We start from the raw sequence: 57,671 nt of genomic DNA, 5'->3' as shown, positions 1-57,671 counted from the left end.
TGCGGCGAACTCGAGGAAGGCGGGCAGGACGGACTCGATGCGGGGTGCCTCGGTCACCATCGCGTCGGTGATGCCCGTCAGCGACATGATCATCGGCGGAATGCCCCGGCCCGGGTTGACCAGGGTGGCGAACTCGCCGATCACCTGACCGCCTCGGACCTTCACGGCGCCGATCTCGGTGATGGCGTCGCCCCGACTGCTGCCGCCGGTGGTCTCCAGGTCCACTACGACGAACGTGACGGCACGCAGCGGCGTGCCGAGTTCGTCGAAGGTGAGCTGAAGCTCCGGGGGCCCTGCCACGTCGGTCATCGCGGGCAGGCTAACCGGGGGGCCGGACACCGATGTCTCGTGTGGCCGGTCGCCGTCGGCTCGCGCGGTCGCCGTCATCACTCCTTCGGCGCACTCGCGGGGCGGGCTGGGACGGGGTCGCAGGCGTGATCGTCGCCTGGATGCGCAACGCAGCAGGTCGCCGCGCCGATGCAGCCGTAGCAGGAAAACGAGGACGCCGGGCAGGCTCTAACCTGACGAGATGCCGAAGTTGAGTTCACCGGCCGGTTCGGACGAGCCGGGTTCCGGCGTCGGGTCCCCGCGACAGGGCGACTCGGCGGCCGACGACGGCGCCGAACTCCCCGACCGCGCGGAGCCTGCCGAACCGCCGGGATCGGCAGACCACGCCGAGTCGGTCGACGCCTCGGGCGGCGACGTGCCCACCGGCGACGGCCCGGCTCGTGACGAGGCCGTCGCCGACGAGCCCGGCGGACGGCGAGAGTCGTCCTCAGCGGACGGGCCCGTGCTCACGGCCGGGACCGAGGAGTCCGCCCGCTCCGCCGGACCGTCGAGGGCCGTCGAGTACGACGAGTTCGGCCTGACGGTCGCGTCGGACCGGGCGCAGGAACCCGGCCCGGTGGGGGGAGACGAACCGACGGACGTGCCCGACGACGGCGAGCGCGTCGAGCCCTGGGCATCGGCGACGGCGGAGGTCCGGTCCGGACCGGACATCGCGGAGACACCGGGCGCGGCGGCTGCCACGGACTCTGCGGGCGCACCGGAGCGGTCGCCGTCGGAGCGGTCGCCGTCGGAGGAGTCGTCGGTGGGGGAGCCGTCGGCGGGGGAGTCGTCGGCGGGGGAGTCGACGGTGGATTGGGAGGGACTGCCCGAGCTGATTCGCGTGCGTCTCGCGGAGGTGGCCGCCGCCGCACTCGGCGGGCTCGCCATGGCGGAGATCCCGCGTCCGCTGCGGTCGGTCGCGAAGTTCACCCCCGGCAAGCGGGCCCGCTTCGGCAGGGCGCCGCTGCTGGCCGAGCTGCGGGCCTCCACGGCGTTTCGTTCTGCCGTCTTCGTGTGGGCGGGACAGCATCACCCGGCCTTGATCGACACCGAGTCCGACGACCCGGTCACCCGGGCCGTCGGGGCGCTGTTGGCGGGCGGTGATCAGGCCGCCGAGCGGGTGCGGGTGGTGGCGCGGCGCGCCGAGGACGCACAGCTTCGGTCCGAACGGGACACTGCGGTGGCCAGGGCGGAGCGCCTGACCGCCGAGCTGGATCGACTGCGCGCGGAGAACGGCGCGGTGCGGGCGGCCGTCGAGCTGGCCAGGACCGAGTCAGAGGAGGAGCTGGACCGGCTGCGTCGCAGACTCCGCGAGCAGGGCGTGCGACTGAGACAGGCCAAGGACGCCGCCGCAGCCGCGTTGACCGAGGCGGAGCAGGTGCGGGCGGCCGCTGACGAGGCGGTGCGGGAGTTGACCGAGCAGCGGGACCGCGAACGTGATCGGGCCGAGGCCGAGCGGGCCAGGGCACGGCGTGCCCTGGCCGACGCCGAGGTGGCCAGGCAGTCCGCTCGCGAGGCCAGACAGGCGGACGAGGTCCGGCTCGCGTTGCTGGTGGACACCCTCGACGGTGCGGTGACCGGCCTGCGACGCGAGCTGGCGATCGGGGGCGGTGGCGGCCCCCGGCCCGCAGACCTGGTGAGTGGAGCGAGCGCCTCGCTGGGGAAGGGCGGCCGGGTGGAGGACCCGGCCGCGCTGGACCGGCTGCTCGCCCTGCCCGCCGTGCATCTGGTGGTAGACGGCTACAACGTGACCAAGACCGGGTATCCCGAGCTGACCTTGGCGGCGCAGCGGGAGCGGCTGGCCCAGCAGCTAGGCGCCCTCGCCGCTCGGACCGGCGCCGAGGTGACGGTGGTGTTCGACGGCGCGGACGTCGTGTCGGTGCCGACGGTGGTGAGCCGGGGGACCCGAGTGCTGTTCAGTGATCCCGGCGTGTCGGCCGACGACGTGATCCGCGCACTGGTGGCGGCGGAGCCGGAGGGCAGACCGGTCGTGGTGGCGACCTCTGACCGCGCGGTGGCCGACTCCGTCCGCCGCAGAGGCGCGCATCCGGTGCCCTCGGCGATACTCCTGGCTCGGCTGGGGCGGATCTGAGCCGGCGTTACAGTGTTCGCGCGAGACCTCGGGTGATAGATCGCACACAGCTGCCTTCCGTGTGCCTGATGCTTACTGTTTGTTCCCACTGGAGCGGGAACAGCAGGTCGCGTGATCGCGAATTGGTGAACACACCGTGATCGCAACTAACCCTTTCGAGACCTTGTGCACTCGTTCACAACTTTTCCTTCTGGGCAGTGGACTACGCAGCTCACTACTCGTAACCTATCCGAGACCTCGCGGCGGGCAGTTGTCTACAGAGGGCGACTCCGCAGGTCACCGCCGAATCGGCACGTCGGGGAGCCGAACCGGAGTCCAACAGCTGATCATGCGGGGATGTCGGTCGAAGATCGACGAACATCGACCGTTGATCGACCGTCCGGTAGGCGGTTCGAGAAGTACGAAGGAGTTGCTCGCGACGTGGCGTCGCATCGAATGAGAAGAACGATGCGTGGGGCACTGGCGGCGACCGTGGTGGCTATGGCAGTCAGCCTCGTCCCCGCGCCGGTGATGGCCCAGGAACTTCCCGACAACAAATCAGACGCGGTGGCTCAGCTCGAAGAACTCGATCACGAGGCCGTGCGGCTGACCGAGGAATGGCACCGCGCCAACGACGACCTGGCCGCCCGAGAGGCGGAGCTGGAGGAGGCGACCGCCGCCTTCGAGCAGTCCCAGGAGTCGGCAGAGCAGGCACGAGGGGATGAGGAGCTGTTCCGCGGCAACGTGGACGAGCTCGCCAACGCCTCGTATCAGGGCGCTCGATTCAACAAGCTCTCCGCACTACTGGTCGCCGAGGACCCGCAGGCCTTCCTCGACCAGCTCTCCGCGCTGGACGTGCTCGCCAGCGGGAACGCCGAGTCGCTCGATCGGCTGACCGCCGTGGTCCGGCAGGCCGAGGAGGCCGAGGCATCGGCATCCGAGGCGGAGACCGCAGCGGCCGAGGCGGCCGCCGAGGCCGAGGAACTGCGCACCGAGATCGATGAGCGCAGGACCGAGATGGACGCGCAGATCGCCGAGGTCCAGGCGCACATCGACGACCTCACCGCAGAGGAGCAGGCCGAGTACGACCAGGGCTCCGGCGCGGACGAGGGTGAGACGGACTACCAGGTGCCCCCCGGCACCGGCACCGGCTCCGCAGCGGTGCAGGCCGCGCTCACACGGGTCGGAATGCCCTACGTGTACGGGGCCACCGGCCCCGGCACCTTCGACTGCTCCGGCCTGATGCAGTGGGCCTACAACCAGGTCGGCGTGTCGCTGCCCAGGAACAGCGCCGCCCAGGCATCCACCGGGACCGCGGTCTCCCGCGCCCAGCTGGCTCCCGGCGACCTGATCGCCTACGGAAACCCGTCGGTGCACCACATCGGCATGTACGTCGGCAACGGCAACGTCGTGCACGCCCCGACCACCGGGCAGAACGTGAAGGTCGTTCCGATCGACCGGGGCTCCAACAGCCCGATCGTTGCGATGCGACGCGTGGCCTGAAGACCAGATCGACAGACAGGCACGGCTAGACCTTCGACGGCCTGGCTCACCGGAAGATCATCGGTGAGCCAGGCCGTTCTGTCGTGTGGGGACGGCGTCCCGCCTTCGTGCCTGCTGCGCCTGCCGCCTGCGCCTGCCGTCGCCCGCCGCCCGCCCGCCATCGCCCGTCGTCGACCCGGCGGGCCCGCGTCGCGTCAGGTGACCCTCGCCGCAACAGGCGCGGCGATCCGAGGCAGGCTCTAAGATCCTGAATCGTGTCGGGGATGTCGCGGTCCCGCAGTTGGGCGGCAGCCGCGATCACCGCTGTGCTGGTGACGGCGCTGGCCCTCATTACGCTGCCTAGGGCCGATCGGCTCGACGACCACCGGCTCGACGGCCGTGCGGAAGCGGCGAGCGTGACGGCCTCGCCCCCGCCGCTGCCCTTCCGATCGCGTTCGATGACGGGCGAGCCGTCCGGCTCCGCCGCCGACGCGGCGAATCTGACGGCGGACGACGAAGCCGTCGCCCGGCTGCTGGATCGACGGGCCAGAGCGGTGCTGGACCGCGACGAACAGGCGTTCCTGGCCACGGTGGACCCGGCGGCGGACCCCGAGTTCCGGCGGTCCGAACGGGAGATGTTCGCCAATCTGGCCGACGTCCCGTTGGCCGAGTGGAGTTATCGGCTCGTCCGCCCGGCCGCGCTGATGCCGCCGCCGCCCGCCGTCCGTTCCGGGCCGGACGCGGTCGCCGCGCCCGAGGTGGAGCTGCGGTACGCCCTGGCCGGGGTCGACGAGGAGAGCACCGGGAAGCCGATGGCGTTCCTCTTCGTTCGGCGCGGCGCACAGTGGTACGTCAACTCCGACACCGGCCTGGAGTCGCAGGGCCGCCGGACCTGGCGCGGCCCCTGGTCTTACGGCCCGTGCCTGGTGCTTCGGGTCCGCTCCGGTCTGGTGCTCGGCCATCCGGAGAACGCGGCGTTGACGCGCAGGGTGGCCGACGAACTCGACGACGCCGTCCGGTCGGTCAGCGAGGTCTGGGGCACGGACTGGTCCCGCCAGGCCGCCGTGCTGCTGCCTGCCTCCAGCGAGGAGTTCCACGCGCAGGCCGGTCACGTCTTCTCGCTGGAGGACATCGCGGCCCTCGCGGTCGCCGACACCGTCGACACCGCCACCGGCCGGGCCACCGGGCAGCGCGTCGTGGTGAATCCGACGTCGGCGGCCCGGCTGTCCGACACGGCGCTGCGCGTCGTGCTGCGCCACGAGGTCACCCACGTCGCGGCCAGGGGCCAGACCGCCCCCGGAGCGCCGATGTGGCTCCTGGAGGGCTTCGCCGACTACGTCGGCTACCGGGACAGCGGGCTGTCTCCCCGACAGATCGCCCCCGACCTGCACGAGCTGATCTCGGGCTCGCCTGCCGCCGACGTGGAGGGATCGGCGCCGGGGACCGGGCAGCCGCCCCCGACGCCGCCGCTCGCGGTGCCTGCGCTCCCCGCAGACGGCGAGTTCCACGAGGGCGGCAGGCGGCTCGACCTCGCCTATCAGACCTCGTGGTCGTTGCTCGACTTCCTCGCCACCCGCTACGGCGAGACCAGGGTGGTCAACCTGTACCGGCGGCTGGCGATCCAGGGCGAGTGGGCCGAGGACGACGTCGACCGCGTGCTGCGGTCCGAGTTCGGGCTCGGCCGGACGGCGCTGCTCGCCGACTGGCGGAGCATGCTGGCGGACGAGTTCGGCTGAGGCGGACATGGTGTCCGCCGCCGGGCGGGACGTCGAAAGCCGCCGCGCGGCCTCGGCCGTCGTCGAGAGCGGGGTCTGCCAGCGCGGACCGGTCGGCTTCATCGATGCACGGCCAGGGGCGCGGACGCGCTCACCACTCTCGAGATCGCCGCCCCACCGAGGACTACGGGCCGACGCGCATTAGTCTCGGTCCGGTGCGTCGGACCCTCTTGGTGACCAACGACTTCCCGCCGCGTCCCGGCGGCATCCAGGCGTATCTGCACGCCTTCGCGACCAGGCTGCCCGCGCAGGAGCTGACCGTCTACGCGCCCTCCTGGGAGGGGCGGGCCGGTTCGCATGTCGACTTCGACGCGGCCCAGCCCTTCGAGGTGGTGCGGCACCCGACGAGCCTGATGCTGCCGACCGGCGATGTCCTGAGCCGGGCCCGCGACGTCCTGCGCGCCGGGAAGTGCGACACGGTGTGGTTCGGTGCGGCGGCCCCGCTGGCGCTGCTCGGTCCGTGGCTGCGGGAGGCGGGCGCGCGGCGAGTGGTGGCCAGCACGCACGGCCACGAGGTCGGCTGGTCGATGCTGCCCGGTGCGCGGTCGGCGCTGCGGCGGATCGGCGCGTCGTCCGACGTCGTGACCTTCGTCAGTCGGTACACCCGAGGACGGTTCTCCTCGGCCTTCGGCCCCGGTGCGGCGCTGGAGCACCTGCCCTCCGGGGTGGACACGCAGACCTTCCGACCCGATCCTGCGGCCAGAGCCGACATCCGGCGTCGACACGGGCTCGGCGACCGCCCGGTGGTGGTCTGCGTCTCCCGGCTCGTGCCGCGCAAGGGCCAGGACATGCTGATCCGGGCCTTGCCGCAGATCCGTCGGCAGGTGCCCGACGCGGCGCTGTTGATCGTCGGCGGCGGCCCGTACCGCGATCGGCTGCACAAGCTGGCGCTGGACCGAGGGGTGGCGGGCCATGTGATCCTCACCGGCTCGGTGCCGTGGGAGGAGCTGCCCGCGCACTACGCCGCCGGAGACGTCTTCGCGATGCCCTGCCGGACCAGGGGCGGCGGCCTCGACGTCGAGGGACTCGGCATCGTCTTCCTGGAGGCCTCGGCGACCGGGCTGCCGGTGGTGGCAGGCCGGTCGGGCGGCGCACCGGAGACCGTCTTGGACGGCGTCACCGGCTCGGTCGTCGACGGGACGGACGTCGCGGCCGTCGCCGATCAGGTGGGCGGGCTGCTCGCCGATCCGGAGCGGGCTGCGGCGATCGGCAGGGCAGGCCGCGACTGGGTCTCCCGACACTGGCGCTGGACCGACCTCGCCACGCGGCTGGCGCGGCTGCTCGACGGCTGAGCCTCGGCAGGCACCGGATCTCCCGGCGACGCCGATCTCCGGGGTCTGCGCAGGCGCAGGATTCGATCACCGGCGGCACCGCGGCAGGATAATCGTCTGCCGGGGACTTCGACCGTGCGGGGGACACCGATCGCGTTCGGCCCGGCGCCCGTCTCCGCCTGCGGCGCCGCGCCCCGGACTGGACGGACTGCGCTCCGGCCCGATCGAGAAAGAGCCCTTCTTCGTTTCCTGCTGTGCTGTTACGGGGGGCGGACCCCCGCGACGCCCGTCCCCCGCAGATCGAGGCTCGCCCTCGGATCGTGTTCAGGTCTGGTAGATCGACTCGATGTCCACGGCGCGGCTCTGAACGATGACGTTCCTGCGCAGCTTCAAGCTGGGCGTCAGATCGCCGCCTGCCTCGGTGAAGTCCTCGTCGAGCACCCGGAATCGCTTGATCGACTCCGTCGTGGACACGGACTCGTTCGCCGCGTCCACGGCCCGCTGCAGCTCGCGGAGCAGGTCAGGATCGTCGGCACGAGCGGCGGAACTCGCGTTGCCGAGTCCCCGACGGGCCCGCCAGCCTGCCAGCGCCTCGTCGTCCAGCGTGATCAGCGCGCCGATGAACGGGCGTCGGTCGCCGACCAGCATGCAGTGGCTGACCAGCGGATGCTCCCGGACCCGATCCTCCAGCGCGGCGGGTGCGACGTTCTTGCCGCCCGCCGTCACGATGATCTCCTTCTTGCGGCCGGTGATCCGTAGGAAGCCTGCCGAATCAAGTTCGCCGAGGTCGCCGGTGTGGAACCAGCCGTCGGGCATGGCCTGCGCCGTGGCCGCCACGTCGTTCCAGTAGCCGCGGGTGACGATCTCCCCCTTGATCAGCACCTCGCCGTCGTCGGCGATGCGCACCGTCGTGCCCGCCACCGGCCTGCCCACCGTGCCGATTCGCGCGGCGTCCAGGGTGTTCACGCAGGCGGCGGCGGTGGTCTCGGTCAGTCCGTAGCCTTCGAGGACGGGGATGCCCACGCCCCGGAAGAAGTGCGTCAGCCGCTCGCTCAGCGGCGCACCGCCGGAGACGGCCGCCACACAGCGCCCGCCGAGCGCGGCGCGCAGTCGTCGGTACACCAGCCGGTCGAACATCGCGTGTCGCACGCGCAGCCCGATCGAGGGGCCGCTCGCCTCGCGCGCCCTGCTGTAGGCGATCGCGGTCTTCTCGGCCGCGTCGAACACGCTGCCTCGACCACTGTCGTGGGCCTGGGCCCTGGCCTTCGCATGGACCTTCTCGAAGACGCGGGGCACGGTCAGCACGAACGTCGGCCGGAAGGTGCCCAGGTCGCTGACCAGGCTCGCGATCTGGCTGGTGTGGCCGAGCGTGGTCCTGGCGTACACGGCGCAGATCGCGATCGCCCTGGCGAGTACGTGCGCCATCGGCAGGAACATCAACACCGAGTTCCCCGGCTCCAACAGTTTCGGGTAGGCGGTGATGTCGGCGCGGACCTCGGCGAGGAGATTCCGGTGGGTCAGCTCGCAGCCCTTGGCGCGGCCGGTGGTCCCCGAGGTGTAGATCAGCGTCGCGAGGTCGTCGGCGCCGACGGCGCGGCTGCGGGCCCGAACCCGCGCGTTGGGGATCGCACCGCCCAACGCGGTCAGCTCGTCCACCGCCCCCGCCGCGCCGGTCTGTCCGTCGGGCCCCTCGATCTGCCAGACGTGGCGGACCTCGGGCAGCAGGTCGACCACGGCGTCGACGCGGCGCCGGTGATCGGCGTCCTCCACGATCACCGCCTTGGCCTGCGAGTCCGCGAGCAGCCATTCGACCTGGTCGGCGGAGGACGTCTCGTAGATCGGGACGCTGACCGCGCCCGCCGCCCAGATCGCGAAGTCCAGCAGACTCCATTCGTAGCGGGTGCGTGACATCAACGCGATCCGGTCACCCGGCTCTAAACCGGCCGCGATCAGTCCCTTCGCCACCGACATGACCTGCGCGGCGAAGTCGGCCGCCGTCACGTCGATCCAGGTGCCCTCCACCCGGCGGCGGAAGCTGACGGTGCCCGCGAAGCGATCCGCGTTGGCCCACACCATGTCGGTGAGGTTCTCCTCGGCGGAGACCGTGGTGGAGGCGGGGACACTGAACTCACGCACCGGTACCTCCTGGTGAGACTGTCACGGACAGCAACCTAACCAACCACCCGTCGGGGGAACAGGCCCGGTGTCGTCTGACCGCCCGGCACTGGCAGGCTCGTGGGTCATGCACGTGTTGGATCTCGCCGACGACACCTTCCTCGCGGTGCCGCCGCGCGTCGTCTCCGCCGAGGTGGCCGACCCCGCGTTCGCTGCGCGGTACTGGCCGGAGCTGAACCTTCGGGTCTACGCCGACCGAGGCATCAAGGGCCGCTGCTGGACGGTGAGCGGACCAGTGCACGGCACCATGGAGATCTGGCTGGAACCGGTGCTCGACGGGACCGTCCTGCACTACTACCTCCGAGCCGACCCGCTCGGCCCGGACGGCAGGCCGCGTTCGCCCGGCGTGGTCGCGCTCGGCCGACTGGCCCGCCGCTGGCGTGTCGTCGGTCGCCGGGCCGCCCTCGACCTCAAGTGCAGGCTGGAGGCGGGGCGGGTGCCGGGCGGACCGCCCGTGCAGCCCTGACCGACGTCGCCGCCGCGCGCCGATCACGGAGCACCGCAGGCCCGTTGGACTCCGCACCGGCCCCGGCGACCGGTAGGTTCGGCCGAGTGCGGGTTCATGTGGTGTCCGACGTGCACGGCAACGTCGAGGGTCTGGCCAAGGCCGGCGAAGGGGCCGACGCCCTCATCGTCCTCGGCGACCTGCTCGACTTCGTCGACTATCTGGAACCCGGGAACGGAATCTTCGGCGCCCTGTTCGGCGCCGAGCGGGTGGCGCGCTTCGGCGAGCTGCGCCGCTCGCCGACCGGTGAGGCTGGCGCCTACATCCGCTCGCTGTGGGCAGGCCTGGACGACGCGGCGGCCAAGGTCGACGCCGCCGTCCGCGAGCAGTACGCCCGGCTCTTCGCCGCCATGACCGTCCCGACGTTCGCGACGCCGGGAAACGTCGACAATCCCGAACTGTGGTCGGAGTTCGCTGGGCCGAACGTGACGGTGCTCGACGGTCAGACGGTCGAACTCGACGGGATGCGCGTCGGCTTCGTCGGCGGCGCGCTCTTCCCGCCGGGCGTCCGAGCCCGTCCCGGCTCGCCGTGGAAGCCGTACCTGCGGTCGGCGGCGGACTTCGACGCCGCGATCGCCGGGCTGGGCGCGGTCGACCTCCTCTGCACCCACATCCCGCCGTCGGTGCCGGAACTCTGTTACGACGTCGTCGCCCGGCACAGTGAACTCGGCTCGGACGGGATTCGGCGGGCACTGCGGGAGCATCGGCCGCGTTGGTCGGTCTTCGGACACGTCCATCAGCCGCTGGCCCCGCGAATGCGTGTCGACGGCACGGAATGCGTCAACGTCGGTCACTTCCAGCAGACCGGGGTCCCGTACGTGCTCCAGTGGTGAGCCGCCACGAGCATCGTCACCCACTGGGCCCCGACCCCCGGCGCATCGTCGCCAGCGGGGGCCCGGACGCCGGAGCATGGTCACCGACGGGGGCCCTGGACACGGAGCATCGTCACCGGCGGGGACTTACGACACGGTAGCCTGCCTGACATGGCCGACGAGTCCACCCAGTCCCTCGTGATCGATGCACCCGCCAACCGCATCATGGGGGTCATCGCGGATTTCACGGCCTACCCCGAGTGGGCGGGCAATCTCAAGAGCACGGAGGTCCTCGCCGAGGACGACGACGGACGGGCCCGCCAGGTCCGGTTCTCCCTGGACGCGGGCGTCCTCAAGGACAAGTACGCGCTGGCCTATGAATGGGCCGCCGACGGCCTCTCGGTGAGCTGGGTCCTCGTGGAGGGCCAGATGCAGAAGGCGCAGCGCGGCAGCTACCGGCTCGACCCGAAGGGCCCGGACGGCCCGACGACGGTGACCTACACGCTGTCGGTCGACCTGACCATCCCGATGATCGGCCTCTTCAAGCGCAAGGCGGAGAAGGTCGTGATGGACACGGCGCTGAAGGAGCTCAAGCGTCGGGTCGAGGGCGGTTCCTCGCCGGCTCGACCGGAGTAGACGAGAACGTGCGCCTGCTGCTGTTCACCGGCAAGGGCGGGGTCGGCAAGACCACCCTGGCCGCCGCGACCGCCGCCCGGCTGGCTCGGGACGGGGTCAAGACCCTGGTCGTCTCCACCGATCCGGCGCACTCGCTGGGCGACGCGTTCGGCCTCGCCCTCGGCGACGAGCCGGTGGAGGTGGACTCCGGGCTGTTCGCGGGGCACATCGAGACCAGGGGACTCGTCGATCAGGCGTGGCGGACGCTGCGCGATCACCTGCGGACGATGCTCGCCGGGGCGGGCCTCGACGAGCTGGACGCCGAGGAGCTGACCGTGCTTCCCGGCATCGAGGAGCTGCTCGCGCTCACCGAGGTCGCCAGGATCGCGCAGGCGGGCCCCTGGGAGACGGTGATCGTCGACTGCGGCCCCACCGCGGAGACGCTGCGACTGCTGGCCCTGCCGGAGGCACTGGCCGGCTATCTCGAACGACTCTTCCCCGCACATCGCCGCGCGGTGCGCGGACTGCTGGGCACCCTCGCGGGCGGCAGCCTCGACAAGTGGGATGCCCTCGCGAGCGGGCTCGGCGATCTCGCGGGCAGGCTGGAGGGCCTGCGGGCCCTGCTCACCGACCGCGACGTGACCGGCGTCCGGCTGGTCTTGACGCCGGAGCGCGTCGTCGCCGCCGAGACCCGACGCACGGTCACCGTGCTCACCCTCCAGGGCATCGCGGTGGACGCCCTGCTGGTCAACCGGCTGGTACCCGATCCTGGTGCGGATCGCGGCGTGGCAGCCGACTGGCTGCGGACCCGCCGAGCCGAGCAGCAGGCCGTGCTGGACGAGGTGCGGCGGGAGACCGCCGTGCCCGTCTGGACCGCAGGGCATCGGGCCGGGGAGCCGGTGGGCGCCTCGGCGCTGCTGGTCGTCGCCGACGACCTCTACGGCGAGCGCGACCCGCTGCGCAGGGCGCCCGACCGTCCGCTGCTGTCGGTGCGGCGACCCGCCACGCCGGACGGCGAGTACCTGCTGACCATCGCGCTGCCCCTGTCTGCCGAGGATCGTCTCGACCTGGCCAGGGCAGGTGACGAGCTGGTGGTGACCGTGGACGGCCGCAGGCGGCTCGTCGCCCTGCCCTCGGTGCTGCGCCGCTGTGTCGTCTCCGGCGCCAGCGCGGACGACGACGGCGTGACCGTCCGTTTCCAGCCCGACCCGGCACTGTGGATGCGGTGATCGACCGTGACTGAGCCGGGGGGCTCGTCGGGGCGGGCAGGCGACGCTGCTCGCGACCTCGGGACCGAACTGCGTCGAACTCTGGAGCTGCTGCACGATCGCGCCCAGCCGGTGCTGCTCGCCCTGCGCGCCAGGGCGGCGGCGGACGAGCCGAGCGCCGGGACCGATCATCACGGGGCCGATCACCACGGGGCCGATCACCACGGGGGCGCTGCTCACCGTGGGGCGGCGGATCACGGTGGCGCAGTCGATCACGGCGCGCCCGCGCACCACGGAGAACGGAACGCTGCCGAGGCACCTGCGTCGGACCGGGATGCCCGCCGAGCGGCGTCGACGGACGAGGGCCGGGCAGCCGGACACTCCGGGTTCGCCGGGGCGGCGAGCGAGGACTCCGCCCGACCGACGGCCGAGGATGAAGCCGCTGCTCCGGGCACCCCGGCAGGCGACGGCTCGCGGGTCGGGGGCGCGGCGGAGGCTCCGTCGAACAGTTGCGGCTGGTGTCCGTTGTGCGCCGCGATCGGACTGTTCCGGGGCGAGCGCCCCGAACTCGGCCTCCGGCTCGCCGAGCAGGCGATGAGCCTGCTCGACGCCGTGCGCGCGATGGTGCACGAACCGGCCGCCGGTGCCGAGTCGAACGGGCCGACGTCCGCCGAGTCGAACGGGCAGACTTCTGGTGCGTCCGAGCACGCCGGATCGGCGGCGGACCGCGCCGAACCCGATGATGACCACCGGCCCCGGCCTGCCGAGTCCGGTGCCTGCGGCGGTGGGGACGCCGCTGCTCGGGACGGTGGCGATGCCGCCTCCGCCAGCGGTGGTCCTGTCGCTGCCCGCAGCGGCGCCGACGACAGCGCTCCGCACGACGACCCGGCCGTCGTGGATCGAGTCGCCGCTGCCTTTGCGGCTTTCGGCCGGTCCACCGCCGCCGCCGGAGCGGACCCGACCTCGACGGCACAGCCGAGTTCGTCGAGAGTTCGCCCCATCAGGGTCGACCGGCAGGCCCCCGCCGACCGAGACGATCCTGATCAGCCGCAGTCGACCCGCCGAGAACGGACCGTCCAGTCGACGGCGGCCTCGGCGCGGCCGGGGCAGGTGCCGGCTGAGGAGTCGGAGCGCGTGCAGCGCATCGGCGTCGAGCGGACGCACCGTTGCTGACGATCGGCATGGACGTCGGCGGCACGAGCGTCCGAGCCGGAGTGGTCGACGAGCACGGCACGGTGCTGCGCATCGAGCGCACCGGGACGCCTGCCGAGGAGAAGCGGCTCGACGACGCCGTGGTGGACACCGTCCACCGGCTGATGCGTGATCACGAGGTGGCCTCGGTCGGACTCGCCGTCGCGGGTTTCGTCAGCGACGATCGTGCCTCGGTGCGGTTCGCACCCCACCTCGCCTGGCGGCGGGCGCCGGTCGCCGAGCGGATCTCGCGACGGACCGGCCTGCCGGTCGTGTTGGAACACGATGTCAATGCGGCGGCGCTGGGCGAGCATCGCTTCGGCGCGGCGCGCGGGGTGGGCGTCGCGGTGCTCGTGGCGATCGGCACGGGCATCGGCGCCGCCCTGTTGATCGACGGGCAGCTGTTTCGCGGATCGTTCGGCGTCGCGCCGGAACTCGGCCATCTCATCGTCGTGCCGGAAGGGCGGCCCTGTCCGTGCGGGAAGTCGGGCTGCTGGGAGCGCTACACGAGCGGCACGGCGTTGGCGACCAGGGCCCGCGAACTGCTGGCTGAACGGGCCGACGTCGTCTCGACCCTGACCGAGATCGCCGACGATCCCGCCCGGCTCACCGGGCAGCGGGTGGCCGAGGCGGCGCGGGACGGCGACGAGATCGCGCTGGCGGCGATGGCCGAGTTCGCCCACTGGCTGGGCAGCGGCCTGGCGCTGGTCTCCGACGTCTACGACCCGGAGGTCATCGTGTTGGGCGGCGGGGTGTCGGCCTCGGCCGAACTGTTCCTCGACCGGGCCAGGGCCCGGCACGCCGAGGCGATGACCGGCGCGGGATTCCGCCCTGCCGCGCGGATTCAGCTCGGGGAACTGGGTGATCTCGCGGGCATCGTCGGCGCCGCCGAGCTGGCCAGGGACCACGTCGAGCAGACGGGCTAGCGGCGGCCTCGAAAGACACCGACGGCCGATGCCCACGAGGCCGGGCTCTCGGCGGCTGGGGCTCCACTGCGGCGCCTGTCGCTCGGGTCGGCCCGCGTCGAAGCCGTCCGCGTTGAGATCCCCTGCCTCGGGACGCTCGGCGCGGAGAGTCCGATCTGAAGCCCTTTCGGCGGCACTCCCGGCGGGGACCCCTGGTCCGTCCCGCCGACTAGATCTGTGCCCCGTCGTGCCAACCGGAGTCCGGCGGCGGCCCCTGCCGCATGCGATACACCAGCCAGCCCACTCCGCCGCTGATGATCAGCAGGCCGAGGGGCAGGCCGACCTGTCTGGTGAGGCCGATCACGCCGGGGACGACGAGCAGGATCAGACCCACCGCGAACATCACCAGCGCACCGATGGTGCTTCGTCGCAGCCGAGGCAGCGGCGGCGGCTCCGGCGGCTCGAAGTGGCCCTCGTCCGGGACCGGCTCGACCGGCGGCGGGGTGGGCTCGGGCGCGGGTTCCGGCTCGACGTGCTTCTCGCGGGCGGGACGCTCCTCGCGCTCGGCTCGGCGAGCGCGCTGGCCGCCGCGCTCCGCATCGGCCTGCTCGTCCTGCGGCCAGCTCGGCACCGCATCCGACTCGCGCTTCAGGCCCGCCACGATCTCGGCGAACGCGGCGTCGATGTCCTCGGGCCCGTCTGCGCTGCCCATGCCGCGTGTCATGACCGGCTCCCGGCTCGTTCGTCGGCCACTCGTCTCACGAACTCGACACTGCGCGCGAAGATCTGCGGGGCGTCATGATCGAGCGTCGCGACGTGGGAGCTGTCGGGCAGCGGCATCTGCACGAGGTCCGCGCTGCGAACGCCGTCGGCGATGATCTGCGAGTTCACCGGCTCCACGACCGGGTCGGCTGGCGAGGTGCACAGCACCATGGGCGCAGTGACCACCGGCAGGTCGGCTCGGACCAGCCGCCACAGCTGCGCCAGACTCGCCATCGCCCGGAGCGGGAGGCGGTCGTAGGCGATCTCCGCCACATCCGGCTTGGCGATGCCCCCGGCGATGCCGGGTAGCGAAGGCCACACCCTGGACAGCACCGGCAGCGCGGCGATCCCCTTGCGCAAGGACATCACCGACGGGTTGACCAACATCACCCCGGCGACCTGGGCGCCGCGTTGCTGGGCGAGTCGCAACGCGAGCGTCCCGCCCATCGACTGGCCGAAGACGAAGACCGAGTCGCAGCGGGAGCGCAGCTCGTCGAACGCATCGGCATCACAGTCGTACCAGTCCTGCCAGCGAGTTCGGTTCAGCTCACGCCAGTGTGTTCCATGGCCCGGGAGCAGCGGCGATCGCACGCTGAACCCGGCCTCGGCGAGATGTCGCGCCCAGGGCCGCATGCTCTGCGGCGACCCTGTGAAGCCATGGCAGAGCAGGACACCGATCTCACCGGAGGCGTCGTGACTGAACGGCTCGGCACCGGCCATCACGGGCACCGTCGCCTCCCTCGCATCCGTGATCGACACCGCAGAGAAGCGGCAGCGCCATCGTGCCACGCTCACCGGACCTGCGGGAGGAAAGCCCGCCTGACGGACGGTCGAGTCTCGCCGCTATCACAGACGCTCACGTTGTGCGACCGGTGGTGTGGTCCGTACTCTTGGTCGGCGATGCCCGCAGGCTGGTCCGCCGAGCGGTGGTCGTTAGGGAGGCGCGCGGTCAGTGGTCTACTGGTTGATGAAGCACATCTTCTTGGGACCCCTAATGCGGTTGTTCTTTCGGCCTCGGATCGAGGGTGCCGAAAACATTCCGCAGCAAGGCGGGGCGATCCTCGCGGGTAACCACGTGGCGGTGGCCGATTCCTTCTTCATGCCGTTGAAGATCCCTCGGCGGGTGACCTTCCTCGCCAAGCGGGAGTACTTCACCGGCAAGGGGATCAAGGGACGGCTGAAGAAGCTGTTCTTCACCTCGATCGGGCAGGTGCCCATCGATCGCTCCGGCGGCTCGGCGGCGCAGGCGACGATGAACACGGCCGTGCGACTGCTCAAGGAGGGCAGGCTGCTCGGCATCTACCCCGAGGGCACCCGCTCCCCGGACGGCAGGCTGTACAAGGGCAAGACGGGTGTGGCGCGCATGGCGCTGGAGTCGGAGGTCCCGGTGATCCCCGTGGTGGTCTTCGGCACGGACAAGGCCAACCCGATCGGCTCCAAGATGTGGCGGCCCTACCCGATCAGGATCGTCGTCGGGAAGCCGCTGGACTTCTCCCGCTACGAGGGTCTGGCCGGTGACCGGTTCGTCGAGCGATCGATCACCGACGAGATCATGTACGCCCTGATGGAGCTGTCCGGCCAGGAGTACGTCGACGTCTACGCCACCAAGGCCAAGGCCGAGCTCTCCGGCGAGGTCGACGCCGCGACGAAGACCCGGCAGACGGGCGATCGGCTTCCGGAGTCCAAGGCGGGCTGACCGGCAGCCCAGGTCTCGGCGACCCGACCGCCCCGAACGCGAACCGCGTCCCTGGCGGAGTGCCGCCCGGAGCCATCCCGCAACCCACCGGTCGCCTGCCCCGTGCGAGGTGGCCGTGATCCGATGCCGCGCGTGACGCCGCGCCTCGGCGGGGTCGATCGGCTGCGGGCGGGCACCACCGGGCGGGACGCCGCACTTCCGCGCTGACCGGCCCGCGCTGGCCACGGAAGGGGCCTCCCGCATCCACTCGGACGGCGAGGCCCTTCGGCATGCGGGACGGGATGGGGACGAGGCCTCACTCCGGGCCCACACCGTCTGCACGGCCCGAGGAGCCGTTCGTGGACCTCGTCCACCGCCGGGCGCGATCTTGCTCTTCTCCGCGCGAATCACGGCGGCACGGCAGGCGCGCGCCTCGCCCGGACGACGCCGACCCTTAGGGTGGTTCGGTGCGTTACTTCTACGACTGCGAGTTCATCGAGGACGGCACGACGATCGAGCTGGTCTCGATCGGGGCAGTCGACGAGCAGGGCCGCGAGTTCTATGCGGTGTCCACCGAGTTCGACCCGGACAGGGCAGGCCAGTGGGTGCGGCGCAACGTACTGCCCAAGCTTCCCCCGCCTGCGGACCGGGCCTGGCAGAGCCGCGATGCGATCCGCCGGAACCTGCTGGAGTACCTGCGCGAGCCGGGGGAGGACATCGAGTTGTGGGCGTGGTTCGCCGCCTACGACCACGTCGCACTCGCCCAGCTCTGGGGTGCCATGCCCGCGCTGCCGCGCCCCGTGCCCCGGTTCACCCGCGAACTGCGACAGCGCTGGGAGGACGTCGGTAGACCCACCCTGCCGCCCGCCCCGTTGGACGCGCACGACGCGCTGGCCGACGCCCGCCACAATCTGGCCCGCTGGCGCGTCATCCAGCGACACTGGGAGGAGCGCAACGCCGCGGCGGGCTCTTCGGCATCGCCGTCCCACTAGATCGACGGCCGACGAATCCGGCCTGGCCGCAGGCGTCGATCATGTCGATGCGGGGTCGGATGGTCCACCCCCATTGCTGCACCGATCCAGTTCGTGGCAGGCTCACGGCGCCCCTGTTCTTCACTGCGGACGCTCGGGCGTGGCGCTGCCGGTAGGTCGGAGAACGGTCGGGCACGGCGAGGCCGGTCGGTCCGACCGGCGAGGCTGACACAGGAGGCGAGACGAGAAGATGCGCATCGGTGTGCTCACCGGCGGCGGCGACTGTCCGGGTCTGAACGCGGTCATCCGTGCGGTGGTCCGCAAGGGCGTCGAGGTCTACGGGCACGAATTCGTCGGGTTCCGCAACGGTTGGAGAGGCCCGATCGAGGGACTGACCAAGCCGCTCGGGCTCGACCAGGTGGAGGACATCCTCACCAGGGGCGGGACCATCCTGGGCTCCTCCAGGACCAACCCGTACAAGGTCGAGGGCGGTGTCGACGCCATCCGCGCGACGTTGGCCGACCAGGGTGTCGACGCGCTGGTCGCGATCGGCGGCGAGGACACCCTCGGCGTGGCGAAGCGGCTGACCGACGACGGCATCGGCGTCGTCGGCGTCCCGAAGACGATCGACAACGACCTCAACGCCACCGACTACACCTTCGGCTTCGACACGGCGGTCCACATCGCCACCGAGGCCATCGACCGACTGCGGACCACGGCGGAGTCCCACCACCGCGCGCTGGTCGTGGAGGTCATGGGCCGTCACGCGGGCTGGATCGCGCTGCACTCCGGCCTGGCCGGTGGCGCGAACGTGATCCTGACCCCGGAGCGCGAGTTCGACATCGACCAGGTCGTCGGCTGGGTCGAGCGGCGCTTCGAGCGGGAGTACGCCCCGATCATCGTCGTCGCCGAGGGCGCGGTGCCCAAGGGCGGCGAGGCCGTGCTCAGCCACGGCGAGAAGGACGCGTTCGGCCACGTCCGCCTCGGCGGCGTCGGCAACTGGCTGGCGGAGGAGATCGCCACCAGGACCGGCAAGGAGTCGCGGGCGGTCGTCCTCGGCCACGTCCAGCGCGGCGGCACCCCGACGGCCTACGACCGGGTGCTGGCCACCCGCTTCGGCCTGCACGCCATCGACGCGGTGCACGACTCCGACTTCGGCGTGATGGTCGCCCTGCGCGGCACCGACATCGTCCGGGTCAAGCTGGCCGAGGCCACCGCCGAACTCAAGACCGTCCCGGCCTCGCGGTACGCCGAGGCCGAGGTCTTCTTCGGCTGATCCACCCCACTTGGCGCGTCCGGCGACGTGGGCTCACCCCCGCCCGCCGAGACGCGCCGAGACGGTGGGATCGGGGGCCCATTGGCTCGCAATCGGCCTGCAGAACGCGGTCGTCGGTTGAGCCCGTTCACACTGGAGGCTGTACGAGGACCGTCGGCCGCCACAACTAGGCTCGGTCGTATGAGAGCCGACGTTACGACTAAGGGGATGGCGGACGTCGACCCGGTCGTGAGTGCTCGTATGAAGCAGGTACGCAGCCGCGACACGACTCCAGAACTACGGTTACGCACCGAGCTGCATCGACGAGGGCTGCGTTATAGGGTCGACCGCAGGCCGGTGCCAGCACTCCGCCGGCGGGCGGACATCGTCTTCGGGCCTGCTCGGCTCTCGGTGATGGTGGACGGTTGTTTCTGGCATGGGTGCCCTGATCATCACCGGCCCTCGCGACGGAACTCTCAGTTCTGGTCGGACAAGATCGCTGCGAATCAGCGCCGAGATCGGGAGACGGACGTATTGCTGACGGAGGCGGGATGGCTGGTGATCCGAATATGGGAGCACGAGAACCCAATTGCCGCCGCCGATCGGGTTGAGGCGGCAGTCACGTCTCGGCGCGGGATTCGTTGCCAGTGAAGCCATTCCAGACGAGCAGACTTTTTCTCATCACGATGTGCCAGGCTGCTGCGAGGTTCTCCTGCCGAGTCTCACCATCGACTCGGCCGACGTATCGACAGTGAGTTCGTCCTTCGGTGTAAAAGCGTAGGTAGGCATAGACACGTCTCCCACTCTGTTTCAGTTCGATTGACCCACGTGTCGTCCGCCCATCAGGCAGCTTGATCACCCGCACGTGCCTGCCACGTGCGGCGAGATCCTGTTCCAATGCCCGTTCGACCGGGGACTGGTCGGGAGCCGGTCGCCAGGCGTCCTCTGACTGCGGGGCGCCGCGCCAGCCCGAGTCACCGCTCACGAGACGGCCGCGCGCATCGCAGTCATGGGGTACAGCGCTTCGGCCACAGCACGGGCGAATACCTCCCCAAGTCGTACAGGAACGGCATTGCCCAACTGTCGCATTTGTTCAGTTCGAGGCCCAGATAGAAGCCATTGATCCGGAAAGGTCATTGCCCGAGCCACTTCGCGGACGGTCATGTACCGGTGGGTTCCATCGTCCTTGAGTAGCACATTCTCCCCACCGGGAACGCCATGCACTCCTGCTTTCACGGTCTTCGCGGGACGGTCTAGAAGATTTGGCGTGTGGCCCTTATATATCCGTGCCCCGGGCCAGCCGATGTGGTGGAAGAAGTGCGGGTGGCTTTCTCCGGGGGCAATCTCCGGCAGCGGGTGTGGCTGAATACCCTCCAGTGTCCCCGCCAGGTCTTCCGGTGCGTAGCTCAATGCGTCACGAAGAGTTCGCCATGGCAGCCGGGTCCTTGCTTCCTCCAAGTCCAGACTGCTCGGCCGGCGGAACCTCTCCAGATGATGGGTGCTTGGCGAAGTACCGTGCCTGTCCCAATATCCTCCAGATTCCGGGTCCTGATCTTCCCACAAGCTCGCTTCTGAATGGGTCGATATAGGCGTCTTCCAGTCGACCGCCAGGTCATTGCGAAATGCGACGATAATGATTCGGTTTCGAACCTGTGGGACGCCGTAGTCTGCGGCGTTGACTGTGATTGGGTAGACCGAATAGCGCTCCGACGGGTCGCTGGGATCGTGTTTTAGTATGTCAAGCAGTCTGCCGTTGTGGTCTGACCATTCTTCTGAGTCATCTCGTTCTTCGAATGGGGCGCGAAGCTCATTCAAGATGTACTTGAAATAGTCATTGAAGCTTGGGCGAAGTAGTCCTCGGACATTCTCGCAGACAATCGCCTTCGGTCTTGTCTCGCGAACAACTCGAAACAGCTCAGGGAACATGTTTCGAGCGTCTTCGTCGCCTTTGTGGACCCCGCCGAGGCTGAAGGGTTGGCACGGTGGCCCTCCCGCTACGACGTCCACCTTCCCCTCCAAATTCTTGAAGACGCTCTTCTCAAACCGTCCCCCGTCGACGAGTTCGCGGATGTCTCCTTCGATCAGCGGCCATGAGTCGTTGATCGATCGGTCTTGGTTGAGCCCCGTCGACCAGTCGATGGCTCCGTTCTCCCGGAGGGTCTCGCATGCGCGCTTCGCGGACTCGTTGCAGAGGAGGTGTCGGAAGCCGGCGTTGTGCATGGCCTGCGCGAGTCCCCCACCGCCAGTGAATAGCTCAATGCTGGTGCCGATTTCCGTCGGCGTAGGGCGTGACCTGCCCTGTTGGCGGGAAGCTGCCATCCTGGTCATGGCCGAACCCTACCGCGGGGACTGCTCAGCGGAAGGCGGCGGTGGCTAGAACACCAGTTCGAGTTGCGTGGTTCACGCGGTGGTGTGATGCGGGTCATGGGCGGTAGGCTCCCGGTGGACCAGGGGTGATGGAGAGGACGTTGGGGATGGCGAACAGTGCCGAGTTTCGTCTCAGCATTATGAAAGCTTTGGGGGACCAACTGCTGGAGTCGATCGAGCAGCTAGAGCCAGCTCCGTTGACGTCTGAACACGTAGACGCTCTAGATCCTCGCGCAGGTGTATATCAGCTGCGTCATCATGGCGAGGTCGTTTATGTGGGCAAGGCCAATTCTCTTCCCTCGCGGTTGGAGAAGCATCGGCGCAAATTGTCGGGAAGAAGAGGTATCTTCCTGGACGATGTGTCGTTCACTTGTCTTTATGTCGAGTCCGATCTTCCCGTGGTGACTCCGGAAACCATGCTTATTAATCGAAACCGCGAGGCGGGTCGAGCATCCTGGAATAGCGGAGGATTTGGATCCAATGACCCTGGGAAAGAGCGGGACACGACTCGACTGAACGTCGAAAGCTTTGATGCGAAGTACCCGGTGCGTTTAGACTGGCCTTGTGGTGAGCTTTCTGGTGGTCTGGCATTGGCTGACCTGCTGGTCGAGTTGAAGGCGCATCTTCCTTACGTGTTTCGATATGAGAGCGCTCGGATTAAATCTACTGACGTGCTAGGTGGCCCCTATGGGGAGATTGTGTCTATTCGCTCCGATGCATCGGCTGAGGATGTGTTCGAGGCGATAATTGACGTCCTCCCTCCTGGTTGGCAGCTCACGGTCCTTCACGGGTACGTGATTCTGTATCAGAAGATTCAGGGGGTCCCGGATGCTCAGCGAATCCTGCGTTCGTGACCGTCGAAGTGGCTTCCGATTCCACGTCGGGCGAGGTCTGATAAATTCTGCAGGTCGGGTCCGCGAAGATCGGTCTACGGTCGTCGACGGAGCGATTCAGCTCATATCCTGTATATGGATCTGCTTGGGGGAGAGTGTATTCGTTCGTCTAGACTAAACCCGGTCCGTAGGTGTCTGATCGGCACTCTTGATTAAGGCAAGTTTTCCGCCCTAGTCCGGAGAGATGCGCACCCCAGCCAGGCGGAGGCGCGAGATTCCGAGGGCTGGCCGTCCTGAAAAACCCTCGGAATCTCGTTCACCGCCATACGGCATACCCGGCACCTATCTCTGCCCTAGCGCGTCCCTAACCCGCCGTCACGGTCGGGCTCCCCCCGTCGGAGACCTGTGTCCGCACCGGGACGTAGTCGATGGTCCTCGAGTTCTGGTGCTGCAGGATCTGTTCGCCCAGCAGATTGCGGCCGTCGGTGAGCGATGAGTTCTTCATGGCGTGCGCGACATCGGTCAGGTAGCCCGATCCGCCCTGCATCAGATTCGGTGCGGCACCGGTGTTGCGGTCCTTGAACACTGCAGGGATCGGGTCGCCCGCCGTGTAGTCCTGGTTCTTGACGGCGTCGATCTCGGACGAACTCGACATTCGCTGCCACGCGGGTTTCGCGGCCTGGCTCTCGGTCAGGAACCTGTGCGCGTCCTCACCAGTGATGTCCTTGTGGAAGAAGGCCTGTTCCCTGGTGTTCAGCGCCGAGGTCCCTCCCTTGGCCTCGATCACGTGCAGCGTCCTGCCGTCCCAGTGGGCTACGTCGGTGACACCCGAACCCCCCTTGTCGAACCGAACCGCGTGCGACCAGGCCTGTCCCGGGTTGGTGGGCAGATCGTGCGGGGTGGCGGCGGTGGCCGTGTGCAGACCATCGATCTTCTGCCCCGTGCGCTCTCGAAGGTAGGTCAGAGCGCCTTGTTCTCCCATCGCCTCGGATGCGCGCTTCTTGTCGCTGCTGTTCAGATAGTCCTTCGCGGCCTGGTCCAGATCCGGGGCGGAGATCGCGTGGTCGGGGTGGTTGAACCTGCTCTTGCTCACCCCCCTCGATCCGCTGCTGGTCACCAGCTGCGGGGCGATCCCGGCGCCAGGGGTCGCCGGTGTCGGAGAGCGGCTCGTGGTGGGCGAGGAGCAGGTCAGGCCGAGCGGGTCTGCGGCGACGAGCGGGTTGGGCACGTAGGCGACCGGGTTCACCGAGGGCGCCAGCCCTAGCGGGTCCTGGCTGATGTACCGCGCCGTCACCGGGTCGTAGTAGCGGAAGACGTTGTAGTTCAAACCGCTCTCGGGGTCGTGGTACTGCCCGGGAAACCGCAGCGGGGTGTGGGCGGGGAAGCGAGGGGCGTTTGCCAGGGGCGCACCCCACAGCGTGTGGTGGGCGCGCCAGGCGGTGGCGCCCCCGGTGTCGCGCAGTTCGACCGGCGTGCCCACCCGATCGGTGTGGATCGTGAAGAAGCGCCGTACTCCCGCCTGCGCCGAGGTCTCCACCTGCGCCAGCGGACGATCGTCCGTCGGGCCGTGCGCCCAGGTCGTGGTGCGGCTGCCTGTGCTGTCCGTGCGGATCTCCTCGATGAGCACCGGGCCGTCCCAGACGAACTCGACCAGCTCGGCCACTGCCCCCGAGGAGTCCAGGCGCTGTTTGGCGATCCGGCGGCCGAGCGGGTCGTAGTGATACCGCCAGCGGGTGCCGTCGGGAGTGGCCACCCCGAGCAGGCGATCTTGCGGCCCCCAGACGTAGTGCCATTCCCGCATGCCGGCCGGGAGACGCTGGATTCGGTGCACCAGCCTGCCCAGTGCGTCGTGCCGGTAACCGGTGGCCCCGGCCTGTACCAGTGTGGTGCCCGCGTATCGGTGCAGCCCGGCCAGCGGGGAGGTGGTGAGGTTGCCCAGCGCGTCGTACCGGTAGCGCTCCACGTCGTCGGGCGAGGTGACCTCGGTGATTCGACCGTTGGCGTCGAGCTGGTGGCCGGTGCCCGGCCGGACCGTTCCGGCGGCGAGCACCCGGAAGTTCACGGGGTGCCCGTCGACGTCCAACGCCACCGGCTCGCCGTCCTCGGCGTACCGCGTTCGACACTGGATTCCGGATGGTGTGCGACGGCGGACGACCCGGGCGGTCTCGTCGTAGTCGAAGGCGACCGTGCGGCCGTTGACGGTCTGCGAGGTGACTCGGCCACGCTCGTCTCGGGTGATGGTGAGTTCGGTGCCGGGGGCGGTCGCGAACACGAGTTCGCCCACCGGGTCGTAGCCGAAGGTGGTGATGCCTGCGGCGGTGTGCTGTTCGACCACGTTGCCGAGCACGTCATACCGGTACTCCACCGCCTCGCCGGTGGCGACGACGGTCCTGACCAGCCTGCCTGCCGGGTCGTAGTCGAATCGCGAGGGCCTGCCGTCGAAGTCGACCGACTCGATGAGCCTGCCGACCGGGTCGTAGGCGTAGTGCCAGGTCTGCCCGAGTGCGTTGGTGACCGCGATCAGTCGTGACTCGGTGTCGTGCACGTACTCGGTACGCGCGCCGGTGGGGTCGATCTCGGCGACCAGCAGTCCGAACGGGCCGTAGCTCCTGCGTCGAGTGTGTCCCGCCGAGTCGCGGTACTCGACCTCGTTGCCCTCCGGGTCGTAACGCCACTGTTCGCGGCCTGCAGAGGCAGCTCGCCAACCCAGCCTGCCCTCGACGGTCCACCCTGCCTGTGCCAGCGTGCCCGCAGGGTCCGGCACCATCGTCGGGCGCCCGAACATGTCGCGCGGCACCGGGGCTGCGCCGCCCGCCCCGGCACCGCCGCCCACCGCGGCAGGGCCTGGCGTGCCTGCCGGCAGCCCGATCGCGGTGGACACGCCGAGCGGAGTGAGGAAGGGGTCCGGCCGGTCGGCTCCCGCATAGCTGCGCCGCCAGACCCTGCCGTCCTGAACCACTTCGATGTCCAGTTCGGCGCCGCACCGGACCGCCACTCGGCTGCCGTCCGGCCGGACGACCACGCTCGGGGAGCCGTCGGAACGGTATTCGAAGCGGGTGGTGTGGCCCAATGGATCGGTGCGAGCGAGCAGCCGGTGCCGCGAGTCCCAGGTGGACACCGTGGTGTGGCCGAGCGGATCGGTCTGCCGGACCGTCTGGTATCGCTCGTTGAGCTGGTAGACGGTGACCGCGCCGAGCGAGTCGGTGAACGCGGTGGTGCGGCGGTCGGCGTCATAAGAGAACGCGCTGCTCAGCCTGCCGTCCGGGCCGACGGTGCGCACACAGCGCCCCTCGATGTCGTACTCGTAGCGATACCGGGTGCCGGTGCGGTCCCGCCAGCCGGTGAGCCTGCCCGCATCGTCATAGTCGAACCGGGTGGCCAGCCCGGAGGAGTTGATCAGCTCGGCCAGCCTGCCCCGGTCGTCGTAGCCGTAGCGCAGGACGAGCACGTCGGCAGGCTCGGCGGTGTTCTCACGGCCGAGCACGTGCAGCTCGGTGACGCGGTCGTGGGTGATGTGCAGGGTGACCCGGTAGCCTGCGGAGTGGGTGAGCACCAGGGCTTGGGCGCGGCGTTCGACGTCGATCCGGCTGCCTGAGGAGCCGGTGACGGCATCCAGCTCGACCACTCCCGGAGCACCAGGGGAGCGGGTGCCGAACCACAGCGTCCTGCCTGCCATCTCGACGGTGTAACTGCCGTCCTGCCGCCGGGACAGCGGGTGGCGTGGACCTGCCACTGGATCGCTCGGGGCGTCCCCTCGCGGGTGTGGGTAGACGAGGATCATGCCGTCCTCACTCAGGAAGCAGACGCCTTCGTCGTCGACCTCCAGCCGCTGGTCGACGGTGGCCGCCCAGTTCGAGCCGAACCGGCGGCCCGCCCGGTAACCGGAGACGTGCGTGCGCATGAGCAGCAGCGGAAACGGGTCTGGCAGCTCCAGGTCGAGTTCGGTGAGCAGGACCTCGCCGGTGCCGACGTCGACCGGGTCGGTCACACAGTTGCGGTTGTCGGCGTCCGTGCCGGTCGCGAACGGGTTCTGCGGGCGGTTGCCCTCGGTCTGAAGCGCCGGTGCGCCCGGGCGCCCGGTCGTCGACGGCAGGGCGTCGCCGGCGAGACCACGAGTGCCGTCGCCCGCGCCGTCGCTCCTGGCCGCCGAACTGCCCGCAGACGGCTCGGCTTTCACCGGATGAGACCTCTCGCCCGAGTCTCGGCTGCTGCTGGTGCCGATCTCTGGTGCATGCCCGCTGCTCCGGGCGTCATGGTTCTCACCGGTCCTGATGCGCTTGAGGTCCTTGCCTGCGCAGGCGAAGTCGTCGCCGAGCTTCCTGAGCAGCGGTGCGAGCCTGCACATCGAGGCGACGAGTTTCGTGGTGAGCTGGGCGATGGTCGCGGCGGTCTGGGCGACTTTGGCGACGACTTTGGGGACGACCCAGATCAGTCCGATGCCGAGGGTGAACAGGACTTGGAGTGCCCAGGAGACGAGGGAGCCGACGACGTCGGCGATGATGTCGCGGACGGCATCGCGGACGGCGGAGACGACCTCGCCTGCTTTCTGGATGCCGTCGGCGGCGCCGCCTGCGGCTGCTCCGGCGGCGAGGATCAGGTTGGCGGTGTCGGCGGCCCGAGTCCGGTAGGCGTCGGCGGCCGCACCCGTCCAGGTGGAGACGTCGGTCTTGATGAGGTTCCCGAGTTCGGTGGCGACGGAGTTGACCTCGCCCGCGACGTTGGACCAGGTGTCGGCGTGGGAGCGGATCTCGTCGGGGTTCCCGGCCAGCGCGTCCAGGGCGTCGGACAGCGGACCGACGTGTTCGATGAGCCAGCCGACGCCGTTGGAGATGATCGCGGCGAAGGGGTCGAGTGCGGACATGACGAGGTCGGCGGTGCCGAGTCCTGCCTCGAGCCAGTCGCCGTTCTGAATGGCGGTGTTGGTGGAGTTGACCGACTCCACCAGGGACAGGCCGGACGTCGACGTCGTCGAGTCCACCACGTCGGCCACGAGCGGATTGCTCATCGTGGCTGCTCCATGGCCCGCACCTGCGCGAGCGTGCCGAGACGGCGACGGGTGACCTCGTCGTCGGCAGCCCTCGCGTGACTCTGCACCGGGTTGAACTCGGATGACGTCAAGGCCGGGACCTCCGGAGAGCGCGAGACGAGGCGGGCCGGCACGGCATCGCAGTGACAGCCAGTAGCAAGATGCTACTCTCTGGAGTAATCGACGAGAAGCGCGCACTCTCAGTTGGTCAAAGGTGGCACTCCGTCATGTCGGGTCGTCGACGATCCACAGATCGACGTCCTGCTCCGACCACGGGGTTGCGCGGACGTAGCGCCGACGAGGTTCGGCCGCCGGTGCCGCAGCTGTGCGCAGCCTGGCTGCCTGCATCGACCCGACATGTCTTCGTGACCGAGCGCTGTCGATCGGCGGGCGCCACCGGCTCGGCCGGTTCGGCTAGGCGGATCGTTCACCCGAGGCGCCGACGCGGTCCTGTGCCGGTCCGCCTGCCCCGCCCGCTGCTCCCCGCTCGGCCGCCGGACGATGCGCGGCCGGGCGGAGGCGGGTCGGCGGACGGGGTGTCGCGGCGGACGTCCGTCGAATCGGCGGAGCGGGCGGGTCACGACAGGGGCGTGCCGGGTCGAGGTGATGCCGGTGGCGAGTACGACGTCACCCCTTCGTTCCCTCGCCACCGGCGTGCAGGCCCGAGACCAGCGTGGCCCGCGTCGAATCGGTTCCTCGCTCGCGCCTCGCTACGCGTGCTTGTGCTCCTTGAAGACTCCCGGCTTGCCCGGGGCCGCATCGTCCAGGGAGAAGACCGCGTCGCCCAGCGTGGGATCGTTCTTGTCGGCCAACCGGCCCGTGAACAACGTCGTGGTGGGCGCGTAGACGTCGTGCTTGTTGTCACTGCTGGCTTTCAGCGCGTCCGCGAACTCCTGGCTCGCCCGGCCCCCTCCGACCTCGCACGAGCCGAGGACCAAGGGATTGTTGTTGCCGTTCATCGCGTCCTGGTAAGTCCGGTTGCTGGTCATGAGCTTGTGATATTCGGCGCCGGAGAGTTCGACGTCCATCTTCGCCCCGCCGGGCCCGATCGCGGCCTCGACGATGAACTTGTCCTTGCCGCCGTGGGCGAGTGCGACGAAAGGATTCACGGTGGGGTCGGCCGCCCACGGAGCATTCTGCGGGGTCATCTTCCTGAAATCGCCCGTGTTGCCGACATCCTGGAAGTACTGCTGCTTCCAGTTCGGATTCGACATCTTGCCCCAGTCCTGATCGCCCTTGATGTCCCCGGATTGCGAGGGGAATCCGACGCCGATCGGTTTTCCGGTCGGACCCACCACGGGGTACTGGGTGACCAGGTCGGCGGAGAACTTCTTGTTCCAGAAGCCGAATCCCCAGCTCGGTTTGCCCTCGATCGTCGGTGGGTTCGAGCCCCACGGCCCGGCGTTCGAGCTGCCAGGAGTGTTCGACGAGCCGGGAGCGTTCGAGCCGCCCGGGGTGTTCGAGCTGCCGGGAGTGTTCGACGAACTGGTGATGTTCGGGCCGCCGGGAGTGCTCGAGGAACCCCCCAGACCCGGCATGTTCGACGTGGGTGCGGACCGTGACGTGCCCTGGAAGTTGTTCGGATCGCCCGTCGTCCCGCTGCCGCCGCCGCTGGTGCCGTTGGGTGTGATGGGGGGCCCGGTGTCGCCGCTGCCGCTGCCTCGGGTGCCGTTGGGGGTGACGGGTGGTGCGTCGAGGCTGCGGGCGTTGTGGTTGTTGCTGGTTTTGATGTTTTTGAGGCCGTTGGTGGCGGTGCTGAAGTCGTCGCCGAGTTTTTTGAGGAGGGGGGTGAGTTTGGACATGGAGGTGGTGAGTTTGGTGATGAGTTGGGCGATGGTGGCGGCGGTTTGGGCGACTTTGGCGACGACTTTGGGGATGACCCAGATGAGTCCGATGCCGAGGGTGAAGAGGACCTGTAAGGCCCAGGAGACCATGGAGCCGACGACGTCGGCGATGATGTCGCGGACGGCATCGCGGACGGCGGTGACGACTTCGCCTGCTTTGTGGATGCCGTCGGCGGCGCCGCCTGCGGCTGTTCCGGCGGCGAGGATGAGGTTGGCGGTGTCGGTGGCGCGGTCGCGGTAGGCATCCGCTGCGGCGCCGGTCCAGGTGGTGACGTCGGATTGGATGAGGTTGCCGAGTTCGGTGGAGACGGAGTTGACTTCGTCGGCGACGTTGGTCCAGGTGTCGGCGTGGGAGCGGATTTCGTCGGGGTTGCCTGCGAGGGAGTCGAGGGCGTCGGAGAGGGGTCCGACGTGTTCGATGAGCCAGCCGACGCCGTTGGAGATGATGGTGGCGAAGGGATCGAGCGCGGACATCACCAGATCGGCGGTGCCGAGTCCTGCTTCGAGCCAGTCGCCGTTGCCGATGGCCTGGTTGGTGGAGTTCACCGACTCCACCAGCGACAGACCCGACGTCGACGTCGTCGAGTCCACCACATCAGCCACTAAAGGATTACCCATCGTCCATCCCCATCTCCCGAATAGACACGTCTCACCCGCAACGGATCAGGACATGCCGTCAATGTCGTACGTGTGGTGTGTGTCGTCCCCGCCACCTCGGACGAGAACCGCGCCGGGTGTCGTCGGCCCGGCAGGGCTGGTCATGGGTGCGATCCAGGGAAGCGATCGGGGCAGCGGCGACGACGGCACGGCCCGCTCAGGGGGAGCGGCGCCCCGGTCGATCCGATCCGACCCGACCCGACATCGAGGACGTTCAGGCCGGCGACGGCCTCGACGATCGGCGGCGAGACTGAGTGCCCTTGCGGCCGCAGGCAAGGGGGAACTCGCCACGACGACAGTCCTCACATGTCGAGCCGATCGGTGATCCCCGGTCCCGCAGGCTCCGCATCCGGTGGCGGGCCGTCGCGGAAGATGTCGGCGAGCAGGCGCATGGCCGCCGGGCCGTCCGGGTTGATCAACACGTCCGTCGCTGCGGGTAGCAGGCCCACCAGCTCCGCCGCCGACACCCGACGCCACAACGGCGCCTCGATCCGAGCCCGGTTCACCGCAGCGGTCGCCACGACGACACAGGGCACGCCGTCCGGCGCCGCCGCCACCAGCGGACTCCCGTCCTGTGCCACCGGAACCTCCAGAACGGCGTTCCACAAGAGCGGGACGATCTGGTCGCTCGCCGTCACATCACCGGTCAACGCCAACCGGATCGCCGCATCCACCGGATCAGTCGGCACCTCCGGCCCACTCGGCTGATACCCGGGATTCGGCTCGAACAGACCCACACCTTCGCCCACGCCGAGCGGCCACGCACCCACGATCGCCTCGGGGGGCGGCGCTGTCGTGTCGTCTCGACGTCGCCACTCCGGCGACGTCAGCACCACCCAGTTCTGCCGATCATTCGCAGTCGTCTCGGGCCTGTGATCATTCACCGCGTCGTGCTCGTTCCTCGTCGGTGTGCCCACCCGCCGTCGGCGTGGCCGGGTACGACACGGATTTCCTCGGTGGACTGTGCTGCCCTCGGCGGCCGTGCCGGGCGTGTTCTCGTGGCACGCGGGCGAGAACCAGAACAGGGCGGGAGAGCCGAGGATCGGCCGACCGGATCGGCCCTGCCGAGTCCTGGTCAGAGCCCGTCGCCGCCGTACCGGCAGAGGCAGGCGGCCGACTCCTGTCTGCGTGCGGCCGGATCATCGAATTCCCTCCGACACTGTGCGAGGCCTCGGACGATTCAGTGGCTCCAGGAGCGCCGCCGACGGCCTCCCGCAGCCGCTGATCCTGCCGTATCCGAATCCGGTGGCGACAGACACCGTGCCCAGTCGCACTCAGGGCTGCCCGAACGGGCAGACCACGCTGCCCGTTCGCTCGTTGCCTACCGACATGGCGCCGTCCGACCCTGGCGCCGTCCGCGGAGGCTCCGCTCACCGGACGTCCTGCGGCCGGACGGCTCGCATCAACCCGAGCCGTCCGGACACTGCGGGACGCGTCCTGTCCGATCATGCTCGACCCTCGTGCCGCGCGGAGGGCCGCATCGGATTCAGCTCGGGCTCGACGCCGTGACGTCGGGACTCGCACCCAGATAGCCTGCGTACTTCGGGTCCGACGTGATGTGCGCAGGCAGACAGAGCAGCTGCGGAGCTGTGGGCCGAGTGGGCCTGCCGCCCGCATCCGGACCGACCGACGGCGCGCGCTGCGGCAGGCTGACGATCTCCGTGCCGCCGGACGATCCGCTGCCCGTGCGCCCACGGGGGTCGCCGACGGGAGCCGGGTTCTCACCGCCCTGTTGATCGCCTGCCAAGCCCGACGGGTCGCTGGCGACCACCGGGTTGGCGACGTAGCTGTAGGGATTGGGCGCCGGTCCGAGCCCGCGCGGATTCTTACTCAGATAGCGGCCGGTGGTCGGGTCGTAGTAGCGGTGCCGGTGGTAGTGCAGGCCGGACTCGTCGTCGTGGTACTGACCGGGGAAACGCAGCGGCGTCGGCGGTGCGGCGTCCCCGCCGAGATGCCTGCCCCACAGCGTGTGATGGGCGTGCCAGGCGATGCTGCCGTCCTCGTCGACGAGTTCTGCGGGGGAGCCGGCCAGGTCGGTGACGATGTGATGGAACCGTTCGCCCACCCAGTCCTGCTCAGCCGCGTCCGGCCCGACGGCGGTGGTGCGTTCGAACTGGGTCAGGACGCGGAAGCCGCCCGGTTCCCAGTCCCAGGCGATGACCAGGCTGACCAGCTCGCCGTCCGAGTTCGGGGCGGTGTGGATCTGTTCGACGATCCGGTCGCCGTCCCAGCTGAAGTCGACTCGCTCCAGGACCGTACCCGCTTCCAGGCCGTCCAGTCCCACGCTGCGCCGCTCCTTGCGGATGCGCCTGCCCTCGGTGTCGTAGCGGTAGCGCCAGTGATCGTCCTTCGGGGTGAGCACGTCGGTGAGTCGATCGAAGGAGTCCCAGGCGTAGTGCCATTCCTCGACGACCTCGCCGTCTCGGGTCACCTTCCGCGCCACCACGCGACCCTGCGCATCGTGCTCGTAGGCGACGCTTCCCGCGCGGGTGATCAAGGTGCCGGTGTAGGTGCGAGGTCCCTGACTGGTCGTCGAGGGCATTCGGGTCATGGCGGCGACGTCCGGCCGCTCGTCGGTGTCGGCGACGTCGGCATGGGTGATGTTGCCGATGTGGTCGTAGGCGTACGCCTCGGTCCAGCCCGAGGCCTCGACGGCCGTGACCCGCCCGCGGGTGTCGAGGGTGAATTCGCGAGGCCCGGAGAGCTGGTCGGTCACCGCGACGACCCCGCCGTCCGCCTGATACAGATAGGCGCGACGCTGCGAGACCGACGACCCCCTGGCCACGCCGTCGACCAGGATCGCCGTCGTCAACGCCTGGGAACGGAGCCGCTGGTTCCCCTCCCAGGTCTGGGTGAGCGTGGCGTTCGGGCCGAGGGCCCGGCGGGTCTGGTCGCCCGAAGCGTCGTGCTCCAAAGAGATCGTGTGCCCGTCGACGGTCAGGCTTGCCGGGCGGCCTGCCGCGTCGTAGCTCCAGACGCTCTCGAGACCCACCGGGGTGGTCCGCCGCACTCGGCGGCCGACCGCGTCGTAGCCGAAGGTGCTCGTCGCGCCGTTGCAGGTCTGGGAGATCACCCTGCCGAGGCCGTCGTACTCGAACGAGGTCTGCACGCCGGGGCTGCTGGTGCCGATCACCCGGCCTGCCGCATCCCGGGTGTAGACGGTGGTGACCCCGTCCGCGACCTCCTCGATGATGTCGCCTGCCGCGTTCCGGACATAGGTGATCGTCTGGCCGACTGCATTGGCCTTGGCGACGATCCGGCCCGCCGCGTCGAATCCGTAGTGCAGCGTCCGCCCGTCGAAGTCCGTCTCGGCAACCAGGTTCCCGGCTGCGTCGTAGTCATAGGTCCACGTCAGGCCTGCCGGGTCGGTCACCGAGACCAGCTGCAGCTCGGAATCGTAGTCATAGCCGGTGCGGGCGCCGTCCGGCGCGATCCGAGCCGTCACCAGGCCGAACGCCCCGTACTCCGCGCGATGAACCTGGCCGAGGGCATCGACGTGCTCGACGCAGTTGCCCTCGCCGTCGTGACTCCAGCGCTCGGTTCGGCCGTTGGGCTCGGTCACCCACGCGGCCAGGTTCTCCATGGTCCATCCGTAGCGGGTGACGTTCCCCGCGGCGTCGGTGGCGGAGACGACCCGCCCCAGCGCGTCCAGTTCGTAGTTCGTCCGGTTGCCCAGTTCGTCGATCCGTGCGGTCAGCAGGCCGCGTGCGTCGCGGAGCAGACGGGTCACACCGCCGAGGGCGTTGCGGATGGTCGTCACCCGCTCGACCTCGTCGTAGTCGTAGGCGGTCGTCGCGCCCGCAGCGTCGGTCTCTGACAGGAGCCTGCCGAGTCCGTCGTACTGCCAGTGGTGGCTCGCCCCGTCCGGTCGGGTGACGCGGACCGGCCTGCCGAGTTGGTCGTAGCCGGTCTCGGTGCGTCCTCCGTCGGGGTGGAGGACGGCGACGAGATTGCCGTCCGCATCCCATTCCCGGCGGGTGATGTTTCCGAGCGGGCCGATGTCGGTGATCAGCTGATCGTGGCGGTTCCACTCGAAGCGGGTGGCGTTGCCGAGAGCGTCGGTCACGGCGACGACCTGACCGAGGTCGTTGTACTGATAAGCCCTCGTCGCGCCCGCTGCGTTGGTGACGGCGGTGAACATCTGCCTGCGGTCGTGATGGAAGACGGCGCTGGCCCTGTCTTCGGTCCCGGCAGCGCGGACACAGCGGCCTTCGGCGTCGTATTCGTAGCGGTACCAGGTCGCGGCCCGGTCCTGCCTGCCGGTGATGCGCTGTTCGGCGTCGTAGGCGAACCGGTACGCCGACCCGGCCGAGTTGATCACCTCGGTGAGGTTGCCCGCCTCGTCGTAGCCGTAGCGGGTGATCGTCAGTGGTTCGGCATCGTCGTTCGCGTGCAGTCGCAGCCTGCTGATCCGCCCGTCGGCGATGTCGATCGACACGCGTTGACCCGCACTGTGCCGGAGAGCTGCGGGCATGCCCTGGGCGTCGTGCTCGATCGCGATGTGGTGCCCGCTCTGGTGCTCGACGGAGATCAACGGGAGGCGGTCCTCGCTGCCGGGCACCGCGGCGAAGTACGACAGCCTGCCCTCCGCCCGATCGCCCAACACGTGGACACCGCTGTCCGTCAGCGTCAGCGGCAGTCGGGGGCCCGCCAGCGGCAGGGCGGGCACGCCCGCCTCCAGCGTCGGGTAGTGCAGCACCATGCCGTCGGGGGAGAAGTACCGGAGTCCGTTGACGTGGTGCTCGAGGCGCTGGTCCAGGGTGGACGCCCAGGAACTGCCGAAGAGGCGGCCTGCCCGGTAGGACGAGACATGGGTGCGGGTCAGCACCACCGGCAGCCAGCCTGGCAGGTCGAGATCGGTCTGGCTGAGGATCACGTCCCCGGTAACGACGTCCACCGGGCCGGATTCGCAGAACCGGCCGTCCTGCGGCACGGCCCTGCTGCGCGGCCCGTCCGGCAGACCGAACATGTCGGCGGAGCCGAGGCCCGCGGCCTGCTCGCCCGCAGGCGCTCCCTCGCGGAAGGCGACGGCGTCCAGCCGCATCGCGGCGGGGCCGTCCGGGTTGATGAACAGATCGGTCTCGGGGGGAAGGAGTTCGACGAGTTCACCGGCCGTCACCCGCCGCCAGAGCGGAGCCTCGACGCGGCCTCGGTTGATCGCGGCGGTGGTGACCACCACACAAGGCACGCCGTCGGGAGACGTCGCGATCAGCGGTGTGCCGTCGTCGGCCACCGGCGTCTCCAAGGCCGCGTTCCACAGCAGCGGCACGATCTCCCCGGTGGCCGATTCATCGCCGCCGAGCGCGAGCCGGATCGCCGCGTCGGCGGGGTCCGTCGGGATCTCGGGACCACTGGGCACATAGCCGGGATTCGGCTCGAAGACGCCGAAACCGCCCTGCCCGTCGTACGGCCAGGCCCCGACGATCTCGTCCGGCGGCGGTGACTCGCCTTCGACGTGCTGCCAGCTGGGGGAAGGAAGAACCACCCAGTGCTGCAGGCCTGTGGCGGGCTCGTTGTCGGTCACCGTGCTGTGCTCCGATCTTCATCCAGGTCAGGCGGGCTGCGGGGTGTTGTCGCCGAAGGACGTCATTGATGCGGGTATCTGTTGAACCGTCCCGGCGCGCTGCTGCTCTCGGCGTCGACCTCGAGGCTTGACGTCGCGTGCGGACGATCGGTCGCACCGCCAGGACCGCTGGCGGTCGCGTTGGCCCACGCCGTCGTCGTCGGCGCATAGACGTCGTGCTTCGAGTCGTTGCTCTTGCCGAGTGCATCGGCGAAGTCCTTGCCTGCCTTGCCTGATCCGGTATCACAGGACACCAGGAGAAGCGGGTTCTCATTCCCGTTCATGGCGTTCTTGTACGTCTGGTGATTGCTGAGGAGCTTGTGATATTCGGCGCCGGAGAGTTCGACGTCCATCTTCGCCCCGCCGGGCCCGATCGCGGCCTCGACGATGAACTTGTCCTTGCTGCCATGTGCCAGCGCGGGGAACGGTGTCGATCCGAGTGGGGAGTTGATCGCCCACGGGGCCGGCTTCGTGGCGTTCGGATTCTTCGAGTCGTGTGGCCTCTGTTCGTATTTGAACTTCCAGTCCTGATTTGGTTTCGCACCCCAGATCGTATCGGATTTCACGTCTTGCTTCTGTGACGGGAAACCGACGCCGAGCGGCCGGCCGTACCTGTCCTTGATCGTGTGCTCGGTGACCTTGTCGGCGGAGAAGTTCTTGCTGAAGAGGCCGAAGCTCAGCGACGGTTTTCCGGTGATGGTGGGCGGATTGGCCCCCCAGGGGCCGGGCGTGGGGGTGGGCGCCGCCGGAGTGGTCGGGTTTCCGCCGAGACCGGGCATCGTGCTGCCGGGGGCCGACCGGGGCTGATTGACGCTGCCGGAGGTGTTGATGTCGGGGGCGCCTCGGGAGGTGTCCGGCGTGGTGTTGCTGGGCGAGACGCCTGGTGCGCCTCCGCCGCCGCCTCTGTTGGTCGGCCCGTCTGTGCCGTTGGGTGTGATGGGGGGCCCGGTGTCGCCGCTGCCGCTGCCTCGGGTGCCGTTGGGGGTGACGGGTGGTGCGTCGAGGCTGCGGGCGTTGTGGTTGTTGCTGGTTTTGATGTTTTTGAGGCCGTTGGTGGCGGTGCTGAAGTCGTCGCCGAGTTTTTTGAGGAGGGGGGTGAGTTTGGACATGGAGGTGGTGAGTTTGGTGATGAGTTGGGCGATGGTGGCGGCGGTTTGGGCGACTTTGGCGACGACTTTGGGGATGACCCAGATGAGTCCGATGCCGAGGGTGAAGAGGACCTGTAAGGCCCAGGAGACCATGGAGCCGACGACGTCGGCGATGATGTCGCGGACGGCATCGCGGACGGCGGTGACGACTTCGCCTGCTTTGTGGATGCCGTCGGCGGCGCCGCCTGCGGCTGTTCCGGCGGCGAGGATGAGGTTGGCGGTGTCGGTGGCGCGGTCGCGGTAGGCATCCGCTGCGGCGCCGGTCCAGGTGGTGACGTCGGATTGGATGAGGTTGCCGAGTTCGGTGGAGACGGAGTTGACTTCGTCGGCGACGTTGGTCCAGGTGTCGGCGTGGGAGCGGATTTCGTCGGGGTTGCCTGCGAGGGAGTCGAGGGCGTCGGAGAGGGGTCCGACGTGTTCGATGAGCCAGCCGACGCCGTTGGAGATGATGGTGGCGAAGGGATCGAGCGCGGACATCACCAGATCGGCGGTGCCGAGTCCTGCTTCGAGCCAGTCGCCGTTGCCGATGGCCTGGTTGGTGGAGTTCACCGACTCCACCAGCGACAGACCCGACGTCGACGTCGTCGAGTCCACCACATCAGCCACTAAAGGATTACCCATCGTCCATCCCTCTCTGATGCTCGTCGGTCCGTCGAGCGGACAGGCCTCACCGGTGGTCGCCTCGCCTGCTCGGCAGGCAGGCACCGCGCATGCGAACCGGCATCATCCCAACCGGCACAGTCGGGTGGTGAACCGCCACAGTCGCCCGCCCGTGCCTGCCCCCGCCGGAAGCGAATAAGGCCGTCGCTGCCGTTCCAGACTAGAACCGGTTGTATCCGGCGGGAATCCCGTTGACGCGATCCACCGCGATGACGGCCTTGTTGTCCGGCATGACCCCGTGGCTCGCCAGGCTGTTGGGGGCGTAGACGGACCGGTAGTCGCCGCTCTCGTGTAGTGCGTTGGCGAACCTCGACGCCCCTTCCCTCCCCGGCGAACCCGTGTTGCACGACACCATGAGGAGCGGGTTCGTGTTTCCTGCCATGCGGTCCTGGTAGACCCGGTTACTGGTCACGATCTTGTGGTACGACTCGGGCGTGACCGTGACATTCTCCATCTGGTTGTTCGGGCCCGTCGGAGTCTGGACCTGGAACTGGTTTCCGCCCGAGTGAGCCATCGCGACGAACGGGCGGGAAGGACTCGGCTCATTGGCCCACGGGGCCGTACGCTCCCAGTACCCGGTCGGGCGGTCTTGGGGACGGTCGCGGGCGATTTCGAGGTTCTTCCGGTCCCAGTGACCGTGGTCCGCGTTCGCCCAGTTCTGCTGGTTTCTCGCGTCCTCCGGTTTTGTCGGGAACCCGATTCCCAGCACTCGGCCGTTTTTGTCCCGCAACGTGTTCGAGTACACCGTGTCGAGGCGGAATCGTCGCCTCAACGGCGGCCCGGTGGGGTCGGCGGGGTTGCGGACGAAGCCATCGGTGAAGTGGTTCCACTGCGCCCCGGCTGGTCGTGAGCTTGGCGCGGTGGAGGGGCCGCCCAGTCCCGGGGTGGTCGGGTTGCGATCCGCCATGGGTGGGAAGTCGAAGCTCCGCGCGGCGCTGGGGCTGAGTGCGTGGGCGCCGTCGTCGAGTGAGCGCGAGGTGTTGCCGCCGGGCAGGCTTCGGGTGCCGGTGGGGCTGATGTCGGGTGCGCCTCGGGTGCCGGTCGCTCCGTCGGGGCTGCTGCCCGAGATGTCGATGTCGGGTCGTGGGCTGTCTGCGGGGTTGTTGTCGGCGGTGATGGGTGGTCCGGTGTCGGGGGTGGTGCTTCGGGCGGTGGACGGGGTGGTGGTGGGTGCGTCGAGTGCGCGGGGGGTGTGGTTGTCGCCGGGCTTGATGGCTTTGAGGCCTCGGGCGGCGGTGGCGAAGTCGTCGCCGAGTGTGCCGAGCAGCGGCTTGAGCCGGTTGAGGGAGGTGGTGAGCTTGGTGATGAGCTGCGCGATGGTCGCGGCGGTCTGAGCGACCTTGGCGACGACCTTGGGAACCACCCAGATCAGCCCGATGCCGAGAGTGAACAGGACCTGTAACGCCCACGAGACCATCGAGCCCACGACGTCGGCGATGATGTCACGGACCGCGTCACGCACGGCCGAGACGACCTCGCCCGCCCTCTGGATGCCCTCGGCGGCGCCGCCCGCTGCTGCTCCGGCGGCGAGGATCAGGTTGGCGGTGTCGGCGGCCCGAGTCCGGTAGGCGTCGGCGGCCGTACCGGTCCAGGTGGTGACGTCGGATTGGATGAGGTTGCCGAGTTCGGTGGCGACGGAGTTGACCTCGCCCGCGACGTTGGACCAGGTGTCGGCGTGGGAGCGGATCTCGTCGGGATTCCCCGCCAACGCGTCCAGGGCATCCGACAGCGGACCGACGTGTTCGATGAGCCACCCCACACCGTTGGAGATGATCGTCGCGAACGGGTCCAGCGCGGACAGCACCAGATCCGCCACCCCCAGACCGGCCTCCAGCCAGTCCCCGTTCTGAATAGCGGTGTTGGTCGAGTTCACCGACTCCACCAGCCACAGACCCGACGTCGACGACGTCGAATCCACCACATCAGCCACCAAAGGATTACTCATCGTCCGTCCTCATTTTCTGCTGGACCCCTTCTCCCACGCCAGGGACCGGGAAGGTGTCTTCGATATCGTCTGCGTGCTGTCGCTGCCCTACCACGGAGAACGAGTCGGAGCAGCGAGTCATCAGATGCCGATCACCCGGGGCGTTCTCGGGAAACGAGCGGGAAAGCGGTGACCCGCCGCAGAATGGGGAGGCCAGGTCGCCCTTGATCGGGTTGCGTCAGGCTGGCACCGCTTGAATTCGCCATGCGTCGTCGCGTTCTGTTCCATCCAGATGACGCTCAGATCTGGACCCTGGCCCGGAACCAGACGACGAGGCATGACCTCGAACTCGCCAGGTCGTCGGGGGCGTGGACGGACCGGTGGTCGCCGGTCGCGGGTAGCGGCGAGGTGTATTCGATCGGTCCCGACCGTTTCGGCGGGGATCAGGTGGACGATCACACTCCGCCTTCGCACGCGAACCGCCACCTCACCCGCACCTTCTGATTGACGACGACACCTGATCAACCGTGATCGGGGATGGTAGGACCGCAGTGCGCCAATCCGCTGTTCGCCTTCACGCCTTGCCTCTACGGGCAGTCATTGCTGCCTCTTCGGCCGGTGAAATCGCGCATGGGCGTGTCGGATGTGCCCGACGGGCCGCCCTCCGCCGGTCCCTGGGCGGCGACGATGGTCGCCGAAGGTCGGCGAGTCCGACCGCTAGGCTGGGTCTTGTGATATGGACCGTCGACGTACCGGTCGAGACCCTTCCGTCGCTGCCCCCGCTTCCCGCAGAGCTTCGGGACCGGCTGGACGTGGCGTTGTCGAAGCCTGCCGCCCAACAGCCCGAATGGCCCGACCCGGAGGCGGTCGGCAAGGTGCGCGCCGTGCTGGAGAGCGTGCCGCCCATCACCGTCCCCGCCGAGGTCGATCGGCTGCGCACCCAGCTCGGCGAGGTCGCCGAGGGCCGGGCCTTCCTCCTGCAGGGCGGTGACTGCGCCGAGACCTTCGCCAGCAACAACGAGCCGCATATCCGGGCGAACATCCGCACCCTGCTGCAGATGGCCGTGGTGCTGACCTACGGCGCGAGCATGCCGGTCGTGAAGCTCGGCCGGATCGCGGGTCAGTACGCCAAGCCGCGTTCCGCAGGCATCGACGCGCTGGGCCTGCCGTCCTACCGGGGCGACATCGTCAACTCGCTGGTCGCCTCGCCGGAGGCCAGGGTCGCCGATCCCTCTCGGATGATCCGCGCCTACGCGAACGCGGGCGCGGCGATGAACCTGGTCCGGGCCCTCACCGGCGGCGGCATGGCCGGGCTGACCAAGGTGCACGACTGGAACAAGGACTTCGTGCTCAACTCCCCGGCCGGTGAGCGGTACGAGGCGCTCGCCAACGAGATCGACCGGGGCCTGCGGTTCATGGCGGCCTGCGGCGTGCAGGACTCCAACCTCCAGACCGTGGAGCTGTTCGCCAGCCACGAGGCGCTGCTGCTGGACTACGAGCGCGCACTGCTGCGGCTCGACGACGGCAAGCTGTACGACCTGTCCTCGCACTTCCTCTGGATCGGCGACCGCACCCGGCAGCTCGACGGCGCGCACATCGCGCTGGCCGAGCTGCTGGCGAACCCGATCGGACTCAAGATCGGTCCGACGACCACGCCGGAACTGGCCGTCGAGTACGTCGAACGGCTCAACCCGGAAGGCATCCCCGGCAGGCTGACCCTGATCAGCCGGATGGGCAACGCCAAGGTGCGGGACATCCTCCCGCCGATCGTCGAGAAGGTCACCGCCTCCGGGCACAAGGTGATCTGGCAGTGCGACCCGATGCACGGCAACACCCACGAGTCGAGCACCGGCTACAAGACCCGCCACTTCGACCGGATCGTCGACGAGGTGCAGGGCTTCTTCGAGGTGCATCGCGGACTGGGCACCCACCCCGGCGGCATCCACATCGAACTCACCGGCGAGGACGTCACCGAATGCCTCGGCGGCGCCCAGGACATCACCGACTCCGACCTCGCGGGTCGTTACGAGACCGCCTGCGACCCCCGACTGAACACGCAGCAGTCCCTGGAACTGGCCTTCCTGGTCGCGGAGATGCTGCGGGCCTGACCGGATGCTCCGTTCGCGAGCCGTGATCACGGCACGACGGAGTACTTCAGGACGAGACGGCGACCCTGGCCGAGAGCGGGGTCACCGTCTCGTCCTGGCAAGGAGTGGTCGTGACGGTGCTGTACCACTCTGTGGTCATCGGCCGAAGTATCGGCGGACGAGCTGGTAGACGTCGGCCCGCGTACTGATGGTGATGATCAGGATCAGCAGCTTCCCATCGTCGATGGTGTAGCAGAGGCGATGGTCGCCGACTCGAATACGGAGAACGCCAGGTAACTGGACAGCGCGGTGCAGCCATGCGGGCGGGGATCTTCGGAGGGGTCCTCGATGGCGTCTTCGATGTTCTCGGCGTGCTTGCGTTGTTGCTTCTCAAGTCTCTTCAAATACTTGTCTGCCGCAGCAGTCAAGGTGATCTCCTGTGACACTCAGGAATCCCGGCGCTCCGTACGTCGCACGAAGGGAACGGTGCCTTCGGTGCCGTCGGCCAAGCGGCGTCGGATGGCTTCGACGGCCTCGCCGTCCAGCAGATCCTCGATGTCTTCGAGCAGTTCAGCTGCGGCGACCGGCACCAAAGCTGCCGCCCTGCGGCCATGCTTGGTCAAGTACACCGTTTCGCCGCCGTAGCTGACACGGTTCGTCACTGGTCCGAGTTCGTTACGTGCGTCAGTCACGGCCATCTCGACGCTGGTCATGTACGTAATGTGCATTTTCACTGGTTCGGTGCGCAAGTCAGGACACCGGTCCGGCTGCTTGTCCGGGTGGGCCTGGTTGGTCTCGGGGCGGCTCGGCTTGCGGCGAGGCCGCCCCGCCCCTCGAAGCGTCGCCGTCGTGACGAAGCGCCGTGTCCGAGGCCCCCGTCGAGCCGTCTGAGAGCGGCCCGTGGAGGGCCGCCCCGGACGTCCGGCAGTTCTGGTCGTGGACGTGGTCTCAGTCCGCGGCCCTGTCCAGCGCGGATCGACCGCCCGGCCGGGCGATGATCACAGTCGTCGCGGCCCCTTCGGGTCGGAAGGGGCCGCCGTTGCCTGCTGCCGGACCGGCCGGCGGAGCCCGGTCCCGCAGGCGGGGTCTCGACGATCTTCGCCCGATCAGGCCGCCGGAGACTCGGCTGCGGCCTCGGCCTTCTCATACTCGTCCAGCTTCGCCCGCAGCTCGGCCAGCGCCGCCGCGCTGGTCTCGACGAGCTGTTCCAAGCCCTCCTCCGTCGCGATCAGATCGATCCCGTCCGATCGCACCGCGCCGAATCGAATCTGTGCCTCGTCGCCGACGATGTCGACGGAGACACGACAGCCGCCTTCCAGCTTCACCCACGCATCGACACTGATTCCGGACATGCTTCCACCCCGTTCAGTCGAACCCTTCCGATTGAGTCAGACTTAGTCTGTCTGAGTCTGACTCAATCAGACAGTGCTCAATCGGGTGATCCGTCGTCGATGGCGGGCCGCCGCGACGGCGTGTCCGTCCATCGTGGCGGTGCGTCGTACCGCCGTCGCACTCCGTAGAGTTCACGCATGGCGCGAGCATTGTTGAACCCGATGGCCCAGGCTGCGGGCGCCGAGCTGGCCAGGCACCGCAGAGCAGTGCCGAAGATGAGTCAGCGACGGCTCGCCGAACTGCTCGACCTTCCGCAGACCGCGATCGCGCGATGGGAGAAGGGAACTCGGGTGCCGAGCGCGAAGGACGCGAACGCCTACCTGACGGTGCTGGGTGTTCCGGCCGAGGAGCGGGATCGGGTCCTTCGTGTCCTGGACGACGCCCAGTCGGCGAGCCAGCTCTCCACCGGCATCCCGGGGGTCGACAAGGAGATCCACTCGCTGCTGCACTACGAGCGGACCGCCGGCCGGATCGTCGACGTCTCGCCGTTGATGGTTCCGGGTCTGTTGCAGACCGGTGACTACGCCAGGGCGATCATGACGGCGGCGGAGGTCCCCACCTCGGAGATCGACTATCGAGTGAAACTACGGGTCGGGCGTGCCGAGGTGCTTCAGGGTGCCAGGCCGGTGCAGCTGACCGCGATCATCGGCGAGGGAGTCCTGCGGCAGCCGATCGGCGGCTATGAGGTGCTGCGTGGGCAGCTTCGCCACCTTGTCAACCTCGCGCGCTGGGACAACGTGTCGATCAGGATCATCCCTGCCGACTCCGGTTGGACACCGGCGAACGAAGCCAAGTTCCAGCTCTTCGAGTTCCCGGTGGCCGTTCCCCTCGTCGCGCTGGACAGCCTTCTGAGCGTGATGTTCGTCGTGGATGCCGCGCAGGTGGCGGGCTACGCGCGAGCTGCCGCTAGCCTGAGTGCCACCGTGCTCAGTGAGCGGGAATCGTTGCGCCTCATCAGGCAGCGTCTGTCCGAGATGGAGGGATGACGTGATCAGAGACGACATCGGCCGGTGGCGGAAGTCCAGCCGCAGCGCGGGAGCCAATTCCTGCGTCGAGGTCGGTCAGGCTCCGGGCGTCCTCGGTATCCGCGATACGAAGAATCGGGCGGGCGGCACGCTCGTCGTCTCTCGCGTCGCCTTCGGTGCGTTCCTTGGTGCCGTCAAGTCCGATCGGCTCGGCTGACGCTCGACGACGGCCGGGCCTTTCCTGTCGGGCGGCCTCGGCGCGCAGGCGTCTTCGGTAGCGTCTCTGCCCCTATTCCGCCCGAAGAGTCCGAATCTGTGATCTCGTGCGTCGGGATTCGGCGTTGCTCCGTTCGTGTCGCAGGCGACCGTCATCGGCGACGAATCGCCTGGTCGCGAGGTTTGTCCCCGGGCGGCCTTCTGTCCTCGGCGGCGTACTCGGCGTTGCAGGGCTACGCCGTTCGGCCCATTGACCGTGCTCGTGATCTCGTTGTTAACTTTCCCCACCTCGCTGAGAGAGCGCTCTCACAGAGCCGGCGCAGGTGGCGAGTCAGACCCGAGAACCCGTCGGACGATCACATGCGCAGGCGAATCTCCTTCGCCCGGCCGTGACGGTCGATCGTCCGCGAGGGATCGCGACGACCAGGAGGTCGGACCATGGCCAGGGCGACGTTGCCCAAATGGCTGGCAGCGGTGACCACATCCGCGTTAGCCGTCTCAATCCTCGTGCTCGTGCAGGGCACGGCATCAGCCGAGACCGTGTCGATCGGCGCAGGCAGCTACACCACGGACCTGCCTGCCGGGGCGCTCGGACCGTCGAACATCCAGGGGCAGCCGGTCTCCCCGAAGGTCACCGACGACTTCACCGGGCCCGCGCCGACCAACGACTGGTGGTCCTCGCTGATCTTCCAGCGATACGCGCCGGACAACCCGCACGGCGAGAACATGTTCCCGCACCCCTTGGCGTTCCACGCCTGGGGTGACGGCCTCGCCGTGGGCTACCCGAGCTCGTCGAGCATCGTGGGGACCGCCCCGAAATACGAGTACAGCTTTCAGGAGGACCTGAGACTCGGCCTCTCCGGCCTCGCCTCGCCGGACACCCGGGTGGACTCCTACAGCGACTGGACCGTGACCCCGTACTGGTCGGACGGCACCCGTGAGCTGCGGACCACCATCGGCCACGGCCTGCCCTTCGTGTACGCGGAGGGCAGCGGCGGACCGGCCGACGTCGAGTTCAGCGCGCCTCCCGAGGTCTGGCACCAGGAAGGCGGCGTCGTCGGGGCCACGGTCAACGGCAACCACTACGCGCTGTTCGCGCCGTCGAACTCCAGCTGGAGCGAGTCCGGCAACGCCTTCACCGCCGACCTGGGCGGCGACGGCTACTTCTCCGTCGCGGTGCTGCCCGATCCGGCCGACCTGCCCACCTTCCAGGACTATGCCTACTCGTTCGTCACCGGCACCACCGTGAACTGGGACTACGACGAGTCAGGCGCCTCGCTGACCACCGACTTCCAGGTGCAGACCGAGGCGAAGGAAGGATCGCAGACCGGCACCCTGGTCGCGCTGTACCCGCATCAGTGGAAGAACACGACGACCGACGTGACGGACCTGACCTACGCCTCGCCGCGCGGCGAGATGCGGGTGGTCGAGGGCACGGGCTTCAGCACCGCGCTGCCCGCCAACGGAATCCTGCCGAGCCTGCCGACGGTGGACTCCGCCGACCACGACCGCCTTCGTCAGCTCATCGACGAGGAGATCGACCACGAGGACCCGTGGCGCGGCTCGACCGACACCTACTGGGTCGGCAAGGCACTGGGCAGGTTGTCGCAGCTCGTGCCGATCGCCGACTCCATCGGCTACGCCGAGGGCCGAGACCAGCTGCTCGACCTGGTGCGCGGCAAGATGGAGGACTGGCTCACCTACTCCGGCCCCGGCGACTCGGCGCTCTTCCGCTATGACGAGGAGTGGGGCGCACTGACCGGCTACCCGGCCAGCTTCGGCGCCGATCAGGAGCTCAACGACCACGACTTCCACTTCGGCTACTTCGTCACCGCCGCAGCCACCCTCGCCCGGTACGACCCGGCCTGGGCCGAGGACGACCAGTGGGGCGGCATGGTCAAACTGGTCATCAAGGACGCCAATAACTGGGATCGGACCGATGACCGGTTCCCGCTGCTGCGCGCGTTCTCTCCCTATGCGGGACACGGCTGGGCGTCCGGTCACGCGGGCTTCGGCTCCGGAAACAACCAGGAGTCGTCCTCGGAGGGCATGCACTTCGCGGGTGCGGTCGCACTCTTCGGCTCGCTGACCGGCGACGACGAGATCCGCGACCTCGGCGTCTATCTGCACACCACGCAGGCCAGCACCGTCGCGCCGTACTGGCAGAACGCGGACTCGGACACCTTCCCCGAGGACTACGCGGCCGACGTGGTCGGCATGGTGTGGAGCGACGGCGGCGACTACGGGATCTGGTGGGACGGCTCCGACGAGGAGCACTACGGCATCAACTACCTGCCGATCACCGCCTCCTCGCTCTACCACGGCCACCGGCCCGAGCACGTGCAGGCGATGCACCAGTCGCTGGTCGACCGGATCGGCGGCCAACCCCAGGTATGGCGCGACATCCACTGGGCCTACCAGGCGATGGGGGACCCGGCCTCGGGACTGGCCGCGTTCGAGTCGCAGTGGCAGACCTATGAGCCCGAGGCAGGCTCGTCCAAGGCACACACCTACCAGTGGGTGTCGACGCTGGCCGAGGTCGGCAACGTCGACGCCTCGGTGACCTCGGACGCGGCGCACTACGCCGTCTTCGCTGAGGGCGGGCAGCGGACCTACACCGCCTTCAACCCCGACTCCTCGGCCAGGACGGTGACCTTCTCCGACGGCGCCACCCTGGACGTGCCCGCAGGCAGCCTCGCCTCCACCACCGGCAGCGGCGGGGGCGGCCCCGAGGAGCCAGAGGAACCGGAAGAGCCCGAAGAGCCCGAAGAGCCCGGTGAGCCCGGCGACCTCGTGGACGGCAGGCTCTACCTGGGCGGCAACGGGCTGAACCGGACGCCCGGCACCGGCGCCGCGACCGACGTCATCGCCTCGGCGGCGGGCGGCAATCACGATGGAACGCCGCATCAGCCGCTGGTGTACGAGGTCGACGGACTGACCGCCGCGTTCGACGGGGGCAGGACCGAGTTCTCCCTGTTCCTCGATGCGGGAGCGATCGTCGGCAACGGCACGCAGCTTCGCGTGAGCTACGACCTCGACGGAGACGGAACGCAGGACCGGGCCGAGACCTACGGGTACTTCGCCACCGATCCGGTGGCGGGCTGGGAGGAGTACGGCCCCGGCGCTGTTCTGGTGAGTCAGAGCGGCAGTCTTGGTGATCTGGACTCGGGAACGGTGCGGATCGAGGTCTGGAACGCCATCGGCCAGGGACCGACCGATCTGCGGGTGGCCGCGACGGCGACGGAGGGGCTCATCTCCGAATTGCGCATTCCGTTCGCGAACTAGCCTCTGAGGACGGAGGCGCCGCATCGTTCTGGCCTCGGCCCGCCTGATGAGTTCTGATGAGTACCACTAGGCGCTTGCATACTCGTTGAACATCCGAAACCCCCTGTCCGAGTGGATATCTGCCACTCGGACAGGGGGTTTTCGTCGAGATTGATTCACAAGGAATTGTCGTAGTTGATTCGATCTGTCGCCGCGGGTTTCCTGACCACGACATGCCTTCACCTCTCGACCTGAAGGAGAGCCGTGCCCACTCGCCGCGAGATGCTGACCGCCGCTCTGAGCGTCGGAGCCTGGATGGTCGTCGGGTCGCCGGGAGCCGCGTTCGCCGCCGCTCCGGTCACTGCCGCACCGATCGGTGGAGCCCCGGACGCTCAGACATCGGGGACCGGGCTCGAACCCGACTCCGACGCCGTCATCCGACCCGAGGCCTTCGACCACGTCGGCGTGTTGTTCCCCGCCGACGCCGGAACCAGGATCGACGAGTCGGGACGCACCACGATCGGCCGGGTCCGGTTCGAGACGAACGGAAGACTCGGGCCATGGCAGGCGCTGCGCCCCTCGGCCGAGGCCCCCGACCACGTGCCCGCCTCGGCGTCGGATCTGGTGCTCGCCCCCTCGGGTGCGACAGGGTTCCAGGTGGAGATCGACGACGGCGTCGGTCCGTTCGAGCCGGTGGCCGTGCTTGCGGGACCCGCCGCCGCCGACACCTCGGCCCCCCGGCTGCTGCCGATGCCGGGTGCGACGCTCCAGGCCATCAGCCGCGCGGGCTGGGGAGCCGACGAGTCCCTGCGCACCTGGCCCGCCACGTTCAATCCGGTGCAGTGTCTGACCGTGCACCACTCCGCCATCGAACTCGAAGCGGACCGGACTGCCTCGGTCCGGGCCATCTATCGGTTTCACGCGGTGGACCGGGCCTGGGGCGATCTCGGATACCACCTGCTGATCGACCCGGAAGGCCAGGTCTACGAGGGCCGGTTCTCCGGCTCGGACACGATGCCGGTCTTCGACGGCATTCCCTCGGTGGGCGCGGCGCGCTCCGTCCTCGCCGGGCACGTCGGGAGTCACAACGCGGGCAACATCGGTGTCTGCCTGCTCGGTGACTTCACCGTGGAGCCGCCCGCCGAGGCGGCGGTGGACGCCCTCGTGGAGACGCTCGCCGCGCTGTGCCTGCTGTGCGGGCTCGACCCGACCGGCACCACGCACTATGCGAGTCCGACCGGCGACGCGTCCAGGACGGTGCCGACCATCTCCGGGCATCGCGACTGGTCGGTCACGCAGTGCCCCGGTGACGTCTTCGCGCCCACGCTGGACGAGATCCGCACCAGGGTCGCCGCGCTCGTCGGCTGACCGGCGCGGCTCGATCAGCCCGACGCGCACCCCGGCTGGCCCCTGTGGACGCAGTCGTGCGGCCGCAGAGACTCACCGGTCTGTTTACTTGCCATCCCGGCTATCGAATCCTGCCGGGTGGGCCGCGCTCGCTCGCGCCGCAGTTGCGCCGAGGCCGCGCGCCGCACGGGGTCGCGGCGGGCGGGTTCGACATCCGGAGCACGGTGCCGGTCTCGGCGTCGGACGGCCGCAGGCATCGGCAGCCGATCCGGTGTCACGGCGTCCGATCAGCCGTGGCCCGGCGTCCGTTCGACCAACGCCGATCGTCCGGAACGCGAACTCTGCGAGACGTCTGATGTCGACCCGCGCCCGCCCGCCGCGACGAGCCCGCCAAGGCCGCTTCCTGCGGCGGAAGGCCTGCTGCCTGCGGATTCGTCGATCCAGCCTGCTCGGACCACGGACCGGGGAGGGACGGCCGATCAACGGCGGAGATCGACTTCGGGGGTGTCGATCCGGTAACGCGTCTGTCAGGGTGACCTCCGGTGGCACCCCGCCGCGACGGCTCGTCGAAAGGAACCCCCATGCGTCTCTCCGCCCGGTCGGCACGACCGGCCCTGGTGATCTCTCTGCTCGTCGCGGGCCTGACCGCGCCGATCGCAACCGCTGCGGCCGGCGAGAAGGGCGACTCCGGACAGCCCGACGTGATCGCCCACCGAGGCTCCTCCGGCGTCGCCCCCGAGAACACCCTCGCGGCGATCACCACGGCGCGCGCGCAGGGCGCCGACTCCGTCGAGGTGGACGTGCAGCGCACGGCCGACGGCGAGCTGGTACTCCTGCACGACTGCACGCTGGAGCGGACGACCGACGTCGAGGAGGTGTTCCCCGATCGCGAGTCCTACGCGCTGAGCGACTTCACCGCCGACGAGCTGACTCGACTCGACGCGGGCTCCTGGCTGTCGCCGGAGTTCGAAGGCGAGCCGATTCCTACCCTGCGCGAGGGAATCCGGGCGCTGGGGCCGCGCACGGACCTGCTGCTCGAGGTGAAGGTGTGCGAGGGCGAGGAGGGGCTCGGCCAGGCGGTGGCCGACGGGCTTCGGGAGATCCCCGGCTACCTGCGGCGTGCGGTGGCCACCGACTCGCTGGTCGTGCAGTCCTTCGATCACGATGAGACCCGCGAGTTCCACACCGAGCTGCCGAGGGTTCCGGTCGGGCTGCTCTTCAGCGCCCGTCCCACGGACGCCGAGCTGGCCGAGGCGGCCACCTGGGCACAGCAGGCCAACCCCCGCTACACGCTGACCGATCAGGCGCTCGTCGATCAGGTGCATGCACTCGGGCTGGAGATCAACGTCTGGACCGTCAATGCGGAGTCCGACATGCGTGCGGCGGTCGAACTGGGCGTCGACGGCGTGATCACCGACTACCCGCAGGTCCTCCGCGAGATCCTGCGCACGAGCTGACCTCGACGAAAGCGTGCAAGAGCCGCCCGCCTGCGGTGCCGTCCCCCTCGGCGTCGCAGGCGGGCCTGTGGCGGGCCTGGCGGGCCGGGCCGATCAGCGGGTCGACCCGGTCGGTCACTCCGGCTCGGCGACGGGGTGGATCGACGACTCTTCCGCGGTCTCGGACGGCTCGCCCCGCCACGCCGGGAAGTCCTCGGCGGCCTCGCCGGTCGGCCCGGCATCGGAGGGTTCGAGCTCCATCCCCTCGTCCGGTTCGACCCCCTCCTTCAAATCGACGTCACCCTGACTGATCGTGCCCTGATCAAGCGGGTAGTCGACGGATTCGTCGTCGACCGAGGTGTCGAGATCCTCCATCGGGACGTCGGCGGGCGGCCAGTCCGGCGCATCGTCACGCGGCCGCTCCGGTTGTTCGGCCGCGAGGCGCTGATCGAGCGTCTCCCCCTCGACCATCTCGCGTGGCGTCACCCCGGTCGCGGTCGTTCTGGACCAGCGCTCCGGCGGCTCGACGCCCTTCTCCAGCGGGTCGACGTCGAGCTCGTCCTCGTCCAGCTCCTCCGACACCGACAGGAGCTCCTGGTCACTGGCGCCGGGCTGCGGCAGCTCGGGCTGGTGGCGTTCGCTCATCGCGCTCCTCCTGGATCGGCGGCTGCATCCGACGGGGGTACCCCCTGCGATGCCGGTCCATTCGTCGCGTACCGGCGCCCCGCAGGCCTCGCCTTCGCCGCCACGTGTGGTGGTCGCTCCATCGGGGTATGTGAGCAGGAACGTCCGAGCGAAGAGTCGATGACCGGATGGGGAGTGTGAAGAGATGGAGTTGGGCCTGCTGCGAGAACTCGCCACGAGGTCGGGTCCGTGCGCGGTGGCATATCTCGACGTCACCCGCGACACCGAGGAGGCCTATCGCGCGATCGCGCTGCGAAGGCGGGCGATCGAGGAGGAGCTGGCCGATCGGGGAGTGGACGCGGCCACGCTGTCCGCCGTGGACGAGGCGCTGGAGTCGGAGCCCTGGGCCGTCGGCCGCGCGGGCCGCGCCGTGGTGGCACAGAACGGCACGGTCCTGCTCGACCGGCTGATTGCCGAGCCGCCCGAGAACACGATCACCGCCTATTCCCGCGTCCCCGACGTCTTCCCGCTGGTGGCGGCCGTCGCGGCCGAGGAGCCGGTGGTGGTCGCCGTCGTCGACCGGATCGGCGCCGACATCGGGGTGCACGTCCGAGACGGCGGCTGGCGCACCGATCGAACCGTGGAGGGCGAGGATCGCCCGGTGCACAAGGTGCGCGGTCTGGGCTGGTCGCAGAATCGAGTGCAGCGCCGGGTCGAGAACACCGCCGCGCACAACGCCGCCGAGATCGCCAGGGAGGTGGACCGAGCCGCCGCCGAGATCGGCACCAGGCTGATCGTGATCGCGGGGGAGGTGCAGGCCCGCACCGAGGTGCTCGCCGCGCTGCCTGCACGGAGCAAATCGATCGCCGTGGAGGCCGAGCACGGCGGCCGCGCTGCCGGGTCCGACCGGACGGCCTTGGCCGAGGAGATCCAGCGCTTGGCTGCCGAGTTCCTGGCTGACGAGGCCGGCCAGGTGGTGGAACGGTTCCAGGCGGAGCTGGCCGCCGGGCAGGGCCTGGCCGTGAGCGGGCCGGAACGAGTCGTGGCCGCGCTCCAGGCAGGCGCGGTCGACACGATCCTGCTGCCCTCCGACGGCATGGACCGCGAGGTGACCGTGGGCGACGACGTCACCGACATCCGCTTCCGAGACGCGCACCGCACCGACGGCGGGGACGACGACCTCGGCGTGGGCCGGGTCGACTCCGCCGTGGCCCTGGCCGCCGCCGCGACCGACGCTCACCTGTTCGTCATCGACCCGGTGAGTGCCGTGCCAGACGGCGTCGGCGCGGTGCTCCGATTCCCGATGCCCCGGTGACCTTCGCTGCGCCCGATCGGGCCTGCGGGCCGAGAGCCGCACCCGGGCCTGACCCGGCGTAGGAGAGGTCCGGGGAACCGACAGCAGACGAGCTGAGGAGACCACCATGGTGCAACGGGGAAGCGACAAGCACGGTGCCCGGCTGGACGACGAGCTGAGCAGTGAGGTGGAGGGCCTGACGAGGGCGAACCGCAGCACGCGGGCGGAGGAGTCCCGCGATCCGGAGCCGCCCGCCGACGACGACCCGGCCGTCGCCTACCGGGCACGACCGGAGGACCCGGAGGAGCCGCCTCCGGAGGGGCACTGAGGCCGCGACGGGGCGTTCTCGCCCGCGAGGAGCGGTTGCAGGGCCGCGCGGCCCGACGTCCGCGGGATGTCGGGCCGAGGGGGTCGCCGGGGCTGCGAGGGTTGGTGCGTGCGGACCAGAACGCGTCGTCCCGCGCCGCATGAGCGGTGGTGACTTCGGGCTCCCGACGACCAGCCCCGGCCGCCGAGGAGGCCGCCGACGAGGGACCAACGCCGAGGCGGCGTTCACCGGACCGGTGAACGCCGCGTCGATGTCGTCCGGCCGGTCGGTGCCGGCCGCGCCTTTAGTTCTTGCTGGGCTGCTCGTCGCGCTCCACCGGGATCGTGTGCACGGTTCCGTTCTGGGTGGCCGTCTCCGTGGCGGTCTCGTTCTGCATCGACTGCATCAGCGTCTTGGCGAGGCCGAGACCGGTGCCGCCGAGGGACAGCGCCTTGCCGAACAGCTCCGACATCCCGTCGGCGCCGTTGAGCACCACCAGATTGTCGATGTTGCTGAAGGCCTTGGCGCCCGCGTCGACGATCTCGGGCCAGTTCTCGGCCAACTGCTGGGCGACCACGGCCTCCTGGTTCTCGGCCAGTGCTGCCGCCCTGGCCCGGATTCCCTCGGCCTCGGCGAGTCCCTTCGCCCTGGCCGCGTCGGCCTCCGCCATGCCCTTGGCCCGCGCGGCGGCCGCCTCGGCCTCACCCGTGGCCCGTGTCGCGTCGGCCTCTGCGGAACCACGTGCCTTGGTGGCCTCGGCCTCGGCCTGCGCCGCCGTCTTCACCCTGGTCGCGTCGGCCGCCGCCTTGAGCTCGGTCTCCTTCGCCTCGGCCTGGGCCCTGGCGATCCGGGCGTCGCGCTCGGCGTCGGCGACGGTCCGCGTCTCGTACGCCTTGGCGTCGGCGGGCTTGCTGATCTCGGAGAGCAGTCGCTGCTCGGAGAGGTTGGCCTCCAGTTCGGCGGCCCTGGTCTCCTGGACCACGACCTCCTGGCGGGCGCTGGCCTCGGCGAGCGGACCCGACTGGCTGCTCTTGGCCCGCGCCTGATCCATCTCGGCCTGGTAGCCGGCCTGCTGGATCTCGCTCTCGCGCACCGACGCGGCCTTCTTCGCCGCCGCCTGCTGCTCGGCCTCGGTGGCCTCCTGATCCCGCTCGGCCTCGGCGATCCGCGCGGAGGCGGCGACGGCGGCGGCGTGCGGCTTGCCCAGGTTGAGGATGTAGCCCGACTCGTCGTCGATCTCCTGGATCTGCAGCGAGTCGATCACCAGACCGAGCTTGCTCATCTCGTCGGCAGAGGACTGCCGAACGGCACCCGTGAGCGCGTCCCGATTGTGGATCAGGTCCTCGATGGTGAGTCCACCGCAGATCGACCGCAGATGTCCGGAGAACAGTTCGTGAATGGTGCTGTTCATGCCGTCCTGACGATCAAGGAATCGCCGCGCCGCATTGGCGATCGAGACGAAATCGTCACCGACCTTGTAGATCACCACGGCGCGGACCGTGACCGGCAGGCCCTGCTGCGTGACACAGGAGACCTGAAGATTCGCGCCATTGGTGTCCAACGACAGCCTGCGCGCCACCTGGAAACCGGGCAGCACCAGGGTGCCCTTACCAGTGATGATCTTGAACCCCATGCTGTCCGGCCTGCTCTTGGGCGTAGAGCCGGTGCCGAGGCCGGAGATGATCAGCGCCTCATTCGGCTCGGCGACCTTCCATAGCATTCGCAGCAGGATGACGAAGACGAGGATTCCCGCCACCACTGAGATGGCGACGAGAAGAAGTCCCTCTGGCATGTGGTGCTCCCCAGAATGGTAGACGTCACAGACGACGACGAATGGTTCGCCGCCGACCGAGACGATCAGCCGAGAGGGAGCCAGCGCTGCACATAGACGCTGCGCGGCGGCTGATGATCCACGACCAGGATCTGCTCACCCGGCTCGATGACCTCACCTGCCTCGGCAGGATAGGCGTAGAACGCCTCCACTCCGCCGCGAATACTGATCATCACCTCGCCGACCAGACCGGGCCCGATCTTTCCTGTGACGCGACCCCGGTTGCCGATCATGCGCTCCCTGCCTCGACTGTCGTCCAGTCAGCCTGAGCATAGATGCTGCGCAGGCTGTTTTTACCCGGATTGAACATGCTGGTGGTCATAGGGTGTTCACGGTGATCGTGTCGCCGGGGGCCAACCGGGCCCCGTGGTTCGGGAACTGACCGATCACCCTGGCGTTCTCCCCGCCGAAGAACTGATTGACCTCGATCTCCAGATTCAGCGCCGCGATGGCCTCGCGCGCCTCCCGCAGGGTGCTGCCGGTGACGTACGGCGCGCTGACCGCATTCGACAGGACCACCCCGACCTGCGTGCCCGGCTGATCGATCATGGTCTCGGCGGCGGGATCGGTGCGGATCACCTGGCCGCCGTCGAGGTCCTCGGAGAACTCCGCCTCCAGCTCGACCGGTTCGAAGCCCTGTTCGCGGAGGGTGTTGAAGGCGTCGTCTCGCGCCATGCCCGCGACGTCGGGCACCGGAACCGGCGGCGGGCCCTTGCTGAGGATCACCGTCACCTCGCTGTCGATGGGCAGGGCGGTGCCTGCCTCGGGATCGACCCGGATCACCGCTCCCTCCTCGACCTCGGCGTGGAACTCGGCAAGCTCCTCATCGACGACCGGTTCGAGTCCGGCCTCCTCGAGCTGCGCGAAGGCCTCGTCCTGGGTGCTGCCCGCCGCGATCTCGGGCACGATCGGCTGCCCGGTGGAGACGCGCAGCCGGACCTCGGCACCCCGCCGAAGTCGCCTGCCCTCACCCGGCACGGACTCGATGACCTCACCGGACTCGATCTCGTCGTGCGGCGTCGGATCGAGCCTGACCTCCAGATCGGCCTCCCGAAGCGCCGACTCGGCGCGCGCGGAGTCCAGGCCCGCCAGCGCGGGCACCGAGGTCCACTGGGCGCTGTTCCACCACCAGAGCAGCAGTCCGAGGACGAGCACGACGACCAGCGCGATCATCCGCTTCGAGGTCAGTCCGAACAGCCCGCTGCCCTTGGCGGACCCGTCCCTGCCCGGTCGTCCGCGTCGTCCCCGTCTACCCCGATCGCCGCGTTCGCCGCCGAGACCGCCCATGTTCGCGGCGTGCACGGCATCCGGGGTCTCTTGTGGTCCCGGTGGCAGGTCGGCTCGATTGAAGGCCCTGGTCGCCCGGGGATTCGGGCCTGCGCCCGCGCCCGGAGCGGCCGCCGGTCCGGCAGGCCCGCCTGCCGGTCCCCTCGGCGGCAGCACGGTGCGGATGGTCGGAGCGTCCAGGTCGGCGGGCGAATCCGCCGGACCGATTCCCCCGACACCGTGCGCGGCGGCCTCGTCCGACGGCGGAGTCTCGGCGGCGGGAGCCTGCCAGACGGCCGTGCCCGAAGTGCCGGTGCCGGTGCCGGTGCCTGCGGCCGGAGTCACGCCGGGCACCGCGACGGCCCCGAGTCCCAGCGCGGTCCGCGTCTCCCGCAGCTCGCGCAACAGCACGCCCGCGTCGGCGGGTCGTTCGTCCTGCTCCCGACGGGTCGCCCGCAGCACCAGCTCGTCCAGCGCGGCGGGCAGCCCGGCGGCCTGCTCGCTCGGTGCCGGAACGCGATCGTTGACGTGACGGTAGGCCGTCGAGAAGGGGGTGTCCCCGGCGAAGGGCGGCACGCCGGTGAGCAGCTCGTAGAGCACCACGCCCGCCGCGTAGACGTCGCCTCTGGCATCGGTCTCGCCGGTGGTGACCTGCTCCGGGGCGAGGTAGTCCACCGTGCCGAGGATGATGCTGTCGCTGGTGGTCTTGGCATCGGCCAGGGCGCGGACCAGCCCGAAGTCGGCGACCTTCACGACGCCGTCCCGGCTGATCAGGATGTTCTCCGGCTTGATGTCCCGGTGGACGATGCCGTTGCGGTGCGCCGACTCCAGTGCCGAGAGCACCGGCTCGAGCACGCTCAGTGCCACGTCCGGCGGCAGCGTCCCCCGCTCGCGCAGCAGGTCGCGGAGGGTGCCGCCGTCGACGAGTTCCATCACCAGGAAGACCTGAGCACCGGACGGGGAGCGGTCGACGCCCTGATCGTGCACCGTCACCACGGACGGGTGGTGTAGGCGGGCCGCCGACCGGGCCTCCAGCTCGAAACGCCGGACGAAGCTCACGTCCCCGGAGAAGCGATGATCCATGACCTTGACGGCGACCGGTCGATCCAGCCGAAGGTCCACACCCCGATACACGACCGACATCCCGCCAGTGGCCACCACCGAGTCGATCCGGTACCTGCCCTCAAGCGTCGTGCCGATGACGTGCGCCTCCCGTCGGTTCACACCTGCGATCGTACGGAGGACCACCACCTCCACCGGTGGAGGGCGGCGCAGCCGGTCTGTGGCAGGGTTGTCGGTGTGAGTGAGTTCCCCACCGCCCCGGACGTGCTCGGCCCCGAGGTGGAGGTCCTGCCGTTGCCGGACGTCGCCGATCGGCTCGGCGTTCCGTTCACCCGAGTCCACCAGATGCTGCGAGACGGGCTGTTGCTGGCGCTGCGGCGCAACGGCGTCGCCGTCGTCCCCGCCGAGTTCCTCACCGACGACACCATCGTCAAGGGCCTGCCGGGGACCGTCACCGTCCTCCAGGACGGTGGCTTCTCCCATGAGGAGATCATGCGGTGGATGTTCACCGAGGACGACTCCCTGCCGGGGACGCCGGTCACCGCTCTGCGGGAGAACCGAGGCCGCGAGGTGCGGCGTCGCGCTCAGGCCATGGCGTTCTGAGCTGGACTGACTCGTCTCCGCCGGTCGGGAGCAGGCCGCGTGCGGGCCGCCTGCCTCCGGCGCGGGTGCGTTCTTTGGTGTCTTCGGCGTGGTGTCGCCTTTCGCGCCTTCGGCGTGGTGTCGTCTTCGCGCCTCCGGCGCGGTGTCGCCTTTCGCGCCTCCGGCGCGGTGCGCTCCCCGCACCCCACAGTCGAGCCCCGTGCCGTCGATTCCTGAGCCGAGGGCAGCAGGATGATCACCTTCGCCGCATGGCGTGACGGTCGATACGTTCCGCTCGCCGAACTGCTGGTGTGCCTCGGTGACCGGGGCCTGGCGCTGACCTGGCAGCTGTGGATCGAGGAGGCCACGGCACACCCTCGACTCGCCGACCTGTTCGCGGCCTCGGGCGGGCCCGCAATCGGCACGCTGGAGCTGCTCGCCCTGACCGCGCCGGATCTGCAGGTGATCGACGGCAGGTTCCTCGGCTGCCTCGACGGTGTGCCCACGATCGAGCTGACGGCGTTCGACAGCACCAGCTGGGACGTCGAGTGCACCGACGAGCGGCTGCTGTCCCGTCTCCGGCGCCGATATCCGGACGCGCACTCGCCGTCGGCCCTGCCACCGTGATGCCGGGCCCGGCAAGAGCCGGCCCCGAGGAGAATCCCCGGCGCGCTCGGAGTCCGGCGCGATGCCTCACCGACGATCGGCGCGGAACGGGGCCGGGCGCCGACCCCGACCCCGACCCCGTGCGATTCAGTCGGACGACGGCGGCAGGCCGACCGGGCGGTCCACCCGATCTCGGCTCGACAGCCGCAGCGGGTCGGGCCGAACCAGCGACACCGCCGCCAGCACCGACACGCCCAGCGCACCGAGCAGGTAGAACCACGAGTAGAGCGCGGTGTCCCCGCTCGGGAAGGTCACCAGCAGCAGCCACACCGAACCGCAGACCGCCGCCACGGTGGCCGAACCGGGCCAC

The 57,671-nt window shown here is 69.4% G+C and carries 45 protein-coding genes (2 of these 45 cut by a window edge); 25 read left to right on the top strand and 20 right to left on the bottom strand.

Annotation, left to right across the window (positions count from 1 at the left end; genetic code table 11):
* On the bottom strand, positions 1-309 hold the start of the coding sequence (locus tag UA74_RS25025; RefSeq protein WP_075765598.1) for a DEDD exonuclease domain-containing protein. Its footprint begins 1,413 nt before the window's first position; the window shows 309 of its 1,722 coding nt (coding positions 1-309); its start codon is at positions 307-309; the stop codon falls past the left edge of the window.
* A gap of 781 nt (positions 310-1,090) precedes the next feature.
* On the opposite strand from UA74_RS25025, the gene UA74_RS33125 reads away from it, so the two are divergent.
* The 4 genes from UA74_RS33125 (at position 1,091) to UA74_RS25005 (ending at position 6,947) form a co-directional block, all read left to right on the top strand.
* Positions 1,091-2,419 carry an NYN domain-containing protein gene (locus UA74_RS33125; RefSeq protein WP_232237874.1) on the top strand — a complete coding sequence of 443 codons (1,329 nt, stop codon included), beginning with the start codon at positions 1,091-1,093 and terminating at the stop codon, positions 2,417-2,419.
* Positions 2,420-2,899: 480 nt separating this feature from the next.
* Positions 2,900-3,901 (top strand): C40 family peptidase, encoded by a 1,002-nt coding sequence (locus UA74_RS25015; protein WP_232237446.1) that lies wholly within the window; start codon positions 2,900-2,902, stop codon positions 3,899-3,901.
* A 263-nt stretch (positions 3,902-4,164) separates the two neighbouring features.
* The gene (locus tag UA74_RS25010; protein WP_075742430.1) at positions 4,165-5,616 is read left to right on the top strand and encodes a basic secretory protein-like protein; all 1,452 of its coding nucleotides are present in this window, start codon (positions 4,165-4,167) and stop codon (positions 5,614-5,616) included.
* 194 nt (positions 5,617-5,810) lie between these two features.
* Positions 5,811-6,947 carry a glycosyltransferase family 4 protein gene (locus UA74_RS25005; protein ID WP_075765594.1) on the top strand — a complete coding sequence of 379 codons (1,137 nt, stop codon included), beginning with the start codon at positions 5,811-5,813 and terminating at the stop codon, positions 6,945-6,947.
* A 303-nt stretch (positions 6,948-7,250) separates the two neighbouring features.
* Here the strand turns inward: UA74_RS25005 and UA74_RS25000 are convergent, their stop codons facing one another.
* On the bottom strand, positions 7,251-9,062 hold the full coding sequence (locus UA74_RS25000; protein WP_075765592.1) for an AMP-dependent synthetase/ligase: 1,812 nt from the start codon (positions 9,060-9,062) through the stop codon (positions 7,251-7,253).
* A 106-nt stretch (positions 9,063-9,168) separates the two neighbouring features.
* Between UA74_RS25000 and UA74_RS24995 the strand changes: the two genes are divergently transcribed.
* From UA74_RS24995 to UA74_RS24970, 6 genes are all read left to right on the top strand, one after another.
* On the top strand, positions 9,169-9,567 hold the full coding sequence (locus UA74_RS24995) for a hypothetical protein (protein WP_075742427.1): 399 nt from the start codon (positions 9,169-9,171) through the stop codon (positions 9,565-9,567).
* 86 nt (positions 9,568-9,653) lie between these two features.
* Positions 9,654-10,439, top strand: a complete 786-nt coding sequence (locus UA74_RS24990) for a metallophosphoesterase family protein (protein ID WP_075744206.1) — start codon at positions 9,654-9,656, stop codon at positions 10,437-10,439.
* Between the two features lie 150 nt (positions 10,440-10,589).
* On the top strand, positions 10,590-11,054 hold the full coding sequence (locus UA74_RS24985; protein ID WP_075742426.1) for an SRPBCC family protein: 465 nt from the start codon (positions 10,590-10,592) through the stop codon (positions 11,052-11,054).
* 8 nt (positions 11,055-11,062) lie between these two features.
* Positions 11,063-12,262: an ArsA family ATPase gene (locus tag UA74_RS24980; RefSeq protein WP_075765590.1), complete on the top strand. Its 1,200-nt coding sequence runs from the start codon at positions 11,063-11,065 to the stop codon at positions 12,260-12,262.
* 6 nt (positions 12,263-12,268) lie between these two features.
* Complete coding sequence (locus UA74_RS24975) at positions 12,269-13,414, top strand: hypothetical protein (RefSeq protein ID WP_075765588.1); 1,146 nt, start codon at positions 12,269-12,271, stop codon at positions 13,412-13,414.
* 8 nt (positions 13,415-13,422) lie between these two features.
* The gene (locus UA74_RS24970; RefSeq protein ID WP_075766335.1) at positions 13,423-14,358 is read left to right on the top strand and encodes an ROK family protein; all 936 of its coding nucleotides are present in this window, start codon (positions 13,423-13,425) and stop codon (positions 14,356-14,358) included.
* Between the two features lie 208 nt (positions 14,359-14,566).
* On the opposite strand, the gene UA74_RS24965 is transcribed toward UA74_RS24970, so the two are convergent.
* Both UA74_RS24965 and UA74_RS24960 read right to left on the bottom strand, forming a co-directional pair.
* Positions 14,567-15,061, bottom strand: a complete 495-nt coding sequence (locus tag UA74_RS24965) for a hypothetical protein (protein WP_075742423.1) — start codon at positions 15,059-15,061, stop codon at positions 14,567-14,569.
* Positions 15,058-15,828: an alpha/beta hydrolase gene (locus UA74_RS24960; protein ID WP_075744205.1), complete on the bottom strand. Its 771-nt coding sequence runs from the start codon at positions 15,826-15,828 to the stop codon at positions 15,058-15,060. Before UA74_RS24960 ends, UA74_RS24965 begins: the two co-directional genes overlap by 4 nt.
* Positions 15,829-16,051: 223 nt before the next feature.
* On the opposite strand from UA74_RS24960, the gene UA74_RS24955 reads away from it, so the two are divergent.
* The 4 genes from UA74_RS24955 to UA74_RS24940 all read left to right on the top strand — a co-directional run bounded on the left by UA74_RS24955 (position 16,052) and on the right by UA74_RS24940 (position 19,651).
* Positions 16,052-16,795: a lysophospholipid acyltransferase family protein gene (locus UA74_RS24955; protein WP_075742422.1), complete on the top strand. Its 744-nt coding sequence runs from the start codon at positions 16,052-16,054 to the stop codon at positions 16,793-16,795.
* Between the two features lie 446 nt (positions 16,796-17,241).
* The gene (locus UA74_RS24950) at positions 17,242-17,766 is read left to right on the top strand and encodes a polyadenylate-specific 3'-exoribonuclease AS (RefSeq protein ID WP_075742421.1); all 525 of its coding nucleotides are present in this window, start codon (positions 17,242-17,244) and stop codon (positions 17,764-17,766) included.
* Between the two features lie 229 nt (positions 17,767-17,995).
* Positions 17,996-19,021 (top strand): 6-phosphofructokinase, encoded by a 1,026-nt coding sequence (locus tag UA74_RS24945; protein WP_075742420.1) that lies wholly within the window; start codon positions 17,996-17,998, stop codon positions 19,019-19,021.
* Between the two features lie 180 nt (positions 19,022-19,201).
* On the top strand, positions 19,202-19,651 hold the full coding sequence (locus UA74_RS24940; protein WP_318533266.1) for a very short patch repair endonuclease: 450 nt from the start codon (positions 19,202-19,204) through the stop codon (positions 19,649-19,651).
* 330 nt (positions 19,652-19,981) lie between these two features.
* Here UA74_RS24940 and UA74_RS24935 read toward each other — a convergent pair whose 3' ends face one another.
* Positions 19,982-21,328: a DNA cytosine methyltransferase gene (locus UA74_RS24935; RefSeq protein WP_083683605.1), complete on the bottom strand. Its 1,347-nt coding sequence runs from the start codon at positions 21,326-21,328 to the stop codon at positions 19,982-19,984.
* A gap of 146 nt (positions 21,329-21,474) precedes the next feature.
* On the opposite strand from UA74_RS24935, the gene UA74_RS32420 reads away from it, so the two are divergent.
* Complete coding sequence (locus UA74_RS32420) at positions 21,475-22,221, top strand: GIY-YIG nuclease family protein (protein WP_157434436.1); 747 nt, start codon at positions 21,475-21,477, stop codon at positions 22,219-22,221.
* 343 nt (positions 22,222-22,564) lie between these two features.
* On the opposite strand, the gene UA74_RS24925 is transcribed toward UA74_RS32420, so the two are convergent.
* The 6 genes from UA74_RS24925 to UA74_RS24895 form a co-directional block, all read right to left on the bottom strand.
* Positions 22,565-27,205, bottom strand: coding sequence for an RHS repeat-associated core domain-containing protein (locus UA74_RS24925; RefSeq protein WP_083683603.1), 4,641 nt, complete (start codon positions 27,203-27,205; stop codon positions 22,565-22,567).
* 731 nt (positions 27,206-27,936) lie between these two features.
* Positions 27,937-29,688, bottom strand: a complete 1,752-nt coding sequence (locus UA74_RS24920) for a putative T7SS-secreted protein (RefSeq protein ID WP_157442327.1) — start codon at positions 29,686-29,688, stop codon at positions 27,937-27,939.
* Between the two features lie 341 nt (positions 29,689-30,029).
* Entirely contained in the window at positions 30,030-30,611 is a 582-nt protein-coding gene (locus UA74_RS24915) for a type VII secretion system-associated protein (protein ID WP_198042856.1), read from the bottom strand.
* 602 nt (positions 30,612-31,213) lie between these two features.
* Positions 31,214-35,251, bottom strand: a complete 4,038-nt coding sequence (locus tag UA74_RS24905; RefSeq protein WP_075742414.1) for a type VII secretion system-associated protein — start codon at positions 35,249-35,251, stop codon at positions 31,214-31,216.
* 62 nt (positions 35,252-35,313) lie between these two features.
* A complete protein-coding gene (locus UA74_RS24900) occupies positions 35,314-36,915 on the bottom strand; it encodes a WXG100-like domain-containing protein (RefSeq protein WP_157442325.1) in 1,602 nt (533 codons plus the stop codon).
* A 343-nt stretch (positions 36,916-37,258) separates the two neighbouring features.
* Entirely contained in the window at positions 37,259-39,043 is a 1,785-nt protein-coding gene (locus tag UA74_RS24895) for a WXG100 family type VII secretion target (protein WP_157434432.1), read from the bottom strand.
* Positions 39,044-39,753: 710 nt separating this feature from the next.
* On the opposite strand from UA74_RS24895, the gene UA74_RS24885 reads away from it, so the two are divergent.
* Positions 39,754-41,130: a class II 3-deoxy-7-phosphoheptulonate synthase gene (locus UA74_RS24885; RefSeq protein WP_075742410.1), complete on the top strand. Its 1,377-nt coding sequence runs from the start codon at positions 39,754-39,756 to the stop codon at positions 41,128-41,130.
* Positions 41,131-41,265: 135 nt separating this feature from the next.
* Here UA74_RS24885 and UA74_RS34335 read toward each other — a convergent pair whose 3' ends face one another.
* The 4 genes from UA74_RS34335 to UA74_RS24870 all read right to left on the bottom strand — a co-directional run bounded on the left by UA74_RS34335 (position 41,266) and on the right by UA74_RS24870 (position 42,461).
* Entirely contained in the window at positions 41,266-41,388 is a 123-nt protein-coding gene (locus UA74_RS34335) for a type II toxin-antitoxin system RelE family toxin (RefSeq protein WP_404800000.1), read from the bottom strand.
* A complete protein-coding gene (locus UA74_RS33815) occupies positions 41,334-41,555 on the bottom strand; it encodes a hypothetical protein (RefSeq protein ID WP_232237434.1) in 222 nt (73 codons plus the stop codon). Before UA74_RS33815 ends, UA74_RS34335 begins: the two co-directional genes overlap by 55 nt.
* Positions 41,556-41,822 (bottom strand): type II toxin-antitoxin system prevent-host-death family antitoxin, encoded by a 267-nt coding sequence (locus tag UA74_RS24875; protein WP_075742409.1) that lies wholly within the window; start codon positions 41,820-41,822, stop codon positions 41,556-41,558.
* Between the two features lie 393 nt (positions 41,823-42,215).
* Entirely contained in the window at positions 42,216-42,461 is a 246-nt protein-coding gene (locus tag UA74_RS24870) for a hypothetical protein (protein WP_075742408.1), read from the bottom strand.
* Positions 42,462-42,638: 177 nt separating this feature from the next.
* Here UA74_RS24870 and UA74_RS24865 point away from each other — a divergent pair, with 177 nt between their 5' ends.
* From UA74_RS24865 to UA74_RS24845, 5 genes are all read left to right on the top strand, one after another.
* Positions 42,639-43,487 carry a helix-turn-helix domain-containing protein gene (locus tag UA74_RS24865; protein ID WP_083683600.1) on the top strand — a complete coding sequence of 283 codons (849 nt, stop codon included), beginning with the start codon at positions 42,639-42,641 and terminating at the stop codon, positions 43,485-43,487.
* A gap of 1 nt (position 43,488) precedes the next feature.
* On the top strand, positions 43,489-43,683 hold the full coding sequence (locus tag UA74_RS24860; RefSeq protein ID WP_075742406.1) for a DUF397 domain-containing protein: 195 nt from the start codon (positions 43,489-43,491) through the stop codon (positions 43,681-43,683).
* Positions 43,684-44,120: 437 nt separating this feature from the next.
* Positions 44,121-46,967, top strand: a complete 2,847-nt coding sequence (locus UA74_RS24855) for a glycosyl hydrolase (protein WP_083683599.1) — start codon at positions 44,121-44,123, stop codon at positions 46,965-46,967.
* A gap of 243 nt (positions 46,968-47,210) precedes the next feature.
* The gene (locus UA74_RS24850; protein ID WP_157434430.1) at positions 47,211-48,314 is read left to right on the top strand and encodes a peptidoglycan recognition protein family protein; all 1,104 of its coding nucleotides are present in this window, start codon (positions 47,211-47,213) and stop codon (positions 48,312-48,314) included.
* 560 nt (positions 48,315-48,874) lie between these two features.
* Positions 48,875-49,750 carry a glycerophosphodiester phosphodiesterase gene (locus tag UA74_RS24845; RefSeq protein ID WP_075765578.1) on the top strand — a complete coding sequence of 292 codons (876 nt, stop codon included), beginning with the start codon at positions 48,875-48,877 and terminating at the stop codon, positions 49,748-49,750.
* Positions 49,751-49,864: 114 nt separating this feature from the next.
* On the opposite strand, the gene UA74_RS24840 is transcribed toward UA74_RS24845, so the two are convergent.
* The gene (locus tag UA74_RS24840) at positions 49,865-50,374 is read right to left on the bottom strand and encodes a hypothetical protein (RefSeq protein WP_075765576.1); all 510 of its coding nucleotides are present in this window, start codon (positions 50,372-50,374) and stop codon (positions 49,865-49,867) included.
* A gap of 184 nt (positions 50,375-50,558) precedes the next feature.
* Between UA74_RS24840 and UA74_RS24835 the strand changes: the two genes are divergently transcribed.
* Both UA74_RS24835 and UA74_RS24830 read left to right on the top strand, forming a co-directional pair.
* Positions 50,559-51,668 (top strand): baeRF2 domain-containing protein, encoded by a 1,110-nt coding sequence (locus UA74_RS24835; RefSeq protein WP_075742402.1) that lies wholly within the window; start codon positions 50,559-50,561, stop codon positions 51,666-51,668.
* A 109-nt stretch (positions 51,669-51,777) separates the two neighbouring features.
* Positions 51,778-51,975, top strand: coding sequence for a hypothetical protein (locus UA74_RS24830; protein WP_075744202.1), 198 nt, complete (start codon positions 51,778-51,780; stop codon positions 51,973-51,975).
* 283 nt (positions 51,976-52,258) lie between these two features.
* Here the strand turns inward: UA74_RS24830 and UA74_RS24825 are convergent, their stop codons facing one another.
* The 3 genes from UA74_RS24825 to UA74_RS24815 form a co-directional block, all read right to left on the bottom strand.
* Positions 52,259-53,746 (bottom strand): flotillin family protein, encoded by a 1,488-nt coding sequence (locus tag UA74_RS24825; RefSeq protein ID WP_075742401.1) that lies wholly within the window; start codon positions 53,744-53,746, stop codon positions 52,259-52,261.
* Between the two features lie 65 nt (positions 53,747-53,811).
* Entirely contained in the window at positions 53,812-54,018 is a 207-nt protein-coding gene (locus tag UA74_RS24820) for a hypothetical protein (protein WP_075742400.1), read from the bottom strand.
* A gap of 85 nt (positions 54,019-54,103) precedes the next feature.
* Positions 54,104-56,275: a Stk1 family PASTA domain-containing Ser/Thr kinase gene (locus UA74_RS24815; RefSeq protein WP_075765574.1), complete on the bottom strand. Its 2,172-nt coding sequence runs from the start codon at positions 56,273-56,275 to the stop codon at positions 54,104-54,106.
* A 75-nt stretch (positions 56,276-56,350) separates the two neighbouring features.
* On the opposite strand from UA74_RS24815, the gene UA74_RS24810 reads away from it, so the two are divergent.
* Together UA74_RS24810 and UA74_RS24805 are read left to right on the top strand one after the other, a co-directional pair.
* Positions 56,351-56,716 carry an Rv2175c family DNA-binding protein gene (locus UA74_RS24810; protein WP_198042855.1) on the top strand — a complete coding sequence of 122 codons (366 nt, stop codon included), beginning with the start codon at positions 56,351-56,353 and terminating at the stop codon, positions 56,714-56,716.
* Between the two features lie 231 nt (positions 56,717-56,947).
* Entirely contained in the window at positions 56,948-57,322 is a 375-nt protein-coding gene (locus UA74_RS24805) for a hypothetical protein (protein WP_075742398.1), read from the top strand.
* 126 nt (positions 57,323-57,448) lie between these two features.
* Here the strand turns inward: UA74_RS24805 and mptB are convergent, their stop codons facing one another.
* Positions 57,449-57,671: the 3' end of a polyprenol phosphomannose-dependent alpha 1,6 mannosyltransferase MptB gene (mptB, locus tag UA74_RS24800; RefSeq protein WP_083684152.1), read on the bottom strand. The gene runs 1,397 nt beyond the window's last position; only the last 223 of its 1,620 coding nucleotides appear in the window; the start codon falls outside the window, past its right edge — the gene reads right to left on this strand; the stop codon is at positions 57,449-57,451.

Source organism: Actinoalloteichus fjordicus (assembly GCF_001941625.1).
Classification (GTDB): Bacteria; Actinomycetota; Actinomycetes; order Mycobacteriales; family Pseudonocardiaceae; genus Actinoalloteichus_A; species Actinoalloteichus_A fjordicus.
This window is presented reverse-complemented; position numbering and strand designations above follow the sequence as displayed.

Excerpts from the sequence above, each read along its gene's own strand:
- UA74_RS24995 (WP_075742427.1), top strand. The coding sequence starts at position 9,169 with ATGCACGTGTTGGATCTCGCCGACGACACCTTCCTCGCGGTGCCGCCG.
- UA74_RS24940 (WP_318533266.1), top strand. The coding sequence starts at position 19,202 with ATGAGAGCCGACGTTACGACTAAGGGGATGGCGGACGTCGACCCGGTC.
- UA74_RS25015 (WP_232237446.1), top strand. The coding sequence starts at position 2,900 with ATGGCAGTCAGCCTCGTCCCCGCGCCGGTGATGGCCCAGGAACTTCCC.
- UA74_RS24935 (WP_083683605.1), bottom strand. The coding sequence starts at position 21,328 with ATGACCAGGATGGCAGCTTCCCGCCAACAGGGCAGGTCACGCCCTACG.
- UA74_RS24805 (WP_075742398.1), top strand. The coding sequence starts at position 56,948 with ATGATCACCTTCGCCGCATGGCGTGACGGTCGATACGTTCCGCTCGCC.
- UA74_RS24865 (WP_083683600.1), top strand. The coding sequence starts at position 42,639 with ATGGCGCGAGCATTGTTGAACCCGATGGCCCAGGCTGCGGGCGCCGAG.
- UA74_RS24875 (WP_075742409.1), bottom strand. The coding sequence starts at position 41,822 with ATGACCAGCGTCGAGATGGCCGTGACTGACGCACGTAACGAACTCGGA.
- UA74_RS25010 (WP_075742430.1), top strand. The coding sequence starts at position 4,165 with ATGTCGCGGTCCCGCAGTTGGGCGGCAGCCGCGATCACCGCTGTGCTG.
- UA74_RS24920 (WP_157442327.1), bottom strand. The coding sequence starts at position 29,688 with ATGGGTAATCCTTTAGTGGCTGATGTGGTGGACTCGACGACGTCGACG.
- UA74_RS24840 (WP_075765576.1), bottom strand. The coding sequence starts at position 50,374 with ATGAGCGAACGCCACCAGCCCGAGCTGCCGCAGCCCGGCGCCAGTGAC.
- UA74_RS24855 (WP_083683599.1), top strand. The coding sequence starts at position 44,121 with ATGGCCAGGGCGACGTTGCCCAAATGGCTGGCAGCGGTGACCACATCC.
- UA74_RS24985 (WP_075742426.1), top strand. The coding sequence starts at position 10,590 with ATGGCCGACGAGTCCACCCAGTCCCTCGTGATCGATGCACCCGCCAAC.
- UA74_RS24895 (WP_157434432.1), bottom strand. The coding sequence starts at position 39,043 with ATGAGTAATCCTTTGGTGGCTGATGTGGTGGATTCGACGTCGTCGACG.
- UA74_RS24900 (WP_157442325.1), bottom strand. The coding sequence starts at position 36,915 with ATGTCCGCGCTCGATCCCTTCGCCACCATCATCTCCAACGGCGTCGGC.
- UA74_RS24965 (WP_075742423.1), bottom strand. The coding sequence starts at position 15,061 with ATGACACGCGGCATGGGCAGCGCAGACGGGCCCGAGGACATCGACGCC.
- UA74_RS32420 (WP_157434436.1), top strand. The coding sequence starts at position 21,475 with ATGGCGAACAGTGCCGAGTTTCGTCTCAGCATTATGAAAGCTTTGGGG.
- UA74_RS24820 (WP_075742400.1), bottom strand. The coding sequence starts at position 54,018 with ATGATCGGCAACCGGGGTCGCGTCACAGGAAAGATCGGGCCCGGTCTG.
- UA74_RS24835 (WP_075742402.1), top strand. The coding sequence starts at position 50,559 with ATGGAGTTGGGCCTGCTGCGAGAACTCGCCACGAGGTCGGGTCCGTGC.
- UA74_RS24945 (WP_075742420.1), top strand. The coding sequence starts at position 17,996 with ATGCGCATCGGTGTGCTCACCGGCGGCGGCGACTGTCCGGGTCTGAAC.
- UA74_RS24970 (WP_075766335.1), top strand. The coding sequence starts at position 13,423 with ATGGACGTCGGCGGCACGAGCGTCCGAGCCGGAGTGGTCGACGAGCAC.
- UA74_RS24825 (WP_075742401.1), bottom strand. The coding sequence starts at position 53,746 with ATGCCAGAGGGACTTCTTCTCGTCGCCATCTCAGTGGTGGCGGGAATC.
- UA74_RS24925 (WP_083683603.1), bottom strand. The coding sequence starts at position 27,205 with ATGAGCAATCCGCTCGTGGCCGACGTGGTGGACTCGACGACGTCGACG.
- UA74_RS24870 (WP_075742408.1), bottom strand. The coding sequence starts at position 42,461 with ATGTCCGGAATCAGTGTCGATGCGTGGGTGAAGCTGGAAGGCGGCTGT.
- UA74_RS24845 (WP_075765578.1), top strand. The coding sequence starts at position 48,875 with ATGCGTCTCTCCGCCCGGTCGGCACGACCGGCCCTGGTGATCTCTCTG.